The sequence below is a fragment of the Streptomyces sp. AC1-42W genome (assembly GCF_003248355.1).
Classification (GTDB): Bacteria; Actinomycetota; Actinomycetes; order Streptomycetales; family Streptomycetaceae; genus Streptomyces.
Genome location: NZ_QKWY01000002.1, coordinates 398006 through 453255 on the forward strand (window position 1 = coordinate 398006; position 55250 = coordinate 453255).

At 72.2% G+C, this 55250-nt stretch carries 55 protein-coding genes, 1 tRNA gene, 1 pseudogene and 1 riboswitch (2 of these 58 running past the window's edge); of the genes and pseudogenes, 33 read left to right on the forward strand and 24 right to left on the reverse strand.

The window, feature by feature from the left end:
• The 3 genes from DNK56_RS19625 to DNK56_RS19635 form a co-directional block, all read right to left on the reverse strand.
• On the reverse strand, nt 1-76 hold the beginning of the coding sequence (locus DNK56_RS19625; RefSeq protein ID WP_111336591.1) for a hypothetical protein. Its footprint begins 167 nt before the window's first position; the window shows 76 of its 243 coding nt (coding positions 1-76); it begins with the start codon at nt 74-76; its stop codon lies beyond the left edge, outside the window.
• Nucleotides 73-321, reverse strand: coding sequence for a hypothetical protein (locus DNK56_RS19630; RefSeq protein ID WP_111336593.1), 249 nt, complete (start codon nt 319-321; stop codon nt 73-75). Before DNK56_RS19630 ends, DNK56_RS19625 begins: the two co-directional genes overlap by 4 nt.
• 141 nt (nt 322-462) lie before the next feature.
• Entirely contained in the window at nt 463-1221 is a 759-nt protein-coding gene (locus tag DNK56_RS19635) for a phosphoglyceromutase (RefSeq protein ID WP_111336595.1), read from the reverse strand.
• A 198-nt stretch (nt 1222-1419) separates the two neighbouring features.
• Here DNK56_RS19635 and DNK56_RS19640 point away from each other — a divergent pair, with 198 nt between their 5' ends.
• Nucleotides 1420-2733, forward strand: a complete 1314-nt coding sequence (locus tag DNK56_RS19640) for an MDR family MFS transporter (protein WP_111336597.1) — start codon at nt 1420-1422, stop codon at nt 2731-2733.
• A 17-nt stretch (nt 2734-2750) separates the two neighbouring features.
• Here the strand turns inward: DNK56_RS19640 and DNK56_RS35470 are convergent, their stop codons facing one another.
• Both DNK56_RS35470 and phoU read right to left on the reverse strand, forming a co-directional pair.
• Nucleotides 2751-2900: a hypothetical protein gene (locus DNK56_RS35470; RefSeq protein ID WP_199564815.1), complete on the reverse strand. Its 150-nt coding sequence runs from the start codon at nt 2898-2900 to the stop codon at nt 2751-2753.
• Between the two features lie 224 nt (nt 2901-3124).
• Complete coding sequence (phoU, locus tag DNK56_RS19645; protein WP_111336599.1) at nt 3125-3802, reverse strand: phosphate signaling complex protein PhoU; 678 nt, start codon at nt 3800-3802, stop codon at nt 3125-3127.
• 209 nt (nt 3803-4011) lie between these two features.
• Here phoU and DNK56_RS19650 point away from each other — a divergent pair, with 209 nt between their 5' ends.
• Complete coding sequence (locus DNK56_RS19650) at nt 4012-5286, forward strand: sensor histidine kinase (RefSeq protein ID WP_111336601.1); 1275 nt, start codon at nt 4012-4014, stop codon at nt 5284-5286.
• Nucleotides 5283-5963: a response regulator transcription factor gene (locus DNK56_RS19655; RefSeq protein ID WP_018519642.1), complete on the forward strand. Its 681-nt coding sequence runs from the start codon at nt 5283-5285 to the stop codon at nt 5961-5963. Before DNK56_RS19650 ends, DNK56_RS19655 begins: the two co-directional genes overlap by 4 nt.
• A gap of 93 nt (nt 5964-6056) precedes the next feature.
• Here the strand turns inward: DNK56_RS19655 and DNK56_RS19660 are convergent, their stop codons facing one another.
• The gene (locus tag DNK56_RS19660; protein ID WP_111336603.1) at nt 6057-6677 is read right to left on the reverse strand and encodes a DUF461 domain-containing protein; all 621 of its coding nucleotides are present in this window, start codon (nt 6675-6677) and stop codon (nt 6057-6059) included.
• A 610-nt stretch (nt 6678-7287) separates the two neighbouring features.
• Here DNK56_RS19660 and DNK56_RS19670 point away from each other — a divergent pair.
• From DNK56_RS19670 to DNK56_RS19710, 9 genes are all read left to right on the forward strand, one after another.
• The gene (locus DNK56_RS19670) at nt 7288-7770 is read left to right on the forward strand and encodes a CarD family transcriptional regulator (protein WP_006380568.1); all 483 of its coding nucleotides are present in this window, start codon (nt 7288-7290) and stop codon (nt 7768-7770) included.
• 371 nt (nt 7771-8141) lie between these two features.
• Nucleotides 8142-8888 (forward strand): 2-C-methyl-D-erythritol 4-phosphate cytidylyltransferase, encoded by a 747-nt coding sequence (gene ispD / locus DNK56_RS19675; protein WP_111336605.1) that lies wholly within the window; start codon nt 8142-8144, stop codon nt 8886-8888.
• Complete coding sequence (gene ispF, locus DNK56_RS19680) at nt 8878-9432, forward strand: 2-C-methyl-D-erythritol 2,4-cyclodiphosphate synthase (RefSeq protein WP_241990003.1); 555 nt, start codon at nt 8878-8880, stop codon at nt 9430-9432. Before ispD ends, ispF begins: the two co-directional genes overlap by 11 nt.
• Before the next feature lie 129 nt (nt 9433-9561).
• On the forward strand, nt 9562-10152 hold the full coding sequence (locus DNK56_RS19685) for a GNAT family N-acetyltransferase (RefSeq protein WP_111336609.1): 591 nt from the start codon (nt 9562-9564) through the stop codon (nt 10150-10152).
• A gap of 54 nt (nt 10153-10206) precedes the next feature.
• Nucleotides 10207-11730: an ABC transporter substrate-binding protein gene (locus DNK56_RS19690; protein ID WP_111336611.1), complete on the forward strand. Its 1524-nt coding sequence runs from the start codon at nt 10207-10209 to the stop codon at nt 11728-11730.
• A gap of 5 nt (nt 11731-11735) precedes the next feature.
• Complete coding sequence (locus DNK56_RS19695; protein WP_111339403.1) at nt 11736-13457, forward strand: ABC transporter permease subunit; 1722 nt, start codon at nt 11736-11738, stop codon at nt 13455-13457.
• A gap of 86 nt (nt 13458-13543) precedes the next feature.
• Nucleotides 13544-14947 carry a cysteine--tRNA ligase gene (cysS, locus tag DNK56_RS19700; protein ID WP_111336613.1) on the forward strand — a complete coding sequence of 468 codons (1404 nt, stop codon included), beginning with the start codon at nt 13544-13546 and terminating at the stop codon, nt 14945-14947.
• A gap of 81 nt (nt 14948-15028) precedes the next feature.
• A complete protein-coding gene (gene rlmB / locus DNK56_RS19705; RefSeq protein ID WP_111336615.1) occupies nt 15029-15985 on the forward strand; it encodes a 23S rRNA (guanosine(2251)-2'-O)-methyltransferase RlmB in 957 nt (318 codons plus the stop codon).
• 134 nt (nt 15986-16119) lie between these two features.
• Nucleotides 16120-17775 carry a DoxX family membrane protein gene (locus DNK56_RS19710; protein ID WP_241990004.1) on the forward strand — a complete coding sequence of 552 codons (1656 nt, stop codon included), beginning with the start codon at nt 16120-16122 and terminating at the stop codon, nt 17773-17775.
• Between the two features lie 106 nt (nt 17776-17881).
• On the opposite strand, the gene DNK56_RS19715 is transcribed toward DNK56_RS19710, so the two are convergent.
• From DNK56_RS19715 to DNK56_RS19725, 3 genes are all read right to left on the reverse strand, one after another.
• Nucleotides 17882-18592, reverse strand: a complete 711-nt coding sequence (locus DNK56_RS19715) for a nucleotidyltransferase family protein (RefSeq protein ID WP_111336619.1) — start codon at nt 18590-18592, stop codon at nt 17882-17884.
• A 71-nt stretch (nt 18593-18663) separates the two neighbouring features.
• On the reverse strand, nt 18664-19086 hold the full coding sequence (locus tag DNK56_RS19720; protein WP_111336621.1) for a hypothetical protein: 423 nt from the start codon (nt 19084-19086) through the stop codon (nt 18664-18666).
• A gap of 242 nt (nt 19087-19328) precedes the next feature.
• On the reverse strand, nt 19329-20465 hold the full coding sequence (locus DNK56_RS19725; protein WP_111336623.1) for an ABC transporter ATP-binding protein: 1137 nt from the start codon (nt 20463-20465) through the stop codon (nt 19329-19331).
• 180 nt (nt 20466-20645) lie between these two features.
• Here DNK56_RS19725 and DNK56_RS19730 point away from each other — a divergent pair.
• From DNK56_RS19730 to DNK56_RS19745, 4 genes are all read left to right on the forward strand, one after another.
• Nucleotides 20646-20719 (forward strand) — tRNA-Thr (locus tag DNK56_RS19730).
• 64 nt (nt 20720-20783) lie between these two features.
• Nucleotides 20784-21755 carry an aminoglycoside phosphotransferase family protein gene (locus tag DNK56_RS19735; RefSeq protein WP_111336625.1) on the forward strand — a complete coding sequence of 324 codons (972 nt, stop codon included), beginning with the start codon at nt 20784-20786 and terminating at the stop codon, nt 21753-21755.
• A gap of 66 nt (nt 21756-21821) precedes the next feature.
• On the forward strand, nt 21822-22307 hold the full coding sequence (locus DNK56_RS19740) for a GNAT family N-acetyltransferase (RefSeq protein ID WP_111336627.1): 486 nt from the start codon (nt 21822-21824) through the stop codon (nt 22305-22307).
• Nucleotides 22308-22356: 49 nt separating this feature from the next.
• Nucleotides 22357-23034 (forward strand): pentapeptide repeat-containing protein, encoded by a 678-nt coding sequence (locus tag DNK56_RS19745; protein ID WP_241990005.1) that lies wholly within the window; start codon nt 22357-22359, stop codon nt 23032-23034.
• A 69-nt stretch (nt 23035-23103) separates the two neighbouring features.
• On the opposite strand, the gene DNK56_RS19750 is transcribed toward DNK56_RS19745, so the two are convergent.
• The 4 genes and pseudogenes from DNK56_RS19750 to DNK56_RS19765 form a co-directional block, all read right to left on the reverse strand.
• Nucleotides 23104-23601 (reverse strand): hypothetical protein, encoded by a 498-nt coding sequence (locus DNK56_RS19750; protein ID WP_111336629.1) that lies wholly within the window; start codon nt 23599-23601, stop codon nt 23104-23106.
• A gap of 45 nt (nt 23602-23646) precedes the next feature.
• Complete coding sequence (locus DNK56_RS19755; RefSeq protein ID WP_111336631.1) at nt 23647-24276, reverse strand: response regulator; 630 nt, start codon at nt 24274-24276, stop codon at nt 23647-23649.
• Nucleotides 24273-24923, reverse strand: a pseudogene (locus DNK56_RS19760) (sensor histidine kinase); the annotation flags it as partial. The gene DNK56_RS19755 and the pseudogene DNK56_RS19760, both read right to left, overlap by 4 nt.
• Before the next feature lie 35 nt (nt 24924-24958).
• Nucleotides 24959-26173 carry an RNA-guided endonuclease InsQ/TnpB family protein gene (locus DNK56_RS19765; RefSeq protein ID WP_111339405.1) on the reverse strand — a complete coding sequence of 405 codons (1215 nt, stop codon included), beginning with the start codon at nt 26171-26173 and terminating at the stop codon, nt 24959-24961.
• Between the two features lie 128 nt (nt 26174-26301).
• Between DNK56_RS19765 and DNK56_RS19770 the strand changes: the two genes are divergently transcribed.
• From DNK56_RS19770 to DNK56_RS19780, 3 genes are all read left to right on the forward strand, one after another.
• Nucleotides 26302-26988 (forward strand): ankyrin repeat domain-containing protein, encoded by a 687-nt coding sequence (locus tag DNK56_RS19770; RefSeq protein ID WP_241990006.1) that lies wholly within the window; start codon nt 26302-26304, stop codon nt 26986-26988.
• Nucleotides 26985-28136 carry a YncE family protein gene (locus DNK56_RS19775; RefSeq protein ID WP_111336633.1) on the forward strand — a complete coding sequence of 384 codons (1152 nt, stop codon included), beginning with the start codon at nt 26985-26987 and terminating at the stop codon, nt 28134-28136. The genes DNK56_RS19770 and DNK56_RS19775 overlap by 4 nt, the downstream gene beginning before the upstream one ends.
• A gap of 117 nt (nt 28137-28253) precedes the next feature.
• Nucleotides 28254-29669, forward strand: coding sequence for a M1 family metallopeptidase (locus DNK56_RS19780; protein ID WP_111336635.1), 1416 nt, complete (start codon nt 28254-28256; stop codon nt 29667-29669).
• Nucleotides 29670-29752: 83 nt separating this feature from the next.
• On the opposite strand, the gene DNK56_RS19785 is transcribed toward DNK56_RS19780, so the two are convergent.
• Nucleotides 29753-30328 carry a TerD family protein gene (locus tag DNK56_RS19785; RefSeq protein WP_111336637.1) on the reverse strand — a complete coding sequence of 192 codons (576 nt, stop codon included), beginning with the start codon at nt 30326-30328 and terminating at the stop codon, nt 29753-29755.
• A 169-nt stretch (nt 30329-30497) separates the two neighbouring features.
• Here DNK56_RS19785 and arfB point away from each other — a divergent pair, with 169 nt between their 5' ends.
• Nucleotides 30498-30932 carry an alternative ribosome rescue aminoacyl-tRNA hydrolase ArfB gene (gene arfB, locus DNK56_RS19790; RefSeq protein ID WP_111336639.1) on the forward strand — a complete coding sequence of 145 codons (435 nt, stop codon included), beginning with the start codon at nt 30498-30500 and terminating at the stop codon, nt 30930-30932.
• A 4-nt stretch (nt 30933-30936) separates the two neighbouring features.
• On the opposite strand, the gene DNK56_RS19795 is transcribed toward arfB, so the two are convergent.
• Complete coding sequence (locus DNK56_RS19795) at nt 30937-31443, reverse strand: flavin reductase family protein (protein WP_111336641.1); 507 nt, start codon at nt 31441-31443, stop codon at nt 30937-30939.
• A 339-nt stretch (nt 31444-31782) separates the two neighbouring features.
• On the opposite strand from DNK56_RS19795, the gene cdgB reads away from it, so the two are divergent.
• On the forward strand, nt 31783-33411 hold the full coding sequence (gene cdgB, locus DNK56_RS19800; RefSeq protein WP_111336643.1) for a diguanylate cyclase CdgB: 1629 nt from the start codon (nt 31783-31785) through the stop codon (nt 33409-33411).
• Between the two features lie 143 nt (nt 33412-33554).
• Nucleotides 33555-34529 carry a CBM35 domain-containing protein gene (locus DNK56_RS19805; protein WP_111336645.1) on the forward strand — a complete coding sequence of 325 codons (975 nt, stop codon included), beginning with the start codon at nt 33555-33557 and terminating at the stop codon, nt 34527-34529.
• A gap of 90 nt (nt 34530-34619) precedes the next feature.
• Here the strand turns inward: DNK56_RS19805 and DNK56_RS19810 are convergent, their stop codons facing one another.
• From DNK56_RS19810 to DNK56_RS19840, 7 genes are all read right to left on the reverse strand, one after another.
• Nucleotides 34620-34907: a hypothetical protein gene (locus tag DNK56_RS19810; protein ID WP_111336647.1), complete on the reverse strand. Its 288-nt coding sequence runs from the start codon at nt 34905-34907 to the stop codon at nt 34620-34622.
• Nucleotides 34908-35159: 252 nt separating this feature from the next.
• Nucleotides 35160-36011 (reverse strand): class II fructose-bisphosphate aldolase, encoded by an 852-nt coding sequence (locus DNK56_RS19815; protein WP_111336649.1) that lies wholly within the window; start codon nt 36009-36011, stop codon nt 35160-35162.
• Between the two features lie 29 nt (nt 36012-36040).
• Entirely contained in the window at nt 36041-36985 is a 945-nt protein-coding gene (locus tag DNK56_RS19820) for a 1-phosphofructokinase family hexose kinase (RefSeq protein WP_111336651.1), read from the reverse strand.
• Nucleotides 36986-37175: 190 nt separating this feature from the next.
• Nucleotides 37176-38324 carry an N-acetylglucosamine-6-phosphate deacetylase gene (gene nagA / locus DNK56_RS19825; protein WP_111336653.1) on the reverse strand — a complete coding sequence of 383 codons (1149 nt, stop codon included), beginning with the start codon at nt 38322-38324 and terminating at the stop codon, nt 37176-37178.
• On the reverse strand, nt 38324-39256 hold the full coding sequence (locus tag DNK56_RS19830; RefSeq protein ID WP_111336655.1) for an ROK family protein: 933 nt from the start codon (nt 39254-39256) through the stop codon (nt 38324-38326). Before DNK56_RS19830 ends, nagA begins: the two co-directional genes overlap by 1 nt.
• A 184-nt stretch (nt 39257-39440) precedes the next feature.
• Nucleotides 39441-40349 (reverse strand): SIS domain-containing protein, encoded by a 909-nt coding sequence (locus DNK56_RS19835; RefSeq protein ID WP_111336657.1) that lies wholly within the window; start codon nt 40347-40349, stop codon nt 39441-39443.
• Nucleotides 40350-40515: 166 nt separating this feature from the next.
• Nucleotides 40516-41682, reverse strand: coding sequence for an IS630 family transposase (locus DNK56_RS19840; protein ID WP_241989748.1), 1167 nt, complete (start codon nt 41680-41682; stop codon nt 40516-40518).
• A gap of 87 nt (nt 41683-41769) precedes the next feature.
• On the opposite strand from DNK56_RS19840, the gene DNK56_RS19845 reads away from it, so the two are divergent.
• From DNK56_RS19845 to DNK56_RS19875, 7 genes are all read left to right on the forward strand, one after another.
• Nucleotides 41770-42099, forward strand: a complete 330-nt coding sequence (locus DNK56_RS19845; protein ID WP_111330414.1) for a hypothetical protein — start codon at nt 41770-41772, stop codon at nt 42097-42099.
• 227 nt (nt 42100-42326) lie between these two features.
• Entirely contained in the window at nt 42327-43592 is a 1266-nt protein-coding gene (locus tag DNK56_RS19850) for an ABC transporter substrate-binding protein (protein WP_446750412.1), read from the forward strand.
• 22 nt (nt 43593-43614) lie between these two features.
• Nucleotides 43615-43902, forward strand: coding sequence for a DUF3263 domain-containing protein (locus DNK56_RS19855; protein ID WP_111336661.1), 288 nt, complete (start codon nt 43615-43617; stop codon nt 43900-43902).
• A gap of 29 nt (nt 43903-43931) precedes the next feature.
• Nucleotides 43932-44789, forward strand: coding sequence for a trehalose-phosphatase (gene otsB, locus DNK56_RS19860; protein WP_111336663.1), 858 nt, complete (start codon nt 43932-43934; stop codon nt 44787-44789).
• A gap of 82 nt (nt 44790-44871) precedes the next feature.
• Nucleotides 44872-45177 (forward strand): trypco2 family protein, encoded by a 306-nt coding sequence (locus DNK56_RS19865; protein WP_111336665.1) that lies wholly within the window; start codon nt 44872-44874, stop codon nt 45175-45177.
• Nucleotides 45178-45213: 36 nt separating this feature from the next.
• Nucleotides 45214-49056 (forward strand): trypsin-like peptidase domain-containing protein, encoded by a 3843-nt coding sequence (locus DNK56_RS19870; protein ID WP_158558499.1) that lies wholly within the window; start codon nt 45214-45216, stop codon nt 49054-49056.
• A 64-nt stretch (nt 49057-49120) separates the two neighbouring features.
• Nucleotides 49121-49609: a DUF4913 domain-containing protein gene (locus DNK56_RS19875; RefSeq protein WP_241990007.1), complete on the forward strand. Its 489-nt coding sequence runs from the start codon at nt 49121-49123 to the stop codon at nt 49607-49609.
• On the opposite strand, the gene DNK56_RS19880 is transcribed toward DNK56_RS19875, so the two are convergent.
• Nucleotides 49606-51000: an alpha,alpha-trehalose-phosphate synthase (UDP-forming) gene (locus DNK56_RS19880; RefSeq protein WP_111336669.1), complete on the reverse strand. Its 1395-nt coding sequence runs from the start codon at nt 50998-51000 to the stop codon at nt 49606-49608. The genes DNK56_RS19875 and DNK56_RS19880 overlap by 4 nt on opposite strands.
• A 63-nt stretch (nt 51001-51063) precedes the next feature.
• Nucleotides 51064-52011: a glucosyl-3-phosphoglycerate synthase gene (locus DNK56_RS19885; RefSeq protein ID WP_111336671.1), complete on the reverse strand. Its 948-nt coding sequence runs from the start codon at nt 52009-52011 to the stop codon at nt 51064-51066.
• 156 nt (nt 52012-52167) lie between these two features.
• Nucleotides 52168-52294, forward strand: a riboswitch (SAM riboswitch).
• A gap of 17 nt (nt 52295-52311) precedes the next feature.
• Here DNK56_RS19885 and thrC point away from each other — a divergent pair.
• The 4 genes from thrC to groL all read left to right on the forward strand — a co-directional run.
• Nucleotides 52312-53604: a threonine synthase gene (gene thrC, locus DNK56_RS19890; protein ID WP_111336673.1), complete on the forward strand. Its 1293-nt coding sequence runs from the start codon at nt 52312-52314 to the stop codon at nt 53602-53604.
• 29 nt (nt 53605-53633) lie between these two features.
• The gene (locus tag DNK56_RS19895; protein ID WP_111336675.1) at nt 53634-53912 is read left to right on the forward strand and encodes a MoaD/ThiS family protein; all 279 of its coding nucleotides are present in this window, start codon (nt 53634-53636) and stop codon (nt 53910-53912) included.
• 371 nt (nt 53913-54283) lie between these two features.
• Nucleotides 54284-54490 carry a cold-shock protein gene (locus DNK56_RS19900; protein WP_003967346.1) on the forward strand — a complete coding sequence of 69 codons (207 nt, stop codon included), beginning with the start codon at nt 54284-54286 and terminating at the stop codon, nt 54488-54490.
• A gap of 331 nt (nt 54491-54821) precedes the next feature.
• On the forward strand, nt 54822-55250 hold the beginning of the coding sequence (gene groL, locus DNK56_RS19905; RefSeq protein ID WP_111336677.1) for a chaperonin GroEL. It continues 1194 nt past the right edge of the window; 429 of the gene's 1623 nt are visible here — the first part of the coding sequence; it begins with the start codon at nt 54822-54824; its stop codon lies off the right edge, out of view.

A 55250-nucleotide genomic window follows, 5' to 3' on the forward strand; every position in this document is an offset into this window, starting at 1 on the left:
CCCGGAAGGCGTCACCGTCCCGCATCTTCGCCAGGGTGTCGTCGGCGGGCGGTGCGAAGGAGATCCGGAAGCTCAAGCGACGCTCCGCCTCTCGGCCTCGTCCCGCGCCAGCCGGTCCAGAATCCGCTCGGCCTCCGGATCGGGGACGGCCTCCAGCATCCAGTGCCGCATCACGGCCTGGATCTCGTGCACCCCGGCCTCGTTGATGGCCCGGTCGAACTCCGCCCGCCGCCCCTCGGGCAACGCGTCCCGGATGGCCGGAATGCTGTTGGGCACCTCGACCTCGGCACCCCCGACAAAGGTCTTCAAAGGCTCACCCATGTCCGCCCTCCCACTCTTCCCCGCATGCCGCACAGCGTACGGCGAGGGGTGAGCGGCGTCACACGGACCCGGGGTCCGGGCAGCGAAGAGCCCCCCGTTCGCGGATCGCTCCGCGAACGGGGGGCTTCTCCGGGCGGGTTGTTACTTCTTGCCCTGGTTCTTCACGGCTTCGATGGCGGCCTTGGCGGCGTCCGCGTCGAGGTAGGTGCCGCCCGGGTTCAGGGGGCGGAACTCGGCGTCGAGCTCGTAGGAGAGCGGGATGCCCGTGGGGATGTTCAGGCCCGCGATGTCGGCGTCGGAGATGCCGTCGAGGTGCTTGACCAGGGCGCGGAGGCTGTTGCCATGGGCGGCGACCAGGACCGTGCGGCCGGTCAGGAGGTCCGGGACGATGCCGTCGTACCAGTACGGCAGCATGCGCGTGACGACGTCCTTGAGGCACTCCGTGCGCGGGCGCAGCTCCGGCGGGATCGTCGCGTAGCGCGCGTCGCCGCTCTGCGAGAACTCGGTGCCGTCCTCCAGGGCGGGCGGCGGGGTGTCGTACGAGCGGCGCCAGAGCATGAACTGCTCCTCGCCGAACTCGGCGAGCGTCTGGGCCTTGTCCTTGCCCTGGAGGGCGCCGTAGTGGCGCTCGTTCAGACGCCAGGAGCGGTGTACGGGAATCCAGTGGCGGTCCGCGGCCTCCAGGGCGAGCTGGGCGGTGCGGATGGCGCGCTTCTGGAGCGAGGTGTGCAGCACATCGGGGAGCAGACCGGCGTCCTTCAGCAGCTCACCGCCGCGGACCGCCTCCTTCTCGCCCTTCTCGGTGAGGTTGACGTCCACCCAACCGGTGAACAGGTTCTTCGCGTTCCATTCGCTCTCGCCGTGGCGGAGGAGGATCAGCTTGTACGGTGCGTCGGCCATGAGTCCGAGCGTAATCGAACCCGTCCCGGCGGCGCGCGACCGGTCACAGGGCGGACAGGGGAGCGGGACGGCCCGCGACGTTTGACGGCGGCCGTCAATCGAGTGGCCGGGGAACCTTTCGGGTTCGTAATGTTCGGAGCGCCGATGGGCCGCTTACGCCCCGGCTCCGTCCTTCGTGCGTCCCCGGGGGGAACCCGTATGTCTGCCACCGGTCTCGGACGGGCCGCCCGGGCCACCCGGGAGACGGTCTCCGGCCTCCCCCGGGAGTTCTGGTGGCTGTGGACCAGCACCCTGGTCAACCGCCTCGGGGCGTTCGTCGCCACCTTCATGGCGCTCTATCTGACCCTGGACCGCGGCTACTCCGCCTCGTACGCCGGTCTCGTCGCCGCCCTGCACGGGCTCGGCGGGGTCGTGTCCTCGCTCGGGGCCGGGGTGATGACGGACCGGTTCGGGCGCCGGCCCACCATGCTGGTCGCCCAGCTCGCCACCGCCGCGTCCGTCGCCGTGCTCGGCTTCATGACGCATCCGGTGGCCATCGCCGGGGTAGCCTTCCTCGTCGGCATGGCGAGCAACGCGTCCCGCCCGGCGGTCCAGGCGATGATCGCCGACATCGTGCCCGCCGAGGACCGGGTGCGGGCCTTCTCGCTCAACTACTGGGCCATCAACCTCGGCTTCGCGGTCTCCTCCGCCGGCGCCGGGTTCATCGCCGAGTACAGCTACCTCGCGGGCTTCGTCGGCGAGGCCGCCATGACGCTGGTCTGCGCGATCGTCGTCTTCCTGAAGGTGCCCGAGTCCCGGCCGGAGCACTCCGGCGCTCCCGCGGCCGGCGGGACAGCGGCGGACGACGGCGTACGGCTGTCCACCGTGCTGCGCGACGGCCGGTTCATGGGCGTCGTCGGCCTGTCGTTCGTGATCGCGCTCATCTTCCAGCAGGGCTACGTGGGCCTGCCGGTGGCGATGGGCACGGACGGGCTCAGCAGCTCCGACTTCGGCACGGCGATCGCCGTCAACGGCGTCCTCATCGTCGTGCTCCAGATCCCCGTCACGCGGTTCATCCAGAGCCGCGATCCGCGTCGGCTGCTGGTCGCCTCCTCGCTGCTCGCGGGGTACGGGTTCGGGCTGACCGCCTTCGCCGGCTCGGTCGGCGTGTACGCGCTGACCATCTGCGTGTGGACCGTCGCCGAGATCATCAACGCGCCCGTGCAGAACGGCCTGATCGTCCAGTTGTCGCCCGCGCACGGCCGGGGCCGCTACCAGGGGATGTACACCCTGTCCTGGTCGGCCGCCGCGTTGATCGCGCCCCTGATGTCCGGTGTGGTCATCGACCACTTCGGCGCCGGCTGGCTGTGGGCGACCTGCGCCGTCCTGGGCACCGTCGCCGCCGCCGGGTACTGGCTGCTCATGCGCGGGCTGCCCGCGACGGGGACCAGCGGCCCGCAGGAGACCGTGCCCGAGGTGCCCGCGCCGGAGCCCGGGGTACGGGTCACGAAGGCGGAGGCATCGCCCTCGTGACCCGTACGGTCCGGGGCTCAGCCCGAGCAGCCCCCGCACTGGCACGGCGCACCGGACTGGCAGCCGCACCCGCAGCCCGATCCGCAGCCGCAGGCGCCCAGAACGGTCAGGTGCACCACCTCGACAGGGGCCTCCTGCTCGGATTCGGTCATGGGGGAATCGGCCATGGTTCCTCCTCAAGGCGTACGTCGGGCCGCAGGCCCACGCGGGACGCGCGACCGGGGCGTACGGACACGTCGTGCCGCCCCACCCCATTCCATGCCCACCCGTACGGGCGCATCAACGGCGCACTTGCGCAGGAACGTCTGTACGAGCCGTGCGCGCGGGCGTGCGCCGCGGCTCTCCGCGCCCCGCCCTTCCCGCGCCGAGGGCGCCCCACACCTCCGTACGCCTACGAGCCCTCCACCGGGGCCGGCTGCTGGATCTCGTCCGCGTGCTCGCCGGTCACCAGGTAGACGACGCGCTTGGCCACCGACACCGCGTGGTCGGCGAACCGCTCGTAGTAGCGGCCGAGCAGCGTCACGTCGACGGCCGTCTCGATGCCGTGCTTCCAGCGGTCGTCCATCAGGTGCTGGAACAGCGTGCGGTGCAGCAGGTCCATCTCGTCGTCGTCCTGCTCCAGCTGGAGCGCCAGGTCGACGTCCTTGGTGATGATCACCTCGGCCGCCTTCGCCATCAGGCGCTGCGCGAGCTGGCCCATCTCCAGGATGGTGGCGTGCAGGTCGTGCGGGACCGTGGTCTGCGGGAACCGCAGCCGGGCCAGCTTGGCGACGTGCTGGGCGAGGTCGCCCGAGCGCTCCAGGTCGGCGCTCATCCGCAGCGACGTCACCACGATCCGCAGATCGGTCGCCACCGGCTGCTGGCGCGCCAGCAGGGCGATCGCACGGGCCTCCAGCTCGTGCTGGAGGTCGTCCACCTTCTGGTCGGCGGCGATCACCGACTCCGCGAGCTTGAGATCGGCGTCGAGCATCGACGTCGTCGCCCTGCCTATCGCCGACCCGACGAGCCGGGCCATCTCGACCAGGCCCTCGCCGATCGAGTCGAGTTCCTCGTGGTATGCGTCACGCATGGGTGTCCCTCTCCAGTCCTTGACCGAGGCCGGGGGCCGCCGACGACCGGCTCCGAACCCCACGGCAATCACCGTGACGGGCGTACGCGTCGGATTCCGACCGGCCAAGTGAACCGTCTCTTGCCCCTCGGTGAACTCTGGGCGACGAGTGGCCGAGGAGGCCACAGGACGGCTGGGAGAGTGTCCGAGAAGCCGCATAACCTGGACACATGGACGTGAACGCGGCGGTCGCCGCAGCTGCCGCGATCGCCGGTGTCGGTACCGGCGTGATCGCCATGCTGGCGTTCCGCTGGAGCGAGCGCGACCAGAAGAAGCCGACGCGCACCTCCCTGCGGCCCGACAGCAACACGCCCCTGCCCCCCGGCGTCGACACGGTCCTGTCCGTGCTCAGCTCCTCGGCGGTCGTGCTGGACGAGGGCGACGGGGTGGTCAAGGCCAGCTCCGCCGCGTACGCGCTGGGGCTGGTCCGGGGCGGCCGGCTCGCCGTGGAACCGATGCTCAACATGGCGCGGGACACCCGGCGGGACGGCGAGATACGCCAGGTCGAACTGGACCTCCCGCGCCGGGGCACGGGCCGGGGCGAGGCCCTGGCGGTCTCCGCGCGGGTCGCCCCGCTGGGTTCCCGGCTGGTGCTGCTGCTGGTCGAGGACCTCACCGAGGCCCGGCGCATCGAGGCGGTCCGGCGCGATTTCGTCGCCAACGTCAGCCATGAGCTCAAGACGCCGACGGGCGCCCTGTCGCTGCTCTCGGAGGCCGTGCTCGACGCCTCCGACGACCAGGAGGCGGTGGAGCACTTCGCCCGCCGCATGCAGATCGAGGCGACCCGGCTCACCAACCTCGTCCAGGAGCTGATCGACCTCTCGCGGGTGCAGAACGACGACCCGCTGGAGGACGCCGAGCCGGTCCGGGTGGACGAGCTGGTGGCCGAGGCCATCGACCGCTGCCGCCAGCAGGCCGGCACCAAACAGATCACCATGGCCGCCGGCGGCACCGCCGACCTGCGGATATGGGGGAACCGCGGCCAGCTCGCCGCCGCCCTCGGCAATCTCGTCGAGAACGCCGTCAACTACAGCCCCGCCCGTACCCGCGTCGGCATCGCAGCCCGCCGCGTGGTCGTCCCCGGCGGGGACGAGATCGAGATCGCCGTGACCGACCAGGGCATCGGCATCTCCGAGAAGGACCGGGAACGGGTCTTCGAACGCTTCTACCGCGTCGATCCCGCCCGCTCACGCGCCACCGGTGGTACGGGTCTCGGCCTGGCCATCGTCAAACACGTGGCCGCCTCGCACGGCGGGGAGGTCACCGTATGGAGCTCCGAAGGACAGGGCTCCACCTTCACCCTGCGGCTGCCCGAAGCGGGCTCCGCACGCGGCCGGGACCGCGCATCGGGCGGCCCGCTCATCGTCAACGGCGACGAGGCGTCCCACCCGGACGCCGCCCCCGATCCCTTCGAACCGCTTTCTTCCCCGGAGGCTCTTCCGTGACCCGAGTGCTTGTCGTCGAGGATGAGGAATCCTTCAGCGACGTCCTGTCCTACATGCTCCGCAAGGAGGGCTTCGAGGTCGCCATCGCGGCCACCGGGCCCGACGGCCTGGACGAGTTCGAGCGCAACGGCGCCGACCTCGTCCTGCTCGACCTGATGCTTCCCGGGCTCCCCGGCACCGAGGTCTGCCGCCAGCTGCGCAGCCGGTCCAACGTGCCGGTGATCATGGTCACCGCGAAGGACAGTGAGATCGACAAGGTCGTCGGCCTGGAGATAGGGGCCGACGACTACGTCACCAAGCCCTTCTCCTCGCGCGAGCTGGTCGCCCGCATCCGTGCCGTGCTGCGCCGCCGGGGCGAGCCCGAGGAGGTCGCGCCCGCCGCCCTGGAGGCGGGCCCGGTCCGGATGGACGTGGACCGGCACGTCGTCACGGTCTCCGGCGGCAAGGTCGACCTGCCGCTCAAGGAGTTCGACCTGCTGGAGATGCTGCTGCGCAACGCGGGCCGGGTGCTGACCCGCATGCAGCTCATCGACCGGGTCTGGGGCGCGGACTACGTCGGCGACACCAAGACCCTCGACGTCCATGTGAAGCGGCTGCGCGCCAAGATCGAGCCCGACCCGGGCGCGCCGAGGTTCCTGGTGACGGTGCGCGGCCTGGGCTACAAGTTCGAGCCGTAAACCGCGGGCCGGTATACGGCTGAGGCGCCTCCCCCGGTGGGGAAGGCGCCTCAGCCGTTATGCGTGGTGCGGGCGGGACTTTCAGAACACGCCTCAGCTCGCCGAGGACTCGCCGGACGGGGTGGTGGAGGCGTCGGGAGCGGCGGAGCCGGTCGCGGAGGCGGACGGCGAAGCCTCCGGCGCCTGCGGGGGCTCGGGCAGCGCGCTGGGGCCGAAGTCCTTGAAGTAGCCGGACGACGGGACGACGGAGGCGCCGAGGGAAACCTCGCCCGTCTCGCTGAAGTTGAAGACCAGGGGCTGGACGTCGCCGTTCTTCGGGGCCTCGTCGCCGTTCTCGATGACGGCGGAGGCGTTGCCCCGGCCGCCGAGGATGACCCGGCCACCGGCCGGGACGACGACCGGGCCGGAGCCCTCGGCGGCGTGCAGCCGCACCGAGCCGCTGCCACCGGTCAGGGTGATGGATTCGAGGGTCTCGGCCTTGGGGCCGGCGTTGAAGACCGTGGCGGTGACGGCCGCGGGGCCCTGGGCGCCGGCCTCGGCCTGGGTGATGACGTTGACGTTCTGGACCTTGATCGCGCCGGACTGGGTGGACGCGTTGTCCGGCCGGACTCCGAGCGTCGCCGCGTTGTTGCCCGCGGCGCACGCGGAGAGCGCGGTGATCGAGAACGCGATGGCAGTGGCGGCGAGAGCGCCGTGTCGAAGGCTGCGGCTCACGGCGGCGGCAACTCCTTGAACGAGCGGACGGTTACGGACGGGTCGGGCGCGTGGTGTAAAGCCGCCCTAAGAGTCTGTCAGCCGCCAGGTTACCGAGCCCTCCTCGCCGCTTCGCACCCGACCCGCCCCTGACGCGACGGCGATCCCGGGCCCCGGTCGTGTTCGGGCATTCGCGGTCTCTTCACAAAACGCGCGTGATCAAATTCCGGCCCGGCGTTCACCGCGGGCTCCGTGGCTGTTCACGGACGGTGGCGCATTCCTTGCGCATAATCCCCGGCGCGGCCGTACGTTGATCAATTTCATTGGCCATCGGCAGTTACGCCCGAACGAGTGATCCAGTGCCGAACGGACTACGGAAAGCTCGGTAACCGGAACCCGACAAAACGGGACTTTCGCCCCCTTCGGCGTGCGTCGGAGTGCGTGTAGGGTCCGCGTTTCCCTGTCCCCGTACTACGGCTCCGACCTGCGAATACCGTCTTCCGGAGGCTCTCCGCAGCACGTCCGTGTCGCAGTTGTCAAGCCCCGAGATATGCCCTGACCTGCGAAAACGCCATTCAGGAGTTGCGATTCTCGTGTTACGCTTGATAGCCACGGAAGGGGTACCTGTCACATGACGTTCAAGGTTGGCGACACCGTGGTCTATCCCCATCACGGGGCCGCGCTGATCGAGGCTATCGAAACTCGCCAGATCAAAGGCGTGGACAAGACCTACTTGGTGCTCAAGGTCGCTCAGGGCGACTTGACGGTGCGTGTGCCGGCGGACAATGCGGAGTTCGTGGGCGTGCGCGACGTAGTCGGGCAGGAAGGGCTGGACCGCGTCTTCGAGGTGCTGCGCGCACCGTATGCCGAGGAGCCGACGAACTGGTCCCGGCGCTACAAGGCAAATCTCGAGAAGCTCGCGTCCGGCGATGTCATCAAGGTCGCCGAAGTGGTGCGCGACCTGTGGCGCCGCGAGCGTGAGCGCGGACTCTCCGCAGGTGAGAAGCGCATGCTCGCCAAGGCCCGCCAGATCCTGGTGAGCGAACTCGCCCTCGCGGAGAACACCAACGAGGACAAGGCCGAGGCCCTCCTCGACGAGGTTCTCGCATCCTGAACCGGACGGCACCGGTCGTCGTGACGACCACCGGATCGCACCGGCCGTAGAGAATATGCCGCGGTGCCCGCTGACCACCCCTGTACAGGGAGTGTGTCGTCGGGCGCTGCGGCATGTCCGGACCGCAATCCAACGGCGAATTCCAGCCATCCGCCCGTGCCCGGCGTCCCGGTGCACGACCTTGGTACGTTGCTCGCGATCTTGCTGGACCCGGCGTGCGGAACCGGCTCCGAGCGGCCACGGCGTGCCCCGGCCCGCCCGGGGTCACGGAAAGGGTCCCGGTCGAGTCATGGCGCAGCGCCCCGGCTCGCTTCTGGCCATACCCACGTCGGCCGTGGACACAAACATGCCGAAGCCTCGGAGTGCAACCGATGTCTGAACAACCGCGACCTTCCCGCACGGCCGCCGTGATTCCCGCGGCCGGCCGCGGCGTACGGCTCGGACCGGGCGCCCCCAAAGCGCTCCGGGCGCTCGGCGGTACGCCCATGCTCATCCATGCCGTTCGGGCCATGGCCGCCTCGCGGCACGTGTCCCTCGTCGTCGTCGTCGCCCCGCCGGCGGGCGCGGCCGAGGTCCGCCACCTCCTCGACGAGCACGCGCTGCCCGAGCGCACCGACTTCCTCGTCGTGCCCGGCGGCGACACCCGCCAGGAATCCGTGAAGCGGGGCCTCGACGCCCTCCCCGACACCGTTTCCACCGTCCTCGTCCACGACGCGGCCCGCCCGCTCGTCCCCGTGGACACCGTGGACGCGGTCATCGAGGCCGTCCGCGACGGCGCCCCGGCCGTCGTTCCCGCCCTGCCGCTCGCCGACACCGTCAAGGAGGTCGAGCCCGGCGCCCCCGGCGCGCCCGAGCCGGTCCTCGCCACCCCGGTCCGCGCCCGGCTCCGGGCCGTGCAGACCCCGCAGGGCTTCGACCGCGCGACCCTGCTGCGTGCCCATGAGCAGGTCGCCGTGGACGGCGAGGGCGCGACCGACGACGCCGGCATGGTCGAACAGCTCGGCGAGCCGGTCGTCGTCGTGCCCGGACACGAAGAGGCGTTCAAGGTGACCCGGCCGCTGGACCTCGTCCTGGCCGAGGCGGTTCTCGCACGCAGGAGGGCGAACGATGGCTTCTGAGACCCCCGCACCCGACAAGGCCCCCGCGCCCGACCGGAGCCCCGCACCCGCTGCGGCCCCCGCGCCCGTGATTCCGCTCGTCGGCATCGGCACCGACATCCACGCCTTCGAGGAGGGCCGCGAGCTCTGGTGCGCCGGGCTGCGCTGGGACGGCGAGGGCCCCGGGCTCGCCGGCCACTCGGACGCGGACGTCGTCGCGCACGCCGCGTGCAACGCCCTCTTCTCCGCCGCCGGCCTCGGTGATCTCGGGCAGCACTTCGGCACCGGGCGCCCGGAGTGGTCCGGCGCCGCGGGCGTCACCCTGCTCACCGAGGCCGCCCGCATCGTCCGGGCGGCGGGCTTCGAGATCGGCAACGTGGCCGTCCAGGTCGTCGGCGTACGCCCGAAGATCGGCAAGCGGCGCGACGAGGCGCAGCGGGTGCTCTCGGACGCGGTCGGGGCCCCCGTCTCGCTGTCCGCCGCCACGTCGGACGGGCTCGGTTTCACCGGGCGGGGCGAGGGCATCGCGGGGATCGCGACCGCCCTGGTGTACCGCACCGGCTGACGCGGCCGGGACGGGCCGGTCGGCTGACCCGCCCGTCCCGGTGTCGCGGGCCCCGTCCTTGTTGCACATCCTTCGCACGTACGCTGGTACGGCAATGATGTGGCGGGCGAGGATCGGTGGGACTGCGGGATGACGACTGCCATGGGAACCGCGGCGGTGCGGGCCGGTGCCGGGGAGTACGTCCTGCGCACCGCGGGGCCGGCGGACATCGGCGGGGCGCGGGCCGTGATGCTCGACACCGTCTACCGCGATCTGCGCTCCGGTTACGTGCCGCGCTGGCACGCCGACATCATCGATCCGGAGGCCGCCTATCTGCGGCCGGCCCGCTGCACGCTGCTGGTGGCCGAGTACGCGGGCGAGATCGTCGCCACCGGCGCCGTGCGCGACCGGGGGCCGCAGGCGCCGCCCAATCCGCAGTGGGTCGCCGACCGCTTCCCGTCCGGCACCACGGCGCAGCTGTGCCGGATCTATGTGCGGCCGGAGCACCGCAGGCACGGCCTGGCCCGCCGCATGGTGCGCGAGCTGTGCGCCTTCGTGGCGCGGGCCGGTGGCTACGAGGCGGTCTATCTGCACACCGACCCGGCCGTGCCGGGCGCCGAGCCGTTCTGGCGGTCCCTCGCGCGGGAGGTGTGCGACGAGCGCGCGCTGCCGGGCGGCGGCCAGGGCATCGTCCACTTCGAGCTGCCGCTGCCACGGGCCGGGGACCCCTCGGAGTCGTGAACGGGTCGCACCCCGCCGAGTAAATGACAATGATTTTCATATAAGGTCGTCGCCATGCCCACCCCCCGCCGTCGTCGCTCCGCGCTGCCGCTGATCCTGTCCGCGACCGCCCTCCTCGTCCCGCTCGCCACCGCCTGTTCGAGCGGCTCCGACGCAGGCGGCGCGTCCGGCGACGGGCAACGCCTCCGGGTCGTCATGGCCTTCCCGCCCGCCCAGGCCATGTCCCCCTACGGGGACGACGCCGTCACCCTGAGCCGCCTCGCCGTCATCGAGGGCCTCACCGCCCTGAACCGCGAGGGCGCGGCTACACCCGCGCTGGCCACATCCTGGAAGCGCGACAACCCCACGACCTGGACCTTCACCCTGCGCAAGGCGACCTTCCAGGACGGAACCGCCGTGGACGCCGCCGCGGTCGCCCGCTCGCTGAACGCCGCCGACAAGGCGTCGCCCGGCCCCCGCGTCCTGTCCGACACCGGCGTCACCGCCACGGCACGGGGCGCCGACACCGTACGGATCGTCACCGACGAGGCCGACCCGCTGCTGCCCCAGCGCCTCGCCAACCCCTCCCTCGCCATCCTGTCCGGGGCCGCCTACGCGGACGGCAAGGTGAACCCCGCCGGACACGCCACCGGACCCTTCACCCTCACCGCCGTCAAGGGCGCCGTCAGCGCCACCCTGGAACGCAACGACGCCTACTGGGGCGGCAAGGCCGAGGCCCCCGGCGCCGACGTCACCTTCGTCGCCGACGGCACCGCCCGCGCCAACGCCCTGCGCACCGGGACCGTCGACGTCGCCGAGTACATACCGGTCTCCCAGGTCTCCCTGCTCGGCGACGGGCTCGCCCACTCCTTCTCCTCCGCCCGCACCAACGGCCTCTCCCTCAACACCCGGCGCGGCGTCTTCGCCGACCCGGCGATGCGCGCCGCCGCCCGCGAGGCCATCGACTCCCCGGCCCTCGTCAAGGCCGTCTACGAGGGCCGCGCCGACGCCGGACAGGGGCTCCTCGGCCCCGGCGTCCCCTGGGCCGACACCGTGCGCAAGGCCCCCACCGGACGGGCGGACGCCGCCGACAGGGCGCGGGTCGCCGCGGCCGGGGAGATCGTCCTCGCCACCTACACCAACCGGCCCGAACTCCCCGAGGCCGCCACCGTCGTCCAGGAACAGCTCCGGAAGCGCGGCTTCACCGTCAAGCAGGTCGTCCGCGACTACGCCCAGATGGAGGCCGACGCGCTCGCCGGCGAGTACGACGCGTTCATCCAGGCCCGCAACACCCTCCTGGACACCGCCGACCCCGTCTCCTACCTGGCGTCCGACTTCACCTGCGACGGCAGCTTCAACATCTCCCAGCTGTGCGACGAGCACGTCGACGCCGCCGTCGCCGAGGCCGCCGCCACCGCGTCGGCCGACGCCCGCCGTCGCGCCGTCGCGACCGCCGAGGCCCGCGTCCTCGGCACCGACGCCCTCGTCCCGCTCGTCCACGAACGCTTCGTCCAGGGGTACGACGACTCCCGCGTGCGCGGCGTCGCCCTCGACCCTCTGGAACGCACCCTCATCACCGCCGACACCCGCGTCGGGTGACCGGGGTGAAGCACCTCGCCGGACGGGGCGCCGCACTCCTCGCGGTCCTCGCCGTCATCGGACTGCTGCCCCGCCTCACCCACACCGACCCCGCCCGCACCGTCCTGCACGCCCGTTACGCGGACCGGGCCCCCACCGCCGAAACCCTCGACGCCATCCGGGCCGAAACCGGACTCGACGGCAACCCGTTCCGCCTCCTCGGCGACTGGCTCACCGGACTCCTGCACGGCGACCTCGGCACCTCCTGGGTCTCCGGACAGCCCCTCACCGCCGACACCCTGTCCGCCCTCGGCGTCTCCCTCGCCCTGATGGGCGTCTCGCTCACCGCAGCCCTCCTCACCGCGGCCGCCCTCGCCGCCCGCACCCTGCGCCGGGGAGCGCGCCGCCGCACCGCCCCCGCCCGCGCCGGCACCGCGGCCGCCGTGCTCGCCGCGCTCCCCGAGTTCCTCATCGCCGCCGTGCTCGCCGCGGTCGTCGCCGTCCAGCTCGGCCGGCTCCCCGCGCTCGGCTGGGGCACGCCCCGGCACGCCGTGCTGCCCGCGCTCGCCATGGGCATCCCGGCGGGCGCCCTCATCGGCCGGCTCCTGGACGACGCGCTGCCCGCCGCCTTCGCCGAACCCTGGGCCCGCGCCGCCACCGCACACGGCCTGCCCGCCCATCGCACCGCGCGCCACGCGCTGCGCCGCACCCTGCCCGGCCTGCTGCCGCAGATCGGGCTGACCGTCGTCGGGCTCACCGGCGGGGCCGTCGCCGTGGAGACCCTCTACGCCATCCCCGGCCTCGGCTCCACCGCCCTGGCCGCCGCAGCCGCCCAGGACCTGCCCGCCCTCCGGGCCTGCGTCCTCGTCCTGCTGCTCCTCGGCGCCGCCGCCGGGCTCGCCGCCCGCCTGGCCACCCGCGCCCTCCTCGGCCCCGCGCTGGACGACCGCGCCCTCCCCGCCCTGGTCCCGCCCGCCGCCCGCGCCGGCCGGTCCCTCCGCGTCTGCGCCGTCCTGCTCGCCGCCCTCTTCGCCGCCACCGTCCTCGCCGGACTCCTGCGCGACCCGCTCCACATCGACGCCGCCGCCCGCCTCGCCGCCCCCACCTCCGGGCACCCCCTCGGCACCGACTCCCTCGGGCGCGACGTCCTCGCCCGCCTCGGCCACGGAGCCGCCCGCACGGTGGTGACCGCCCTGGCCGTCGCCGCCGCCACCCTCGTCATCGGCCTCGTCCTCGGAGCCGTACGCGCCACCGCGCTCACCGAGACCGCCAACGCCCTGCCCGCGATCCTCACCGGCCTCGTCGTCGCGGGGATCGCCGGACCCGGCCCGTGGAGCGCGGCGATCGCCGTCACCGCCGTCGCCTGGGCCCCGCTCGCCGCCCACACCAGCGCCCTCTGCGCCCAGGAGCGCGCCGCGCCCCACCTCGCCGCCGCCCGCGCGCTCGGCGCGGGCCGGCTCCATCTGCTGCGCCGCCACCTCCTGCCCGGCGTCCTGCCGCCCGTGGCCCGGCACGCCGCCCTGCGCGTGCCCGCGCTCGCGCTGGCCCTCGCGTCGCTCGGCTTCCTCGGCCTCGGCGCCGCGCCGCCCTCGCCGGAGTGGGGCCGCATGCTCTCGGAGAACCTGCCCTACGCCGAACGCGCGCCCTGGGCCGTACTCGCCCCCGCCGCGGCCCTCGCCGTGCTCGGCGTCCTGACCGTTCTCACGGCCGCGGCCGTGCGGGGCCGGACCGGCCGGCGCGTGCCGTGAGCGGGCCCGGCCGCGCCGAGTAACAACTGTGATCGCAATATCCACAGGGGCGCCGGGCACTGGTGCGGGCCCACTACCCTTGAGGGGTGACTATTCGCCTGTACGACACCAGCGCCCGGCAGATCCGTGATTTCGTCCCGCTCACCACGGGTTGCGTCTCGATCTACCTCTGCGGCGCGACCGTCCAGGCCGCCCCGCACATCGGGCACATCAGGTCCGGACTGAACTTCGACATCATGCGCCGCTGGTTCGCGTACCGCGGCTACGACGTGACGTTCGTCCGGAACGTCACCGACATCGACGACAAGATCATCACGAAGTCCGCCGAGCAGGGCCGCCCCTGGTGGTCCATCGGCTACGAGAACGAGCGGGCGTTCAACGACGGCTACGACGCCCTCGGCTGCCTGCCGCCCACCTACGAGCCCCGCGCCACCGGGCACGTGCCCGAGATGATCGAGATGATGCGGGGCCTCATCGAGCGTGGCCACGCCTACGCGGCGGACGGCAACGTCTACTTCGACGTCCGCTCGTTCCCCGGCTATCTGGAGCTGTCCAACCAGGAGCTGGACGATCTGCGCCAGCCCTCCGGCGAGGGCGAGACCGGCAAGCGCGACCAGCGCGACTTCGCCATGTGGAAGGCGTCCAGGCCCGGCGAGCCCAGCTGGGAGACGCCCTGGGGCCGCGGCCGCCCCGGCTGGCACCTGGAGTGCTCCGCCATGGCCCACAAGTACCTCGGCACCGCCTTCGACATCCACGGCGGCGGCCTCGACCTGATCTTCCCGCACCACGAGAACGAGATCGCCCAGGCCAAGGCGTTCGGCGACGCGTTCGCGACGTACTGGGTGCACAACGCCTGGGTCACGATGTCCGGCGAGAAGATGTCGAAGTCCCTCGGCAACTCCGTCCTCGTCAGCGAGATGGTCAAGCACTGGCGCCCCATCGTCCTGCGCTACTACCTCGGCACCCCGCACTACCGGTCGATGATCGAGTACAGCGAAGAGGCCCTGCGTGAGGCCGAGTCCGCGTTCGCCCGCATCGAGGGCTTCATCCAGCGGGTCACCGAGAAGGCCGGCGAGACCGTCGCCGCCGCCCCCGAGGTGCCGCCGGCCTTCGCCGAGGCGATGGACGACGACCTCGGCGTCCCGCAGGCCCTGGCGATCATCCACACCACGGTCCGCCAGGGCAACTCCGCCCTCGCCGCCGACGACAAGGAAGCCGCCGTCGAGCGCCTCGCCGAGGTCCGCGCCATGCTCGGCGTCCTCGGCCTCGACCCGCTCGATGACCACTGGGCCGTGGACAACGACCGCGGCGACGACCTCCACGGCGTCGTGGACACCCTCGTCCGACTCGTCCTCGACCAGCGCCAGTCGGCCCGCGCCCGCAAGGACTGGCCCGCCGCCGACGCCATCCGCGACCAGCTCAACCAGTCCGGACTCGTCATCGAGGACAGCCCGTCCGGCCCCCGGTGGACACTCGGCCCGCGCCAGTAGCTCCTCCGCATGCCGCCCGGTCCGCCGGGCGGCACACTGCACTTATACGTACGCACGACGAAGCAACGAAACAGGTAGGTCATGGCCGGGAACAGCCAGCGCAGGAACCGCCGCACGTCCAACAAGAAGGGCGCGCAGGTCGGCAGCGGTGGCCAGCGACGCCGGGGCCTGGAGGGCAAGGGCCCCACCCCGCCCGCCGCCGCCCGCAAGGGGCACAAGAAGAACCGCGTCGCCAACGCCCAGGCCAAGCACGCCGCCAACCGCCGCCCCGTCCCCCGGCGCGGCGGCGTCAAGGGCACCTCCGAGATGGTCGTCGGCCGCAACCCCGTCTACGAGGCCCTGCGCGACGGCGTCCCCGCCACCACGCTCTACGTCCAGCAGTACATCGACAACGACGAGCGCGTCCGCGAGGCCCTCCAGCTCGCCGGCGAGCGCGGCAACATCAACCTGATGGAAGCCCCCCGCCCCGAACTCGACCGCATGACGGGCGGGCTCAACCACCAGGGCCTCGTCCTCCAGGTCCCGCCCTACGAGTACGCGGACCCGCAGGACCTCCTCGAAGCCGCCCACGACAACGGCGAGGACCCGCTCATCGTCGCCCTCGACGGCGTCACCGATCCGCGCAACCTCGGCGCCATCGTCCGCTCCGTCTCCGCCTTCGGCGGCCACGGCGTCGTCGTGCCCGAGCGCCGCGCCGCCGGGATGACCGCCGGAGCCTGGAAGTCCTCGGCCGGCACCGCCGCCCGTACCCCGGTCTCCAAGGTCACCAACCTGACGCGCGCCCTCGAAGCCTTCAAGAAGGAGGGCATCGCCGTCGTCGGCCTCGCCGCCGACGGCGAGCACACCGTCGAGGACCTCGAAGCCCTCGGCGGTCCCGTGGTCGTCGTCATCGGCAGCGAGGGCAAGGGCCTGGGCCGCCTCGTCGGCGAGACCTGCGACTACCGCGTCCGCATCAACATGCCGGGCGGAGCCGAGTCCCTCAACGCCGGTGTCGCCGCCGGCATCGTCATGTACGAGGTCGCCCGCCGCCGCGCCTGACCGGCCCGGCGCGGTCCGCGGGGGCGTGCGCGCACACCTGCGCGCCCCCGCGCACCACGCCCACCACCTGTTGACGGGTCGCGGACACTTCGGCGCCGTCAAGGCAGTGTCCTAATCACACATCACTCGGTTAGATGAGTGTGGACACCAGAACGCCTCGGTTCGACGAACTACCCGCCCTGAGCATGACCAAGGTGGACTGCGACCCTGCGCAGGTCATCGTCAACCACGCCAGCTTCCGGGTGCAGCTCGCCCCCGGCCAGCGCGCACGGCTGCGCGGTGTGACCCCCGCAGGCGCGCCCAGGATTCCCGCCATGAGCGCCCCCGGAGCCGGACGCGGCCGGCGCGCCCCCGTCGTCTGGAGCGGCAAGTCCGCCCCCGGCGACCCCGGTGCGACCGGGCTGCTCCAGGCCGTACGCAACTCCACCAACGGCCGCCCGGACAGCGCGTACGACCCCTACGAGCCGTACGCGCCCTACGAGTTCGGCGGCGAGCGCGGCGGTGCCGGCACGCAGGTCATCCCGCGCCTCGACGAGTCCTCCCTGGAGGAGACCCAGCCGAACCCCGTCATCGGCGCACCCCGCTCCGGCGGGCCGCTGCTGCCCCCGATGCGCCGGGCGGTCGGCGCCTACGACGCCGTGGACTCCGGCCCGTACGACCCCGACCGTCACGAACCGTACGACGACGACCTCGGCGACGGGGACGACGACGCGCGCGGCAGGCGCCAGGGCGGCACCGACGACGTGCGGCACGCGTACTACCCCGGCCGCCGGATGAACCTCGGCGTCGTCCTCCTGCCCATGCGGGTCTTCCTCGGTTTCATCTCCATCTACGCGGGCATGGGCAAGCTCTGCGACCCCGTCTACTTCGACGGCGGCGAACGCGGCTCCATGGTGAAGTGGCTCAACTCGCTCCACCCGTGGGCCCTCGCCGAACCCCTGCGCGACTTCGCCCTCTCCCACCCGGTGGGCGCGGGGCTCTCCATCGCCTTCCTCCAGGTCGTCGTCGGTGTCCTCACCGTCCTGGGGCTCTGGCAGCGCGTCGCCGCCATCGTCGGCGCTCTGCTGTCCGCCGCCCTCCTGGTCACCGTCAGCTGGCGCAGCGTCGCCGCGTACGACGCGCCGGACATCATCTACCTGGCCGCCTGGAGCCCGCTGATCATCGCGGGCGCCCCCGTCTACTCGCTGGACGGGCGGCTCGCGGGGGAGGCCTGGCGCAAGCTCGGCCCGCGCTCGGAGATCTGGGACCTGCGCCGCCGTGTGCTGCGCCGGGGCGCCGTCGTCGCGAGCATCGTCGTCGGCCTCACGCTGCTGATCGGTTCCGTCCTCGGCGGCGCCGTCCGCTCCTCCGGTGTCGTCACGGTCCCCGGCCCGCACGGCGTTCCCACCAACCGGCTCCCCGGCTCCCCGCTCCCGGAGAAGTCCCGCGACGACAAGCCGTCCAAGAGCCCGAGCGACGACCGGCCGACCCCCGTCCACAGCACCGCGCCCTCCACCCCGGCCGCCGAAGCCTCCGCCCCGGCGTCGGAGACGGTCCGGGAGACGGGCGGCCAGACCGCGGGCGCGAGCACCGGACAGCCCAGCCAGACCCAGGGCACCGGCCAGCAGCCCCCGCAGCAGACCACCCCCCAGCAGCCCCCCGCCACCAGCACCGGCCCCAGCTCCTCCGGGACCACCGGCACCGGCGGCGGCTCCACCACCGGCGGCTCCGAGCCCGACCCGGGCTCCACCTCCGGCGGTACGGACGGCACTTCGAGCGGCCGCAACCCGATCGGCGGCCTCCTGGGCTGAGCGCGAGCGCCCGCGAGGGAAGAGGGGCGGGCCCGGAGGACTTCCTCCGGGCCCGCCCCTCTTCCCCGTACTGCGGGTCGTCCCACGGCTGTCCTGTGCGCCGCCGCTACCGGCCCTCCAGCTCCTTGGCGGCCTCCGTCAGGTCCTTCGCGGTGTCGATGGCCCGCCAGTACGCGCCGTGCGGCAGCGGGTAGCCGGCCAGCCGGCGTTCGCGGGCCAGCCGGGGGAACGTCGTCCGCTCGTGGTCGCCCCGGTCCGGCAGCAGCGAGGTGAACGCGGGGGAGAACACGTACACGCCCGCGTTGATCAGGTACGGCGACGGCGGTGCCTCGATGAAGTCCGTGATGTGGCCGAAGGCGTCGGTCTCGACCGCGCCCCATGGAATCCGCGGCCGCGCCAGCGCCAGGGTCGCGGTGGCGTCGCGCTCCGCGTGGAAGGCCGCCATCTCGCGCAGCGAGAACCGGGTCCAGATGTCGCCGTTCGTCGCGTACCAGGGCTCGTCCGGCTGCGGCAGGTGCGCGGCGGCGTACTTCAGGCCGCCGCCGCGTCCCAGCGGCTCCGGCTCCACCACCGTCGTCACGCGCAGCGGCAGCACCGCGTCGGCCAGCCACTCCTGGAGCACCTCGGCGAGATGCCCGCACGACACCACGGCGTCGGTGACGCCCTCGGCGGCGAGCCAGGACAGCTGATGGCCGATGATCGGAGTCCCCGTACCGGGGATCTCGACCATCGGCTTGGGGCGGTCGTCGGTGTACGGGCGCAGCCGTGACCCCTGGCCACCCGCCAGGATCACGGCCTGCGTCGGAAACGTATGCATGCCAGGCACGATATGTCGTGCCCGGCAGCGTGATGAGTCGCTTCGGTGAGCGGAACTTCGGGTCGCTCCGGTCAGCTGAACTGGGCGACGCCCGAGGCGAACGAGGTGTCGCAGACGGGGCGCGAGAAGCGGTGCGCCCGGGTCGGGCCGTACTTGTCGACGGCGGCCTTGCCGAGGGTCTTCGCGATGGACATGCAGTGCTTGGCGAGCGAGGGGCGGCCCTCGACGGCGCGCTGGAGGTGCGTCAGGGCGACGCCGGGGTCCTTGGCCCGCAGCTCCTGGACGAGCCGGTCGCGCAGGACGTCCTGCGGGGCGCGCGGCTTGGCGGCGGCGTCGGCGTCGGAGACGGAGCGGGCCGACGCGGCGAGGAGCTGCGAGTCGGAGTTGCTGGCTGCCCACGGCACGGCGGTGACCGCGAGGGTCCCGGACAGGACCATGACGACGGGCAGTACGAAAGCGAGAGTTCGGCCGATACGGCGCACGGAGTGGGTCACGCAGCGAGCGTAGCGGTCGGTGATGGCGAGGCGACAATACGTCACCCTGGCGGGGGACGGTTCGAGTGTGCTTTTCGAATCGCGTGTTGACGATCGCGGGTGAAATGACCGTTGTGGAGGGGAATCGGTGGGGCATCGGTGGGGTATCGGCTCTCGCCGGTTCAAACCTTCCGGCCCTCCCGGACGCGCGGTGGCCCCGCACGAAGCTCGTGCGGGGCCACCGTACAGCGTGTGCCGGATCGTCAGGCGGTGAGGCGCTCACCGGTCGACGTGGCGAAGACGTGCAGCTCGTCCGGGCGGGGCACGACGTGCAGCTTGGTGCCCTTCTCCGGGACGGCGCGGCCGCCGACGCGGACGACCAGGTCCTTGTGCTCGCCACCGACCTCGGCGGCACCGTAGACGAAGCCGTCGGCGCCCAGCTCCTCGACCACGTTGACCGAGACGGCCAGGCCGGCCGGGGCCTCCGAGGAGTCCTTGCTGAGGCCCTTGGCGGCGGCGCCGCCGTGCTCGACGATGTCGAAGTGCTCGGGGCGGATGCCGACCGTGACCGTGGTGTCGCCGCGGTTGGCGGCGGCGGTCAGCGCCTCGCGGGAGACCGGGACGACGCTGTTGCCGAACTTCACGCCGCCGTCGGTGATCGGGACCTCGACGAGGTTCATCGCCGGGGAGCCGATGAAGCCGGCCACGAAGAGGTTCGCCGGCTTGTCGTACATGTTGCGCGGCGAGTCGACCTGCTGGAGCAGACCGTCCTTGAGGACCGCGACGCGGTCACCCATGGTGAGGGCCTCGACCTGGTCGTGCGTGACGTACACGGTCGTGATGCCCAGACGGCGCTGGAGCGAGGCGATCTGCGTACGGGTGGAGACACGGAGCTTGGCGTCGAGGTTCGACAGCGGCTCGTCCATGAGGAACACCTGCGGCTCACGCACGATGGCGCGGCCCATCGCCACACGCTGGCGCTGACCACCGGAGAGCGCCTTCGGCTTGCGGTCCAGGTAGTCGGTGAGGTCCAGCATCTTGGCGGCCTCTTCGACCTTCGCCCGGATCTCGGTCTTGTTGACACCGGCGATCTTGAGCGCGAAGCCCATGTTGTCCGCGACGGTCATGTGCGGGTAGAGCGCGTAGTTCTGGAACACCATGGCGATGTCCCGGTCCTTCGGCGGCAGGTGCGTGACGTCGCGGTCGCCGATGCGGATGGCACCGCCGTTGACGTCCTCAAGACCCGCGAGCATGCGGAGCGAGGTGGACTTGCCACAACCGGAGGGACCGACGAGGACGAGGAACTCGCCGTCCGCGATGTCGATCTCGAGCTGGTCGACCGCGGGCTTCGTGGAGCCGGGGTAGACGCGGGACGCCTTGTCGAACGTGACACTGGCCATGCTGATGCTTCTCCTCCACCGGCAGGTACGTGCCGGACGATCCGTGGTAAGGGAGTGGTCTGGTCCATCCGAGTGGACCTGCAAGGACGCTACCTGGCGGTTTGGAATCTGTCAGCACTTCCCAGGGTGTGAGATTTCCGCACCGCGCGGGTGACCGGTTTGGTTAGACTGCTCCGACACGCCTCCTTAGCTCAGATGGCCAGAGCAACGCACTTGTAATGCGTAGGTCGTCGGTTCGAATCCGACAGGGGGCTCCCTCACCGGGCCGGCTCTTCGCCGGCCCGGTTTTTTCGTGGTTCGTTTTCTAGGGTTCGGGGTGTGATCGAGATCCCTGATGCCCTTGTCGCCAGTCAGTCCGCCTTCAACGGGGCCGCCGGGCGCGGTTTCGTGGCCGCGCTGCCGGGAAGGGCGGCGGAGTTCCTGGAGCGCTGGGAGCTGCGGCTGGACGGCGATGCGATGTACGGGGTGTGCGCGCTGGTCCTGCCGGTGGTGCGGGTGGGGGACGGGCGTCCGGCGGTGCTGAAGTTGCAGCTGGTGGACGAGGAGACCGCCGGGGAGCCGGTCGCGCTGCGGCTGTGGGGTGCGGCCGGGGCCGGGGCCGGGGCCGTGCGGCTGCTGGCCCATGATGCGGCGACCGGGACGATGCTCCTGGAGCGGCTGGACGGGCGCCGTTCGCTGGAGGGCATGGCGGACGCGGACCGGGCGGTGCGGGTGATCGCCGGGCTGCTGGCGGGGCTGACGGCGGTGCGGCCGGGCGCGGAGTGCGGGCTGCGCGGGCTCGGGGAAGCCGCGGCCCGGATGACCGCCGCCGCGCCCGGGGTCGCGGCGGCGCTGGCGGACGAGGGCGAGCGGGGGCTCGTACGCGACTGTGCGGCGGCGGTGCGCGAGGTGGCGGGGGAGCCGGGAGACCGGCTGCTGCACTGGGACCTGCACTTCGGGAACGTGCTGGCGGGCGAGGACGGCGGGGGCGGCGAGGACGGCGGAGGTGGCGGGGGTGGCGAGGACGGCGGGGGCGGTGGTCGGCGTTGGGTGGCCATCGATCCGAAGCCGCTGGTGGGGGATGCCGGGTTCGAGCTGCTGCCCGCGCTGGCGAACCGGTTCGACGCGGACGCGGTGGGGCGGCGGTTCGACGCGATGACCGGGGTGCTGGGACTGGACCGGGCGCGTGCGGTGGCGTGGACGCTGGGCCGGGTGCTCCAGAACGCGTGCTGGACGGTCGGGGACGGGGCGCGGCGGCTGGCGCCGGAGCAGGCGGAGATCGCGCGCGTACTGCTGGGCCGGCGCGGGTAGAGCGTCCGGCGGCCGGCGGGGCGGGGGCCCTGCCGGGAGCGGGGAGGGGCTGTTTACGCTGCCCCCATGATTCGTACCGCGACTGCCGCCGATGTCCCCCTGATCTACGCCATGGTCCGTGAGCTGGCCGATTACGAGAAGGCGTTGCACGAGGTCCGTGCGACGGAGGAGCAGTTGCGGGAGGCGCTCTTCGGCGAGCGTCCGGCGGCCTTCGCGCACATCGCGGAGTCGGACGAGGACGGCGAGGTCGTCGGCTTCGCGCTGTGGTTCCTGAACTTCTCGACGTGGCGCGGGGTGCACGGCATCTACCTGGAGGACCTGTACGTGCGGCCGGAGCGGCGCGGCGGCGGGCACGGCAAGGCGCTGCTGACGGAGCTGGCGCGGATCTGCGTGGAGCGGGGCTACGAGCGCCTGGAGTGGTCGGTGCTGAACTGGAACGCCCCGTCGATCGCCTTCTACGAGTCGCTGGGCGCGCGCCCGCAGGACGAGTGGACGGTGTACCGGCTGACGGACGGCGCGCTGGCCGCGCTGGGCGGGGCCGAAGGGGCCTGACCGCGCGGCCCCCGCGGGCGTTGTCAGTGGCGTGCGTCACGATGGGGGCATGGTGCGTGGTGGTGGTTCCGGTGGCGGTATCGCGGCGGCTCGGCGGCCGGAGGTGCGGTTGCCGCCGCTGGTGGAGTTCGACGGGGACGGCCTGGAGCCGGACGGGGATTACGACGGGGTGCGGTTCGGGTCCGTGGACCTGGCGGACGCGTCGGGGCGAGGCGCGCGGTTCATGGACTGCGCGCTGGAGGCCTGCGCCCTGGACCGGGCGGCGCTGGGCCGGGCGCGCTTCATCGACTCGGTGCTGACGGGCGTACGGGGGGTGGGCACGGATCTCGCGTCGGCGTCCCTGCGGGACGTGGAGGTCGTGGACGCCCGCCTGGGCGGGGTGCAGCTGCACGGCGCCGTGCTGGAACGGGTGCTGGTGCGGGGCGGGAAGATCGACTACCTGAATCTGCGCGAGGCCCGGCTGACCGATGTGGTGTTCGAGGGCTGTGTGCTGGCGGAGCCGGACTTCGGGGGCGCCCGGCTGAAGCGGGTGGAGTTCCGGGACTGTGTGCTGAGACGGGCGGACTTCAGCGCGGCGCGGATGGAGGCGGTGGACCTGCGGGCGGCGGCCGAGCTGGACATCGCGCGGGGGGTGGAGCGGCTGGCGGGCGCGGTGATCAGCCCGCTGCAACTGATGGAGCTGGCACCGGCGTTCGCGGCCCAGATCGGGGTGCGGGTGGAGGCGTAGGGCGCGCCCGCGCGGGTGTTACGGGGGCGCGCGCCGGTGTGTACGGGGGGCGGCTCCGGCCCGTACGGGTCAGAGGCGGGGGAAGCGGGACTGGAGGGTCCAGATCGTCGGGTTGTCGGCCAGGCCCTCGTGCATGTCGGCCAGGTCGGCGATCAGGTCGTGCAGGAAGTCGCGGGCCTCGCGGCGCAGCAGCGAGTGGCTGAAGGTGAGCGGGGGCTCCTCGGCGTCCATCCAGTCGGCCTCGATGTTCACCCAGCCGAAGCGGCGCTCGAACAGCATGCGGTCCGACGATTCGGTGAAGTCGAGTTCGGCCTGCTGGCGGCGGTGCGAGCGGTTGCCGCGCGGGTCCTGGTCGATCCGCTCGACGATGTCGCACAGCGCCCAGGCGAAGTCGAGCACCGGCACCCATCCCCAGGCTGTGGACAGTTCCCGGTCCTCCTTGGTGTCCGCGAGATAGACGTCCCCGGAGAACAGGTCGTGGCGCAGGGTGTGGACGTCCGCGCGGCGGTAGTCGGTCTGCGGGGGGTCCGGGAAGCGGCGGGAGAGGGAGTAGCCGATGTCGAGCACGGGTCGATGGTGTCATGCCCGGTGCGCCGGTCCGGCACCCGCGGTTCAGGACAGCAGGCGCTGCTCCTTGGCGACGGCCACGGCTCCGGCGCGGGTGTCCACGCCGAGCTTGTCGTAGATCCGGCCGAGGTGGGTCTTGACCGTGGCCTCGCTGATGAACAGGGCGCGGGCGATGTCGCGGTTGCCGAGGCCCCGGGAGAGCTGGCCGAGGATGTCGCGTTCGCGGTCGGTGAGGGTGGGGCGCGGGGCCCGCATCCGGGCCATGACGCGGCTGGCGACGGGCGGCGAGAGCGTGGTGCGGCCCTGGGCGGCGGAGCGGATGGCGGCGAAGAGTTCCTCGGGGCGTTCGGCCTTGAGGAGGTAGCCGGTGGCGCCGGCCTCGATGGCGCGGGTGATGTCGGCGTCGGTGTCGTACGTGGTGAGCACGAGGACGTGGGTGCCGGTGCCGGCCGCGATGCGGCGGGTGGCCTCGACGCCGTCGATGCCGGAGCCGAGCTGGAGGTCCATCAGGACGACGTCGGGGGTGAGCCGGGCGGTGAGGGCGACGGCCTCCTCGCCGCTGCCGGCCTCGCCGATGACCTCGATGTCGGGTTCGCTGCCGAGGAGGGCGAGGAGCCCGGCGCGTACGACGGCGTGGTCGTCGCAGAGGAGGATGCGGATGCGGTCGGCGGTCATGCGGGGTCCTGGGGTGTGGGGGCCGCGGTGGCGGCCGGCGGGGTCGGCACGGTGGCGGTGACGACGGTGCCTTCGCCGGGGGCCGATTCGATGGTGAGGGTGCCGCCGAGCTGGCGCAGCCGGGCGCGCATGGCGGGCAGGCCGTGGCCGCGCACCCCGGCGGGGGCGGTGGGCCCGGCGGCGGGTGTGAAGCCGCGGCCGTTGTCGGCGATGTCGAGGACGGTGCGGTCGTCCAGGTGGGTCAGGGTGAGGGCGGCCTCGGTGGCTCCGGCGTGCTCGGTGACGTTGGCGAGGGCGCCCTGGGCGATCCGGAGCAGCGCGGACTGGGTGCGGCCGGGCAGGACGGTGTGCGGGGCGCCCTCGATGTGGCAGCGGACGGTGAGCCTGCCCTGTGCCTGGGCGGTCTCGCGGGCGGCGATGGCGTGCAGGGCGGCTTCGAGGCCGCCGCCCTCGGCGAGGTCGGCGGGGGCCAGGTCGTGGACGAAGCGGCGGGCCTCGGCGAGGTTGCGTTCGGCGATGCCCGCGGCGGTGCTGACGTGGCGGCGGGCGGCGTCCGGGTCGGTGTCCCAGGTCCGGTCGGCGGCCTGGAGGAGCATCTGCTGGCTGGACAGGCCCTGGGCCAGAGCGGTCAGGGTGTCGTGGATCTCCGTGACTCCTCCCCGCACTGGGGCGGGGCTTCTCGCTATGCCGTGTTGGCGTCGCGACGGGCCAGCCCGGCCCGTAGAACGTTGAGTGCCCCGACTTCGTCCGCGTGGGCCTGGTGGCCGCAGTCGACGCAGCGGAACTTCTCTTGCGTGGGCCGGTTCTCCCTCGCGGTGTGCCCGCATTCGGGGCACCGCTGCGAAGTGTTGCGGGGGTCCACGGCGACCACTTCCCGCCCGGCACTTTCAGCCTTTGCGTTCAGGATCGTCACGAATACCCCCCACCCGGCATCGGTGATTGAACGGTTCAGCCCCGCCTTGGACGAAGCCCCGTTGGGCAGGAACAGACCCGGTGCATCGGCAGAGGGCTTCGGCGAGGGGGCCTTGAGCATGTTGCGGATCTTGAGGTCCTCGTACGCGATAAAGTCGTGCCCCCGCACCAGAGTGAGCGCGGTCTTGTGAGCATGGTCGATCCTGCGACGCCGTGTCCTGCGGTGCAGGGCCGCGACTTTCTCCACTGCCCGCTGGTGACTACGGGTACGGTCCTTGGCCCTGCACCGGGGGAAACGGGACAGTGACCGCTGCGCGGCCTCCAACTTGCGGGCGGCCTTGCGGGCGTGGTGCGGGTTGGAGACGTGGGTGCCGTTGGAGTCGGTGAGGAACGACGCGATCCCGAGATCGATTCCGATGGCGGAACCGGTTGCGGGCAGTGGTTCGGGCAGGGGCTGTTCGGCAGTGAGCACGACGAACCATTTGCGGCCCTCGCGTTTCACACTGATGGTCTTGACCGTGCCGGTCACCGCGCGATGATGGTTGACTCTGACATGCCCGATGCCCTGGAAACGCACACGAGTGACCGGGGTATGGGGAGTGGAGTCCCAACGACACCCATCCCCGTTCCGGGGAAAATCCACCGTGTCGAACCAGTTCACCCCGCGAAAGCGCGGATATCCTGGCTTGTCCCCTGCCTCGACTCTGCGGAAGAACGCGGAAAACGCCTTGTCCAGACGTCGAAGTGTGGCTTGCTGGGAGCTGAACGACCAGCGACCCTGGTGTTCGGGATCGAAGGCACGGATGTCCTTGAGTTGTCCGGACTGCATGCCGTACCGGACGCTTGTCCTCGACGGATGCCGGTAGGCATCACGACGTTCTTGCAGCGCCCCGTTGTAGAGCGAGCAGTGATCGCGCAGCATCTCGCCGAGAGCGATCGCCTGCCCCGCGGTGGGCCGCATGAGAAACTTGTACGCACGAATCAACCAGCCCACCGCCTTCGCTCTCTGCGAACGACAGTACCGTTGTCAGACGCCAACACAGCGGGAACGTAGGCTATTCCACCCGCACGGGTGAAACGTCTGCATTGGGGGTATCCCCTGGGGAGACGGACATGAACGCCCTCGATCACCGGTTGCTCGACGCCGCACGCGCCGGCGACACCGATGCCGTGCGCGCCGCGATCGAGGGCGGTGCCCGTGTGGACGCCCGCGACGAGGAGTTGCGCACCCCGCTGCTCCTGGCCGTCCACGGGAACCACGTCGGGGCCGCCCGGCTGCTCGTCGCGGCCGGCGCGGACCCCGACGCGCAGGACCGGCGCGAGGAGAGCCCCTGGCTCGCCACCGGTGTGACCGGCAGCATCGAGATGCTGCGCGTCCTGCTGCCGGCCGGCCCGGACCTGTCCCTGCGCAACCGGTTCGGCGGGATCGCGCTGATCCCGGCGAGCGAGCGCGGCCATGTCGCGTACGTACGGGAGCTGCTGCGGGCCACCGACATCGACGTGGACCACGTCAACCGGCTGGGCTGGACCGCCCTGCTGGAGGCCGTGATCCTCGGCGACGGCGGCCGGGCGCACCAGGAGATCGTGGAGCTGCTGCTCACGGCGGGCGCGACGCCGGGGCTCGCGGACGGAGACGGGGTGACCGCGCGGGAACACGCGGAGCGGCGCGGTTTCACCGCCCTCGCGGAGCTGCTGCGCGCGGCGACGGCCTCGGAGCGGGACGTGGATGAGGGCGCGGGGACGAACGAGGGCGCGGACCCGGCCTCGGACCCGGGCGCGGACCCGGGAGGCCCTCGATGACCCGCCGCCGTACTCTGCGCGCCGTTCCTCCCCTGCTGGCCGCCGTCGCGGCGGCGGCCCTGCTCGCCGGCTGTGCCGCGGACGAGCCCGCGCCCGCCGCCTCCACCTCCGCCGCCGCCGAGGCGCCCGCCTCGCAGGCGCCCGCGCCCTCCGTCACGCCGGAGTCCGGCGCCACCCCCGAGGGCACCCTGCTCGTCGCGGACTTCGGGGGCGACACCGTCACCTTCGTCGATCCGGAGCGCGGCGCGTTCGACCGCGTCGAGGTGGGCACCGCCCCGTACGGGCTCGTGGTCGGGAAGGACGGCCGGGCGTGGGTGGCCACCGCCGAGGGCGTCGCGGTCGTGGACACGGAGAAGCGGACCCGGCTGGACCGCATCCCGTACAAGACGCGCACCGGACCCGCGACCACCGGCGAGTACCGGGGCGGCGGGATGGGTATCGCGCTGGCCCCCGACGGCCGGCGGGTGTACGTCGGCGTCAACGTGCCCGGCGACAACGGGGTCCTGGAGGTCATCGACACCGGCACCCGGAAGGTGACCGACACGGTTCCGGTCGGGCGCCGGCCCTTCGACGTGGACGTTTCGCGCGACGGCGCGGAGGTGTACGCCACCGGGCACGACTCGTTCGACGTGACGTCCGTCCGTACGGACACGCTGCGCACCGAGCGGATGGAGGTCGCCCCGTACGGCACCGAGGGCGGGCTCGGCTCCTGGCTGAAGCCGCACTACGCGGTGGTCCGGCCCTCGGACGGGAAGCTGCTGCTGCCGTTCGAGGGGGAGCGGCTCGCCGTCCTCGACCCGCGCACCGGGAAGGTGACCGTGGAGCGGATGACGGCCGACACGCACCAGCACGGGGCGACGATGGCGCCGGACGGCACGCTGCTCGTCGTCGGCACGGGCCCGATCGCGTCCGACGACCAGGATGTGTCCCTGACGATCCGTGACCCGGACGGCTCCGAGCGCGTCGTGGACCTGGACGGCCCGCACGAGGACGTCGCCGTGTCACGGGACGGCCGTACCGCGTACGTCACCGGCGGGTTCACCCGCGACGGGTACTGGAACGGGATCACGATCGTCGACCTGGACGGCACGGCGTCCCCGGTACGCCTCGCGGCCGGCGAACGCCCGCTGGGCATCGCGGTGCTCTGAGCGGCGGCGCTCCCGGTCCGGACGCCGCTCCGGGTCCGGACGCCGCTCCGGGCCCCGGCGGCGCGGGCCCTCCTTCGACGCCCCGGATTACGACATTCCGCACATAGGATCATCCGTGTGGATCATCGAACTCCGGTACGTCGAAGGACGGCCCGCGCCGCCTTCCCGCTGCTCGCCCTCGCACTCCTCGCGCCCGCCTGTTCAGGCGGGGTGGAGGGCAGGCCGGGCGCGGCCGGGGTGCGCGATCCGTACTTCCCGAAGCTGGGCAACGGCGGCTACGACGTCTCGCACTACGCCATCACGCTCGATGTGGACCCGGCCGGGCAGACGCTGCGCGGCACCGTGGAGATCACCGCGCGGGCCACGCAGGACCTCAGCTCGTTCAATCTGGACCTGGCCGGGCTGACCGTGGACTCGGCGACCGTGGAGGGGCGTCCGGCCGCCGTGAACCGGGCGGGCAACGAGCTGACGCTCCGTACGGAAGCGGAGGTCGAGGACCGGCTGCACCGGGGCGAGACCTTCCGCGCCGTCGTGCGCTACTCCGGCTCCCCGAAGACCGTCACGGACCCGGACGAGTCCGAGGAGGGCTGGCTGCCGACCGACGACGGGGCGGTGGCCCTCGGCGAACCGACCGGCTCGATGGCCTGGTTCCCGGGCAACCACCACCCGAGCGACAAGGCGGCGTACGACCTGACGGTCACCGTCCCCGAGGGGCTTACGGCGGTCTCCAACGGTGTGCTCGCCGGACCGCCGGCGACGAAGAAGGGCCGCACCACCTTCCGCTGGCACACCGCCGAGCCGATGGCGAGCTATCTGGCGACGCTGGCGATCGGCCGGTTCGAGACGAAGACGTCCACGATGCCGGGCGGCGTCACCGTGTTCACGGCGGTGGACCCGGAGGTGGCGAAGGAGAGCGCGCGGACCGTGGCCCGGGTGCCGGAGATCGTCGCCTGGGAGACGGAGCACTTCGGCCCGTATCCGTTCTCGGCGACGGGCGCGATCGTGGAGCGCGAGGACGACGCCGGGTACGCGCTGGAGACGCAGACCCGGCCGTTCTTCCCCGGCCCGCCGAGCGCCGGGCTGCTCGTCCACGAGATGGCGCACCAGTGGTTCGGCGACTCGGTCACACCGGAGAGCTGGCGCGACATGTGGCTGAACGAGGGTCTGGCGACGTACGCGGAGTGGCTGTGGGAGGAGGAGAAGGAGGACACCCCGGCCGCGGAGTCCTTCCGGGACGCCTACGAGGACGAGGACAACTGGGCGTTCGCCCCGGCCGCTCCGCCGTCCGCCGCGCGGATCTCGGACGATCCGGTGTACGGGCGCGGGGCGATGGTGATCCACAAGATCCGCGAGGCCGTCGACGACGACGAGGAGTTCTTCGCGCTGCTCAAGGGCTGGACGCGGAAGTACCGGCACGGCAACGCGTCCACGGCGGACTTCACCGCGTACGTGGAGCAGGCGACCGGGCAGGATCTGTCGGGGCTGTGGAAGACCTGGCTGTACGGCGGGAGCCGGCCGGCCGCGAACGGCTGACCGGCTCCCGGACCGCTCGTGGGTCAAGGACCGATGTACTCGGCCGGAGACCGACGCGCTGGGTCAGAGGCTGACGCGCTGGGTCAGAGGCTGACGCCGAAGTCCGAGGCGATGCCGCGCAGGCCGGAGGCGTAACCCTGGCCCACGGCACGGAACTTCCACTCGGCGCCGTTGCGGTACAGCTCGCCGAAGACCATGGCGGTCTCGGTGGCGGCGTCCTCGCTCAGGTCGTAGCGGGCGATCTCGGCGCCGCCGGCCTGGTTGAGGATGCGGATGTACGCGTTGCGCACCTGGCCGAAGTTCTGGCTGCGGGTCTCGGCGTCGTAGATCGAGACCGGGAAGACGATCTTGTCCACGTCGGCCGGCAGGCCCGCCAGGTTGACGTTGATCTGCTCGTCGTCGCCCTCGCCGGCACCCGTGAGGTTGTCACCGGTGTGCACGATGGTCTGGTCCGGCGTCGCCTTGTTGTTGAAGAAGACGAAGTGGGCGTCGGAGTAGACCTTGCCGCCCGCGTTGACCGCGATCGCCGAGGCGTCGAGGTCGAAGTCGGTGCCGGTGGTGGTACGGACGTCCCAGCCGAGGCCGACCGTGACGGCGGTGAGGCCGGGGGCCTCCTTGGTGAGGGAGACGTTGCCGCCCTTGGACAGGCTTACTGCCATGGGAAGTCCCTTTCATCTGTCGGGTGCGGGCTTCGCGGTCACGAAGCTACCGTCATCGTTCATAACGCCGACAGGGGACCACGAGGTTCCGCGTGCCTTTACTTTCTTTGCCGAAGGGGAGACCCGGCGCCGCAAAAAGAGGTGACGAACCCCCGGCGGGGCGGGGAACATGGGTGACATGTCCGGGCCCTATGTCATCCGCGGTTCGGTCTCCCTGCCGGAGGCCGAACTGATGTGGCGTTTCTCCAGGTCCTCGGGGCCGGGCGGGCAGCACGTCAACACCAGCGACTCGCAGGTGGAGCTGCGGTTCGACCTCGCGGCCACCGAAGCGCTGCCGGAGGTGTGGAAGGAACGGGCGCTGGAGCGGCTGGCCGGCCGGCTGACGGGCGGCGTGATCGCGGTCCGGGCCTCCGAGCACCGCTCCCAGTGGCGCAACCGCGAGACGGCCGCCGTGCGGCTGGCGTCCCTGCTGGCCGAGGCGACCGCGCCGCCGCCCCGGCCGCGCGTGAAGCGGAAGGTGCCCCGGGGCATCAACGAACGCCGGCTGCGGGAGAAGAAGCAGCGCGGCGAGACGAAGCGGGGCCGCACGGGCCGCGACTGGTGAGCGCTCAGCCCAGTTGGCGGTAGCGCCCCCGGAAGTACGTCAGCGGGCCGCCCTCCCCGCTCGGCACCCGCGCGCTCAGCACCCGGCCGATCACCAGCGTGTGGTCGCCTGCGAGCACCCGCTGCTCCGTCCGGCACTCCAGCGTCGCCAGCGCGCCGCCCGCCAGCGGGGCGCCGGTGACCTCGCCGCGCACGTACGGGATGTCCTCGAAGAGCAGCCGGTCGCTGATCCGGCCCTTCATCGCGAACCGGCCCGCGATGTGCCGCTGGCTCTCCGCCAGCACGGAGACCGCCCACAGTGGCTGCTCCGCCAGCAGGTCGTCCATCCGGGAATCGTTGCGCAGGCTCACCAGGACCAGCGGCGGATCCAGCGAGACCGACATGAAGGCGGTCGCGGTCATGCCGACGTCCTCGCCGCGGCCGTCCTCGTCGAGCGGCGGCTCCTGGGCGGTGACCAGCACCACGCCGGCCGCCAGCCGCGACAGGGCGGCCCGGAACTCTTCGTTGCTCACCCCCTCAGCATGGGGGACGGACTCGGTACGCGGGGTGGGGGGCTTCGTCTGCTGCAACACACCGGGAACGCTAGTGCCGCGCTCCGCGCCCCCGCATCGGGCCAGGGGACCAGCCGGGTCCTAGGACCGGCTCCGGACCTGCTCCGCCTCCCGAGCCGCTGACCTGCGACGATCACTCCCTGCTCGTTTGTGACTTGAGTCACAGAGTGCGATATTTGTTGACCCTGTGTACCGGGTGCACAGCTCGCTGTGATTCAGTTGCCGTGACACTGCAGTAAGTACGTCATGTACGTCGATATGAATTCTGGAGTGCTGTCGAGGTCTCGGGGAGTGCGAGCAATGGAGGCCGAGTCGGAGCCCTACGTCCGCCTCGCGACGATGCGGCAGCTGCACCAGGCCGTCGCCGATCTCAACACGGCACGGAGTCTGGCCGACACCCTGCAGACCGTGGCCGACGGGATCGTCGCCCACCTCGGCTACGAGCTTGCCTGCGTCAACCTCGTCCGCCACGACGGCGACCTCGTCGTCGCCTCCCTCGCCGGCAACCACGCCGCCGAGGCCCTGATCACCGGCCGGGTCGGCTCCCGCGCCTCCTGGGAGCGCCGGCTCGTCATGGGCGAGGCGTGGGACGGGCTGCGGTTCATACCCCACACCGAGGGCTGGGTCCTCCTCGACGACGACGTACCGCAGTGGCACACCGAGGGCCCCGAGCCCCGCTTCGAGGACGAGTGGCACCCGCAGGACCGCCTCTACGCCCCGATGTACACCTCCGGCGCCGGCTCGGACCTGCTCGGCGTCATATCCGTCGACCGGCCCCGCAACGGGCGCCGGCCGGGTGCCTGGGGGCGCGAGGCGCTCCAGATGTACGCCTCGCAGTCCGCCATAGCCATCAGCAACGCCCGCCTCCGCGCGAATATGCAGCGGGCCCTGGTCCGGCTGGAGCGCGAGCAGCAGGCGCTCCGGGCCAGCGAGGAGTCCTTCCGCCAGGCCTTCGAGTACGCCCCCAGCGGCATGGCGATCGCCGAGCTGGGCGGGGACCAGCAGGGGCGGCTGCTGCGGACGAACGACGCGCTGTGCCGGCTGCTGGGCCGCCCCGCCTCGGTGCTGCGCCGCTACTCCTTCGCCGACCTGGTCCACCCCGAGGACATCGGCACCCTGCTCCGTACCTCCGCCGAGGGCGGCCGCGCCGAGCTGCGCCTGGGCCGCCGGGACGGCACCTATCTGTGGGTCTCGCTGCGCAACTCCGTCGTCGCGGACACCACGGACGGGCCCCGGTTCCTGCTGACGCATGTCGAGGACATAGAGGAGCGCAAGCGCCACGAGCTGAACCTCGCGCACCGCGCCTCGCACGACGCGCTCACCGGCCTGCCCAACAGCGCGGAGCTGCGCGCCCGGCTCGGCGCCCGGCTGTGCGCCCGCCCGGACGCGGCGGCCACCACCGACGTGGAGGCGCTGGACGCGGCGTACGGGGACGACGGACGCGGGCCCTACCCGGCGACCGGCCCCGGCGCGCACCCCTTCGACCACCATGTGCACGCGGTGGCGCCGGACACGGCCCGCGACGACGGCGCGAAGGGGCTCGCGGTCCTCTTCTGCGACCTGGACGGCTTCAAGTCCATCAACGACCGCTTCGGGCACCACACGGGTGACGCGGTGCTCATCGAGGTGGCCCGCCGGCTCAGCACCTGCGTCCGGGACGGGGACACCGTCGCCCGGCTCGGGGGTGACGAATTCGTCGTCCTCGCGGACGGGCTCGGCGCGGCGGACGCCGCTGACCTGGCCGTTCGCCTGCGGAACGCCATCATTCCGCCGATCCGGGTGGACGGGCGCGCGGTGCGCGTCGGGGCGAGCTTCGGGATCGGCTGGGCGGAGTGCGGGATGACCGCCGAAGAGGTGCTGCGCTCCGCCGACCAGCGGATGTACATCGAGAAGCGGTCGAGGGCGAAGGTTCACCGCAGGGCCGGCTGATGTTTCCCCGCGCTGCCGCGCGGGGATTCCGGCGGCGATCCGTGTCAATTCTTGACATCGGCCATTCGGGGTAGGCTCGCCCGGTCGGCGACGGCTGGCGATATTCGGCGACGGCTGGCGACATGGTGAGGAGTGACCCAGGGATGGCCGGGAACAACGGCGCGAGCACACCCGAGGACGACGATCCGTTCGGCTACCTCTACGCGGACGGGCAGGCGGCCGGTGCGCAGCCGCCGGGACAGGGCGGCTACGGCTACCCCGGCCCCGCCGCCCAGCCGGGTGTGCCGAGGACCTCGTACAACCAGGTGCGCAACGTGGGCGAGCGCCAGTACGGGCAGCCGCAGCAGCCTTCGCAGCAGGGGTACGGCTATCCGCCGCCGCAGGGCGCGTACAACCGGCCGAATCCGCAGTACGCCGCGCCGGAGACGTACCCCGGTGGCGCGACCACCGCGCAGGTGCCGCAGCCGGGCGGGCGCGGCGGCGCGGGCGGGTCCGGCAAGGGCGGGCCGAACACCAAGGGTCTGCTGATTGCCGCTGTCGCGGTGGTCGCCGTGGTGCTGATCGGCATCGGCGCGGCGCTGCTCACGGGCGACGGCGACAAGGACAAGAAGAAGGACGAGGCCACGTCCACGCAGGGGCCGGGCTCGAAGGTCGAGGAGTCCCCGACGCCGACCCCGTCGCAGAGCGCCTCCGCCCCGGCCGACCTGCCGAAGCAGGACGCCGCCATGCTGAAGCTGGGCGGCACGGCGAAGCTCGACAACTCGGTCAAGGGCGCGGAGGGTCCTGGAGGGTCCTATGTGAAGGACTTCAACGCCGTGGGGTCTTCTGTCACCTGGGAGGCAAGCCTCAAGCGGGGCGGCGAATACAAGCTGTACGTGCGCTATTCCATTCCGGCCGAGGACGCGGACGCCACCCTGACGGTGAACGGCAAGGAGAATGGTTCTCCGATTGGCCTCAAGAACTTCATCAACAGCGATGACCCTGACTTGGAAAAGAACTGGCAAACCACGTGGGCGCCGGTGACCCTTCAGGAGGGCGAGAACACGATCAAGCTTTCCTGTGAAACCGGAAACAATTGCAACGCTATTCTGGACTGGCTGAAAATCGCCGATTCGTAAAATTTGTTGCAAGGGGCGTGGTGGAGGCGGTCTGTGGCATTGCGAGTCACGGACCGCCTCCACGCATGTGTTGCCGTCAACAGGGTGGCGTCAGGGGGACCTGAGGTCCAAGCAACTGTTCAGAACGGTGGATTTTTCCGCTCTGGCCGCTTGAATTCCCAGCTTGATGATCCCGCTGCTGGTGTCTTGTGCGGTGGTCTCGACGACCACTGTGCCCGGCCCGCCGTAGTTGTAGTGCCAGGCCCAGTACTTGCGCTTGCCATTGGCGGTGACGGACACGAAGCGGGCTCGGGCGTGGTGTCCATCGCTGGCCGTATCGGTGATTTCCATGTGCAGCGTCCATTTGTTGGACGGGCCGTCGTTCTGGGTGGTGCTCATTCTTATGTATGCGGCAGCGCCAGTGGTCGTGCAGCCGGCCGACAGGGTGTGAACCTCAGCGTGGGCTGAGCTTGTCAACCCTGTAGCGAGAAGCGGGGCGGCTGTCCCTGTTCCTGCTGCCCGAAGCGCGATTCCCATCTTGTTTGTCATGTGCCAACAGTATTTGTGTGGGTGCGCATTTCCCAGGGGAATTCCGGTCAACCAATCGAACAGGAGGTTCGGCGGTGTCGGAGTTCGGTCACTGTGGAGTGCTCAGCCCATCAGGGCGAGGAAGCCGGTGACCGTGGTGGCCATGGCCTCGCGGGCGGGTGCCAGGTACTTGCGGGGGTCGACGCCGGTGGGGTGCTCGGCGAGGTGGGCGCGGACGGCTCCGGTGAACGCGGTGTTCAGGGCGGTGCCGACGTTGACCTTGACCATGCCGGACGCGGCGACGGCCCGGCGGATCTCGTCGTCCGGGACGCCGCTGGAGCCGTGCAGGACGAGCGGTACGGGCACGGCGTCGCGGAGCCGGCCGATCAGCTCGTGGTCGAGGGCGGCGGTGCGCTCGGTCATGGCGTGCGAGGAGCCGACCGCGACGGCCAGGGCGTCCACACCGGTCGCGGCGACGTACGCGGCGGCCTCGTCCGGGTCGGTGCGGACGCCGGGGGCGTGGGCGTCGAGGGGGGCCTCGCCCTCCTTGCCGCCGACCTTGCCGAGTTCGGCCTCGATCCAGACGCCGCGTTCGTGGCCCCAGGCGACGGCCGCCGCGGTGGCCCGTACGTTCTCCTCGTAGTCCAGCTTGGAGGCGTCGAACATCACCGAGCCGAAGCCCGCCTCGTGGGCTCGGTGGAGCAGGTCCACGGACTCGACGTGGTCGAGGTGGAGGGCGAGCGGGGCGCTGGAGGCGCGGGCGACGGCGGCGGCAGCGGCGGCGATGGCGGTGAGCCGGCCGCCGTGGAACTTCACGGCGTTCTCGGAGATCTGGAGGACGGCGGGGGCTCCGGCGCGTTCGGCGCCGGTGGCGATGGCCTCCGCGTGTTCCAGCGTGATGACGTTGAAGGCGGCGATTCCGCGTCCCCGCGCCTGGGCGGCGGAGACGAGTTCACCGGTGCTGACGAGCGGCATGGCTGACCTCTGTGTTCGTGGTGCGGTGTTCAGACCGCTCCCGGTCCGGGTTCCTCGATGACGACGCGCGGCAGCAGCTCCTCGTACGCCGCGTGGTCGAAGTCGCCCGCGGTGGGGGCGAGCACGGTCGCCGTCGACAGTGCCACCGCCCGGCGCAGCCGCTCCGGCCAGCTCAGCGACTCCACCAGGCCGGAGAGCAGTCCGGCGACCGCGGAGTCGCCCGCGCCGGTCGGGTTGCCCCTGACGGCGGCGGGCGGCGAGGCCCGCCAGACGCCGTCCGGGGTGACCGCGAGCAGGCCGTCGGGGCCGAGGGAGGCGACGACGCCGTGGGCGCCCCGGCGGCGGGCGTCGCGGGTGGCGCGCAGGGGTTCGCGGGAGCCGGTGAGCTGGGCCAGCTCGTCCGCGTTGGGCTTGATCAGGTCGGGCCGGGCGGCGATGCCCCGGCGCAGCGGTTCACCGCTGGTGTCCAGGAGTACGGGGACGCCGGCGGCGCGGGCGAGCCGGACGAGTTCGCCGTAGGCGCCGACGTGGATGCCGGGCGGGAGGCTGCCGCACAGGGCGACGGCGTCCGCGGTGTCCAGCAGCCCGGTGTACGTGTCCAGGAGGGCGGCCCACTCGTCGGCGGTGACCTGGGGGCCCGGCTCGTTGAACTGGGTGGTGTCGCCGGTGGCCGCGTCCACGACCGCGAGGGTGCGGCGGGTGTCGCCGGAGACGGGGACGAGCGCGTCGGTGAGGGTGGCGGCGGGGCGGGGGAGCGCGGCGAGCAGGTCGCGCAGGACGGCTCCGGTGGTGCCGCCGGCGAAGCCGGTGACGACGGTGTCGTGGCCGAGGGCGGTGAGGACGCGGGCGACGTTGACGCCCTTGCCGCCGGGGCGCTCGGAGGTTTCGGTGACCCGGTGACTGGAGTGCGGTACGAGGGCGGGGACGGCGTAGGTCAGGTCGAGTGCCGTGTTCAGCGTGACCGTGAGGATCACCGCGGCCGCCCTTCGATCCGTGCTGTGCGCCGGTTCCTCGCCGGAACGCGCTTTCCGTGCTGGTTTCCCAAAGGATCATGCCAAAGAGGCGGCGGCCGGCCCAGACCTCGGGGCCAACCGCCGTCTCTTCGTTACGTGTGCGACCGGTCGCGGAACGCGTGCCGCCGGGCGCTCTCCGGGGCTGCGGTGCTCAGGGGCGGACGATCCATTCGCCCTTGCGCATGACGCCCTTGAGCCGGAACTCCTCGTCCAGGACGACCAGGTCGGCGTCCTTGCCGGGCTCCAGCGAGCCGACCTTGTCGTAGACGCCGAGGAGGCGGGCCGGGTTGGCGGAGATGGAGCGGACCACGTCCTCGACCGGGATGCGGTCGATGGTGACGGCGCGGTGGAAAGCGGTGTCAAGGGTGAGCGTGGAGCCGGCGATCGAGTTGCCCTCGACGAGCCGGGCGACGCCGTTCTCGACGTTCACGGCGAGCGGGCCCAGCTGGTAGCGGCCGTCGCCGAACCCGGCCGCGTCCATGGCGTCGGTGATCAGGGCGACGCGGTCGGCGCCCGCGTGGTGGTAGGCCAGTTCGAGCGCGGCCGGGTGCAGGTGCGTGCCGTCGTTGATCAGCTCGACGGTGACCCGCTCGTCCTCCAGGAGGGCGGCGATCGGGCCGGGGGAGCGGTGGCCGAGGGTCGGCATCGCGTTGTAGAGGTGCGTGGCGACGGTGGCGCCGGCGTCGATCGCCTCGGCGGTCTGCTCGTACGTGGCGTCGGTGTGGCCGATGGCCGCGATGACGCCGTGCTCGGCGAGCAGCCGTACGGAGTCGATGCCGCCGGGCAGCTCGGTGGCCAGGGTGAACATCTTGGCGGTGCCGCGCGCGGCGTCCATCAGCTTGCGGACCTCGGCCGGGTCCGGGTGGCGCAGCAGGTTCTCGCTGTGGGCGCCCTTGCGACAGGGCGAGATGAAGGGGCCCTCGAAGTGGATGCCGGCGAGGTCGCCCTGCTCGACCAGCTCGGAGAGGATGCCGGCGCGCTCGGCGAGGAAGTCCATCTCGCCGGTGACCGTGGAGGCGACGAGGGTGGTGGTGCCGTGCTCCCGGTGGGTGCGGACACCGGTGAGGACCTCGTCGACGGTGCCCGAGGTGAAGGAGGCGCCGCCGCCGCCGTGGTTGTGCATGTCCACGAAGCCGGGGACGATCCAGTGGCCGGAGAGATCCAGGACCGGGGTGTCCGCCGCGGCCCGGGAGCCGGAGATGCGGGTGCCTTCGACGGTCACCCGGCCGTTCTCGACGGTGCCGGTGGGCAGCACCACCCGAGCCCCTGCGAGAACGGTGCTGTCAGCGCGTCCGGCCATCAGGCGGATACCTCCGTCGAGAGAAGATCCCAGGCGAGCAGCCCTGCGCCCAGGCATCCGGCGGTGTCCCCGAGGGCCGCCGGGACGATGTGGGGCAGCTTCTGGAACGTGACGCGTTCCTCGACGGCCGCACGGAGTGGTGTGAACAAGGTTTCCCCGGCCTCGGCGAGCCCGCCACCGATGATGAGCGTGCGCGGGTCCAGCAGGGTGAGCGCCGTGACGAGGCCGGCGGCAAGTGCCTCGACGGCCTCGCGCCAGACCTCCACGGCCCTCGGGTCGCCGGACTCGACGGCCTTGGCGCAGTCGGCCGCGTCGGCGTTCGGGTCGCCGGAGGCGGCGGCCCAGGCGCGGCTGACGGCGGAGGCGGACGCCAGGGTCTCCAGGCAGCCGCGCTGGCCGCAGCCGCAGTCCGGCCCGTCCGGCCGGATCACGATGTGCCCGATCTCGCCCGCGTAGCCGTGGGCGCCCTCCTCGATGGCTCCGGCGATGCCGATGGCCCCGGCGATGCCGGTGCCGAGCGGGATGAAGAGGAAGCGGTCGGCGCCCCGGCCGGCCCCGATGCGGCCTTCGGCGAGCCCGCCGGTGCGGACGTCGTGGCCGAGTGCCACGGGCACCCCGCCGAGCCGTTCGCCCAGCAGTCGGCGCATGGGGACGTCGCGCCAGCCCAGGTTGGCCGAGTAGACGGCGATTCCCTGCGCGGCGTCCACGATGCCGGGCACGGCGACGCCGGCCGCGAGGGCGCTCTCCCCGAAGTGCTCCTCGCCGTACGCCCGCAGGTCGGCGGCGAAGCCGAGGATCGACTCCACGACGGCGTCGGGACCGCGCTCTCTGCTGGTCGCGCGACGTGCCTCGTAGAGCAGGGCACCATCGGCCCCGACCAGTGCGGCCTTCATTCCGGTGCCGCCCACATCGAGGGCGATGACGTGTTTCACGTGGAACAGTTTCGCCCGAGCGACCCCAAAAGGTCTAGTCCACTATCGCTGTTTGTTGCGCACCCATACAAAATGCCCGGTACCGGTTACGGGGAGCGGGTCCGGTTTGTCGAGAAGGCCCCCCGGACGGGCCGGGCGTACCGGGCCCGTCCGGAATCATGCCCCGTTCGGAGCGTGATCACGCTCACCCCGGCAGGATCACGCTCCGCGAGAGGTTGCGGGGGTGGTCCGGGTCGTATCCCTTCGACTCGGCGAGCGCCACCGCCAGCCGCTGCGCCCGGATCAGATCGGCCATCGGGTCCGCCGACCGGTGCGCGACGAGCGTGCCGCCGACCGCCGCCACCTCACCGGCCAGCCCCTCGGGCAGCGCGCCGAAGACCCAGGCGACCCGGTTCGGCCCGGTGATCGAGATCGGGCCGTGGCGGTACTCCATCGCCGGGTACGACTCGGTCCAGGCGCCGGCCGCCTCGCGCATCTTCAGCCCGGCCTCCTGGGCCAGCCCGTACGTCCAGCCGCGCCCCAGGAACGTCCACTGCTCCGCCGCGACCACCGCCTCGTCCAGCGGTTCGGTCACCGCCGGCTCCGCGTCCACCGCCGCCTCGGTGACCGTCTTCACGCCCGCCGGGAGCGGACCGGCCGCCTCCAGGCCGGCCCGCAGGAAGGCGAGCGCGGTGGTGGCGAACCGGGTCTGCACCACGGACTCCTCGTCCGCCCAGTCCAGCACGGCCACCGCGTCGGCCGCCTCCATGACCGGCGTCTTCGGGTCGCCGGTCAGCGCGACGGTGGCCGTACGCCCGCGCAGCTCGCCCAGGAGCGCCAGCACCTCGCTCGTCGTGCCCGAGCGGGTGATCGCGACGACCCGGTCGTAGCGGCGGCCCACCGGGAACTCCGACGAGGGGTACGCGTCCGTCTCGCCCTGGCCGGCGGCCTCCCGCAGGGCCGCGTAGGCGATGGCCATGAACCACGAGGTGCCGCAGCCGGTGACCGCGACGCGCTCGCCCGGCCTCGGCAGTCCGCCGAACTCCGCGCCCGCCGCGGCGGCGCGCCGCCAGCAGCTGGGCTGGGTGGCGATTTCAGATGCGGTACGCGACATGCGGAACGACTCCTTGCGGCCGGGCGGGCGGGACGGACGGGCGAGAGGTGCGGGCGCGACGGGCAGACGGGAGAGTTGACGGACCGTCGGTTAAAGGTCTGGATCAACAAGACCCTTATATCGAGACCTACTTAGTGGTCGGCTCCGTAAGTCCTTCGGGGGTTGATCATGGTGCCGGGGCGGCGGAGGATTCTTCGTGTCGGCCGGCGGGGTGCTGGTCGAGTCTGGCCAGCAGATCGTCCAGGTCGGAGGTGGTGAACTTCCACTGGAACGGCTGTGCCGTGGCGTTGTAGCGGTCTTCGAATTCTCGGAGCCGGTCTGTGACCTGGGTGAGGTCGGTGAAGTCGTTGGGCGAGACGACCTTGCGCTGGACGACGGAGAAGTAGATTTCCACTTGGTTCAGCCAGGAGGCGTGCACCGGGGTGTGGACCAGGACCGCGTTCGGGAACGCGTCCGACAGTCGGTCGGCGGCCTTCTTGCCGCGGTGGGAGGAGCCGTTGTCGACGATCCAGAACACGCGTTTCGCGCTGGCGTAGGGCTCGCGGGTCATGACCTGGGTGACCAGGTTCATGAACGGGGTGATGCCGGTGGTCGGCTCGCAGCGGCCGGACACTTTCGCGGAGTGGACGTCGTAGGCGGCCAGGTAGGCCAGGGCGCCGCCGCGCCGGTAGGTGTGGTTCACGCGCATCGCGCGGGCCCGGCCGGGCGGCAGGGTCGGATGACAGCGGCAGCGGGCCTGGATGGAGGTCTTCTCGTCCGCGCTGATGACGTACTCGTCGTCGCCGAGCGGGACGCCCCGCCAGGTACGGGCATACAGGTCCAGTACACGCTCGGCCTTCGGGCGGAAGTCCGGGTCGGTGACGAAGATCCAGGATTGGTACTGCCACGGTTTGATCGCGTCGTCGCCCAGCCAGCGACGGACAGTGGAGGCGGAGATCGAGCTGGCGATGGACCGGGCGACGACTTCGCGGGCAAGCTCCGGGCACGACCAACGCGCCAGCGGCACCCCTGTCTCGGCGGGCAGCCGGCAGGCCAGAGCCTTGACCTGGGCGGCCTGGAGCGCGGTGAACGAGGGGGGCCTGCCCGACCGGTCGAGGTCGCCCAGCCCGGCGAGCCCGTGCTCGGCGAACCGGCCGCGCCAGCGGCGGACCGTGTCCAGATGCAGACCCGTCTCCCGGGCGATGCGCGCGTTGGCGCGTCCGCGCGCCGCGTGCAGCACCACCTGCGCGCGCATCCGCAGCCGGTACTCGGTCTTGTGGCCGTAGGCCATCAGCTTCAGTCGCTCGCGCTCGGCGGCGCGCAGGGTGATCGTGCGGGCGACGGCAACAGGCAATGCAGGCGGGCCAATCCGGAGAAGTGGATCACAACAGGCCGAAGCTTGCCGTATCCGGTCCGTGGCCCCTCGGGCAGGATGGGCGCCATGCCCACGCCCTCGGAACACACCCGCCTCTCGCTGGAAGCCCGCCTCGGCGAGCAGGCCCGCGCCGTCTGGCCCCAGATTGCGCAGTTGCATGTCCGACACCGCGGAGCGTTCGCCTACGTGGAGGCCGAACTGGCCGACGGCGAACGGGTCAAGCTGATGCGACTGCGCTACACCGGCACCGTCAGCAAGAGGTGGGGCTTCGCCCCCTACTACGCCAGTGGCGACCGCTACGAAGACTCCCTGCTGCCCACCGGCAGCCCCACCGGCACCCCCGCGGAGGCGCTCGACTGCGCCTGCGAGCTCCACATCGCTGCAGTCGACATCTGACCCACTACCAGGCACAACGCCGGATCCGAAGTCAACCCCCGAAGGACTTACGGAGCCGACCACTTAGCGGTCGCCGCACGGCCCGTGCAATGCTGCGACGTTGTGGAAGCGATACCTCCGTGGTGTAGATCCCTGCGCCAATGGCGGGAAAAATCGCAGCTCACCCGAAGTGTCCCGAGTGGACCTGGGAGCGGTGGACGAAGCAGGACGAAAGAACGGACTGAGCTGTGCAGCGGCGTTACTTGGGACTGACGGCGGCGGTCGCCGCACTGGGAATGACGGTGACTCTGTCCGGCTGCGGAGGCAGCGGCGGCTCCGGAGACGTCACGCTGAAACTGGTCGCCGCCGACTACGGCACGAGTGACGCCAACAAGTCCGACAAATACTGGGAGGGCGTCGCACGCGGTTTCGAGGAGTCCCATCCCGGCATCAAGATCGACATCACCGTCCTGCCCTGGACCGACATCGACCGCGAGGTCGCCAAGATGGTCAAGGACGGCAAGGCGCCCGACATCGCACAGATCGGCGCCTACGCGGACTACGCCAAGGCCGGGAAGCTCTACTCCGCCAACCAGATGCTCAGCATCCCCACCCAGGCCAACTTCCTGCCGAAGCTCGCCGACGCCGGGCGGGTCAACCGCATCCAGTACGGGCTGCCGTTCGTCGCCAGCACCCGGCTGCTCTTCTACAACAAGAAGCTCTTCCGCCAGTCCGGTCTCGACGCGCCCCGCACCTGGAGCGACATGGCCGACGACGCCGCCAAGCTCGAACAGGCCGGTGTGAAGTACCCCTTCGCCCTGCCCCTCGGGCCCGAGGAGTCCCAGGCCGAGACCCTGATGTGGATGCTCAGCGGGGACGGCGGCTACACCGATGACGCCGGCTCGTACGACATCGACTCCCAGGAGAACATCAAGACGTTCAACTGGCTGAAGTCCAATCTCGTCGACAAGCGTCTCGTCGGACCGGTCGCCCCCGGCAAGCTCAACCGCGCGAAGGCCTTCGCGGCGTTCACGAAGGGTCAGGTCGGCATGCTCAACGGCCACCCCACGCTGATGGAGGAGGCCGAGCAGCGGGGCGTCGAGGTCGGCATGGTCCCGCTGCCCGGTGCCGAGGGCCCCACCGACCGGCCGATGGGCGTCGCCGACTGGATCATGGGCTTCAAGCAGAACGGCCACCGGGCGGAGATCGGGAAGTTCTTCGACTTCCTCTTCACCGACAAGAACATCATCCAGTTCGCCGACATGTACGACATGCTGCCGGTCACCGACAGCGCGTCCGCCGCGATGGAGGACGACCCCCGGTTCAAGCAGCTGCACCAGTTCCTCGCCGCGCTCTCGCAGGCCGAGTTCTACCCCTTCGGCAAGACGTCCTGGGCGAAGGCGAGCGAGTCGATCAAGGAGAACATCGGCACGGCGGTGGAGCCGGGGGCCAGCCCGGAGACGGTGCTCGGGCGGATAGCCCGCGAGGCGATCGCGGCGGAGGCGGCGGAGTAGGCCGCGCCATATATTGGCTGATATGACCGCCCAGCCCCCGAACGGCCCCACCGGCCCTCCCGGCCCCACCGGCCCCGACGAGCCCGCCCCGCTGTCCGACCGCGACCGCGCGGTCCTGGCGGTGGAGCGGCAGTCGTGGGCGGGGCCGGGCGCCAAGGAGCGGGCGATCCGGGAGCGGCTGGGGCTGTCGCCCACCCGGTATTACCAGCTGCTGAACGCGTTGCTGGACGATCGGCGGGCGCTGGAGGAGGACCCGGTGACGGTGAACCGCCTCCGGCGCGTCCGCGAGGCCCGCCGCAACCGCCGCTGAACGCGGGGCGCCCCGATACGCTCGGGCCCATGGACAGCCATCCGTACCGCCCCGCCACCGCCGCCGGACTCCGCGGCCTGGACGCCGTCCTCGCCCGGCCCGACGAGGCGCTCGTCGCGCTCGACTTCGACGGGACGCTGGCGGACATCGTGCCGGACCCGGAGCAGGCGCGGGCGCACGCGGGAGCCGTCGAGGCGCTGGCCGCCCTCGCGCCCCGCGTCCGCGCGGTGGCCGTGATCACCGGCCGCCCGGCCGACGTCGCCGTGCGGTACGGCGGCTTCGCCGGGGTCGCCGGCCTCGACCACCTCGTCGTCCTCGGGCACTACGGTGCCGAACGGTGGGACGCGGCGACCGGCGAGCTCCACGCCCCCGACCCGCACCCCGGCATCGCCGCCGTGCGCGCCGCGCTCCCCGCCGTACTCGACGGGTCCGGGCTCCGGCAGGAGACCTGGACCGAGGACAAGGGCCACGCCCTCGCCGTCCACACGCGCCGCGCGGCCGACCCGCAGGCCGCGTTCGACGCGCTGCGCGGGCCCCTCGGCGAACTGGCCGCCGCGCACGGGCTGATCGTCGAACCGGGCCGCCTCGTCCTGGAGCTGCGCCCGCCGGGCATGGACAAGGGCGTCGCGCTCACCGCGTACGTGCACGAGATCGGCGCCACGTCCGTCGTCTACGCGGGCGACGACCTGGGCGACCTCGCCGCGTACGCGGCCGTCGAGAAGCTGCGCGCGGACGAGGCGCGCCCCGTCCCCGGCCTCCTCCTCTGCAGCGGCAGCGCCGAGGTCCCGGAACTGGCCTCCCGCGCCGACCTCGCACTGCCGGGCCCCGCCGCGGTCGTGGACTTCCTGCACGACCTGGCGCGCCAACTCGGCGCCGAACAGGGCTGATTGGGCGCAGTGGCGCCTTCGTTTCCCGGTGCGGCTGTGGCATTCTGTTGCGACTCCGATTCACGCGGCGGCGGGGGGCGTCATGGGCGAAGGTGCGGACGACGGGCTCGATCTGACGGACGCCGTACGGCTGTTACGCAGACAACTGGCCGCCGCCCAGCGGGACGCCGAGCACTCCGACGTACGGTTCCGGGTGGGTGAGGTCACCGTGGAACTCGCCGTCGAGCTGACCCGTTCCGGAGGCGGCGGCGGTTCCCTCCGCTTCGGCGTCGTCGGCGTGGACGCCAAGCGGGAGCGCGCCCACAGCACCACCCACCGCATCGAACTCACCCTGCACCCCGTATCCGGCACCGGCGGCGATCTGGAGATCGGCGACAGCGACGACTGACCGAGCGGGGCCGAGCGGAACGCGGTGGGGGCGGCGGTGAAGTTCGAACGCGTGGTGCAGGTACGGGGGAAGAGCGGCACGGCCCCCGGCTCGTTCGGCACCGGCTACCTCGTCGGACCCGGCCTCGTCCTCACCGCCGCGCACCTCCTGCGCAGCCGGGACGGCGCCCCCCTCACCCCCACCGTCACCTTCCCCGCCGACGGCGAACCCGGCCCCTGGCCGGCCCGGACGCTCTGGCTCCGCTACGACGGCGCGGGCGGCAGCGTGGACGCCGCGCTCCTCGCGGTGACCGGCCCGGCGGCCCTGCGCACGGCGGACGCCGAACCCCAGCGCTGGGGCGACCTCGTCACCCGGGCCGCCCGCCACCCCGTCGTCTCGTACGGCTACCCCCGCAGCCAGCGCGTGGAGCGCGACGGCGGCGCCCCCGTGCGCGCGGAGGAGCAGTTCACCGGACACATCAACCCCGGCACCGGCGCCGCCGCCCGCCGCTGGGAGCTGCTGAGCCGTGACCCGATGCCCGCCGGGGGCCCCGCGGCCCGGGGCTGGGGCGGCATGTCGGGCGCCCCCGTGTTCAGCGGCGAGCTGCTGCTCGGCGTGGTGACCGTGGACCGCGACGCGGCGGCCGGCAGCAGACTCGTCGCGACCCGCAGCAGCGAACTGCTCGCCGACGCGGGCTTCCGCACCGCCCTGCGCACCGCGCTGCGTACCGCCGCACCGCCTGGCCGGTACGGCGATCCGGTCGCCGAGCCGGCCGAACTCACCTCGCTGCTGAGCCCGGCGGACCCCGAACGCGACCTGCGCTCACCGGCGATGCTGCTGCGCGCCGATGTGGAGGCCACCCCGTTCCGCGGCCGCCGCACCGAGTGGGAGAGCCTGCGGGAATGGTGCCTCGGCGCCCCCGGCGCCCCAGCAGCACCCGGCGCCCCAGCATCCCCCGGCCCACCGGCCGCCCCCGCCGCCCGGCTGGCGGTCCGGGTGCTCACCGGCCCCGGCGGACAGGGCAAGAGCCGCATCGTGCGCCGGCTCGTCGCGTCCGTGGGCAAGGAGCCCGGCTGGGTCGCCGGACTGCTCCGCAGCGAGCTCACCGACGACAACCTGCCGCCCCACCGCACCGACCCGCACTCCGACGGCCCGCCGGGAGCCACGGCGCTGGACGCCATCGGCGGCTGCCTGCGCGACCTGCTGCTCGTCGTCGACTACGCGGAGACCCGGCCCCGCTGGATTCGGCGGCTCATCGACGGGGCCCGTGCGGCGGCCGGCGCCGGGCGCACCGTCCGGGTGCTGCTCGTCGCCCGCTCCTCCGGCGGCTGGCAGCGCGACCCGTACGACGCGGCCGCCGCCACGCACGACATCCTCGCCGAGGCCCCGGCCACCGAACTCGGCCCGCTGGACGTCACGTCCGACTCGCGCCGGGCGGCCTTCCGGGCCGCGCTGCACGGACTCGCCGGACACCTGGGGCGCACCGAGGGGTACGAGGAGTGCGACTGGAGCGCCCTCGCCGCGCGCACGCCCGTACCGGCGGACATGTCGGGACGCCGGTACGCCACCGCCCTCAACGTGCAGATGGAGGCCCTGGCCGCGCTGCTCCAGCGGGGGCCCGCCCCGCTCGCCGTGGTCCCCGGCGAGGTCGTCGAGATGACGCTGCTGCGGCACGAGGAGCGGTACTGGACGCGCACCCTGGCCGCCGCCGGCGGACGGCCGCTGGCGATGCCGCTCACGCACCGGGTCGTCGCCGCCGCGACCCTGTGCGGGGCCGCCGACGAGGACGAGGCGATGGCGGTCGTCGCCAGGATTCCGGCGATCGACCGGGACCGCGAGTGGGAGCTGGCCGACGCGGTCGGCCGGCTGTATCCGGGCAGCGGCGACGCCTACTGGGGGACGCTGCAACCCGACCGCGTCGCGGAGCACCAGGCGTCGCTGATGGTGGCGGACGTCCCCGCGCTGCTCCCGGCGCTGATGGCGGGCGCGGCCCCCGCCCAGCAGGTGCAGGCGCTGACCGTGCTGACCAGGGCCGTCGTGGCGCACGCCAACGCCGGCCGCACCCGGCAGCGCGACCTCGTCCTCGGCCGGCTCGACGCGCTGCTGGACCGGCAGCCCTTCACCGCCGAGGTGCTGCGCGCCGTGGCGGCGGCCCTGCCGGAGGCGTCCGACGCGCTCACCCGGTTCGCGGCCCGGCTCACCGGGCGGCTGGTCGAGCAGTACGGCGACCCCGACGAAGGGGGCGCCGACCAGGACAAGCTCGCCTGGGCCCTGGCCGAGTGGGCCAAGCGCCGGGCGAGGCTGGGCGACTGGCGGTCGGCCGTGACGGCCATGGAGAAGTCGGTGGCGGTCCGGCGTGAATCGGCGGCCGGCCGGACCCCCGCCCAGGAACGGCTGCTCGCCGACGCGCTGATCCAGCTGTCGGCCTATCAGTGGAACGCGGGCGACCGGCACGCCTCGCTCGCGCTCGACGAGGAGGCCGTGCGGCTGTGCCGGGGGCTGGAGCGCGGCGGCTCCGACGCGGACCCCGCCCTGCTGGCCAAGGCCCTGAACTCGCTGGCCGTCGTCCACGATGAGCTGGGGCGCGTGCCCGAAGCGGTGGCCGCCGCCGAGGAGTCGACCGCCCTGCGCGAGGAGTTGGCCCGGCACGACCCGTCCGCCGCCGGCGCCTACGCCGCATCGCTGCGCACCCTCGCCGGCTGCCGTACGGCTGCCGGGCAGGCCGACGAGGGCCGGGCCATCGTGCAGCGGGCGCTGGCCATCGAGCGCCGGCTCGCCGCCGAGAACCCGGACGCCCACGCGGACACCCTGGCCCGCACGCTGAACAACCTCTCCTGGCACTACTGGCGCGCGGGCGCCGGCTCCGAAGACATACGGACCGCTCTGGAGGAGGCGGTGGCTCTGCGCAGACGGCAGGCCGCCGACAACCCGGACACGTACAACGACGACCTGGCGCTCTGCCTGGTCAATCTGGCCACCGAGCAGCCGCACGAAGAGGCCCTGCGGACGCAGGACGAGGCGGTCGCGCTCTACGAATCGCTCACCGACAGCCCGCCGCTGGTGCGGGCCCGGCGACTGCGGCTGCCGTTCAGCAACCGGGCGTGGACGCTGCACGAGTTGGGCCGGGTGGACGAGGCGGTGGAGGCGATCGAGGAGGCGCTCGGCCATGTGCGGCTGCTGTACGGGGACAACCCGGTGGGCAACGGGGACGACCTGGCCAACGACCTGTCGAAGGCCGCCAGGTTCTACGGGTCCGCCGGGCGCGGGGACGAGGAACTGGCCGCCCACGAGGAGCGGATCGAGGTGCTGCGCGCCCACGAGCGGCGGCTCGAAGCGCTGCGCGGCCCCGACGGCGCGCGCTCCGTCGCGAACGAGGTGGCGCTCGCCGAAGCGCTGCACAACCACGCCCTGGACCTGATGGAGCGCGGCCGGCCCGAGGACGCCGTGGCGGCGGGCGACGAGGCGCTGGAACGGTACGAGCGGCGCTGGCGGGCGGCACCCGAACTGGAGCGGTTGGACTACGTGGCGGGGCTGATGCTCGTGGCGTGGCTGCGCGAGCGCACCGGGCTGGGCGGCGATTCGGTGCCGCTGCGGGAGCGTGCCGTCGCCGTGCTGCGCCCGGCGGTCCGGCGCGGCGAGGCGGACCGGGACCTCCTGGCCACGTATCTGCTGGAGCTGGCCGAGCGCCTGGCGGCGGCCGGTGGCCTGCCGGACCTGCTGCGGGCGCTGCCGTTCTTCGCCGAGGCCACCGAACACCGGGTCCGGACGGCGGCGGGCGATCCGGAGGGACGCGAACGGCTGACCTGGGCGGCGACCCGCTGGGCCCAGACGCTGGAGTCCTGCGGACGGACCGCCGAGGCGCGCGGCGTACGCCATCGGCACGGACTGCCGGCGGCTTGACCACCGGCCGGAACGACACACAACGCTTTGCCGGACTTCGTGAGCATGCGGGAAGGAGTGGCAGATGTCGCCACAGCAGGGTGAAGAGGGCGCGGCCGACGACCGGAGCGAGCCGGCCCCGGGGGAGCCCGAGCAGGGGTCGGCGCAGGCCGATGAGGACGTCGACATGGTCTTCACGTCGGTGGACGCGTTCTACGACGAGTACCTGTCCCAGGTGGTGCGGCGCCGGGTGGACGGGGTGTATCTGGCCTGGTGCGCGGACTGGTGGAGGCATGCCGAGGCCATCGCGCGGATCGCCGCCCTCTGGCGCGCCTTCGAGTACCTGCGGCACGACGCGGCCCTCGGCATGACCCACTGGTGGCTGCACCACGCCGATCCGCATCTCGCCGTGCTGATGGACCCGCGCACCGGGCCGTTCGCCCTCTGTACGGGGCCCGAGGGGCACAGCGAGGGGATCGGCCCGCTGCCGGGCAACCCCTCCCCGCCCGAGATGTGGGACCACCCGGCCTTCTCGCTGTACGCGACCGACCCGCAGGAGCCGGGCGGGTCCTAGTCGCGCCGCAGCGCCTCCAGCTGGTCCAGGAACCACTGCTGCGGCGGGAGCGCCGTCGCCGCCTCCGCCAGGCGCTCGGAGCGGGCCGCCCGTACGTCGTCCGGCAGCGTCAGCGCCTCGTGGAGCGCGGTCGCCGTGGCCGAGACGTCGTACGGGTTGACCGTGAAGGCGTGCTCGCCCAGCTCCTCGTACGCGCCGGCCTCGCGGGAGAGGACCAGGGCGCAGCCCTCGTCGGAGACGACCGGGACCTCCTTGGCGACCAGGTTCATGCCGTCCCGGATGGGGTTGACCAGGGCCACGTCGGCCAGCCGGTACGCGGCGAGCGAGCGGGCGAAGTCGTCCTTCACGTGCAGGACGACCGGGGTCCAGTCCGCCGTGCCGTACGTCTTGTTGATCGCGTCGGCGACCTGCCGGACCTCCGCGGTGTACTCCCGGTAGACCGCGAGGTCCTGGCGCGAGGGGTAGGCGAACGCGACGTGCACGACGCGTTCGCGCCACTCGGGGTGCTCGTCGAGCAGGGCGCGGTACGCGTGCAGGCCGCGGACGATGTTCTTGGACAGCTCCGTGCGGTCGACCCGGACGATGGTGCGCCGGTCCGGTCCGATCTGGGCGCGCAGCGACTCCATCCGCTCGTCCACGTCGGCCTCGTGCGCGCGGCGGCGCAGGAATCCGGCGTCGGCGCCCAGGCCGTGCACGCCGATGCGGGTGCGTCCGGTGCCGCCCAGGATCTCCGTGCAGCAGCCGATGAAGGCGTCCGACCAGCGGCGGGTCAGGAAGGCGGCGCGGTCGGCGCCGAGGATGCCGCGCAGCAGCTGTTCGGCGATGTCGTCGGGGAGCAGCCGGAAGTAGTCGACGGGCGCCCACGGGGTGTGCGAGAAGTGGCCGATGCGCAGGTCGGGGCGGAGTTCGCGGAGCATGCCGGGGACCAGCGAGAGGTGGTAGTCCTGCACGAGGACGGCCGCGCCCTCGGCCGCCTCCTCGGCGAGCGCTTCGGCGAAGGCGCGGTTGTACGCCTCGTAGGACGCCCACTGCCTGCGGAACTCCGCATCGAACACGGGTTCGACGGGGGTCTGGTACAGCATGTGGTGGACGAACCACAGCACGGAGTTGGCGACGCCGTTGTACGCGTCGGCGTGCGTCCCGGCGTCGATGTCGAGCATGCGGACGCCCGGTTCGCCGACGCCCCGGCGCACCGCCTCGCGGTCGCCGTCGCCGAGGGCCGCGCAGACCCACATCTTGTCGTCCACGGCGCTGAGGCCGGAAACGAGCCCGCCCCCGCCCCGTTTCGCTTCGAGTGAGCCGTCCTCGCGCAGCGCGTACGACACGGGGCCGCGGTTGGACGCGACGAGGACCTGGGCAGCGGGCTGGTGGGGGGCGTGCTCGGAGACCATGGCCGGAATCTAGCCCGATCCGTAACCGTCCAAACGTACGAAGTCGGACGGGCGGGGGCGTGATCAGGCCGCGCGGCGTGCGATGTACTCCTCGATCTCCCGCATCGGCGGCCTCTCCTGCGTGTCCACGGGGTACGTGTGCGGCACGAATCCGTGCGGCCCGCGCTCGAACTGGGTGAGCGAGGGGCGGATCAGATGCCCCCGCGAGAGCCGTACCTGCGCGGTCCGGTAGATGGCGGCGGCCATCCGGCCCAGCGCCTGCCCGTCCTGGTGCCGGTGGACGCGCCGGCCGACGTCCACCTGGGCCAGCGCGTCCAGGCCCACGGTGTGCAGCGCGTCCACGAGCAGGCCGAGCTCGACCCCGTAACCGACCGGGAAGGGCAGCCGCTCCAGGAGCGAGCGGCGCACCGCGTACTCGCCGCCCAGCGGCTGGACGAAGCCCGCGAGCAGCGGCCAGTGGAGGTTCAGCAGGGGCCGGGCGACCAGCTCCGTGACGCGGCCGCCCTGACCCGCGAGCTCGCCGAGCGGACGGTCGTACATCGCCTTGACGAACTGCACCTCGGGGTGGACGAGCAGCGGGGCGACGATCCCCGAGACGAAGTCCGCCGAGAAGTCCCGCAGGTCCGCGTCGACGAAGCACACGATGTCGCCGCCGGTGACCAGGAGCGAGCGCCACAGCACCTCGCCCTTGCCGGGGACGGCCGGGATACGGGGCAGGATCGCGTCCCGGTGGACCACCCGGGCGCCCGCCCGGCGCGCGACCTCGGCGGTCGCGTCCGTGGAACCGGAGTCGATCACCACCAGTTCGTCCACCAGCCGGACCTTCTCCATCAGCTCGCGCCGGATGGTCGCGACGATGTCCCCGACGGTCGCCGCCTCGTTCAACGCGGGCAGGACGACGCTCACGCCCGTACCGTGCGCACCGCACTCGGCGGCCTGTTCGGCCGCCGGCGGGTGGTCGGCGGCGGACCAGGAACGCCTGGTCAGCCAGCGTTCGACCTCTTCGAGCACGGGCGATACTCCCTGTATGTGATCCATCTCGCGGTACGGACGACTATCTCAACAGTCCGCTCCTTCGGTTACAGTCTTGAACAACGCGGACGACCATCGCATGCCGGGGTCGATCCGCCGACAAACGCTCGGATCATTCGTGATCCGGTGCCACAGCGCTCATCCAGAGGGACAGAGGGAACGGCCCGTTGAAGTCCCGGCAACCCTCCTGCCGACCGCGAGGTTCGGTGGGGAAGGTGCCAATTCCGTCTCGCGGCGAAACGCGTCGTGAGGAAGATGAGGAGAAAGGGCCTCGCCATCATGGCTGTTGAGACTGTCGCAGCATCCGCCGAATCCACCGTCGACCTCGGTCCCGCCGCAGCGCTTTCCTGCCGCGAGTGCGGTGAAAGGTTTGCTCTCGGCCCGATCTTCGCCTGTGCGTCCTGTTTCGGGCCGCTCGAAGTGGCGTACGACCTGCCGAGCGGCTCGCCCGAGGAGCTGAAGAAGCGCATCGCGGCCGGCCCGAACAACATCTGGCGCTACGCGCCGCTGCTGCCGGTCCCCGCGAACGTCGCCGACAAGCCCAATCTCAACCCCGGTTTCACCAAGCTGGTCAAGGCCGACAACCTCGCCCGCGAGCTGGGCGTCACCGGCGGCCTGTACGTCAAGGACGACTCCGGCAACCCGACGCACTCCTTCAAGGACCGCGTCGTCGCCATCGCCGTCGAGGCCGCCCGCGCCTTCGGCTTCACCACGCTCTCCTGCTCCTCCACCGGCAACCTCGCCGGAGCGGTCGGCGCCGCCGCCTCCCGCGCCGGGCTGCGCTCCTGCGTGTTCATCCCGCACGACCTGGAGCAGGGCAAGGTCGTCATGGCCGCGGTGTACGGCGGCGAGCTGGTCGGCATCGAGGGCAACTACGACGACGTCAACCGCTTCTGCTCCGAGCTCATCGGCGACCCGCTGGGCGAGGGCTGGGGCTTCGTCAACGTGAACCTGCGCCCGTACTACGGCGAGGGCTCCAAGACCCTGGCGTACGAGATCTGCGAGCAGCTCGGCTGGCGGCTGCCCGACCAGATCGTCATCCCGATCGCCTCCGGCTCGCAGCTCACGAAGATCGACAAGGGCCTCCAGGAGCTGATCAAGCTCGGCCTCGTCGAGGACAAGCCGTACAAGATCTTCGGCGCCCAGGCCGAGGGCTGCTCCCCGGTCTCCACGGCCTTCAAGGCCGGGCACGACGTGGTGCGCCCGCAGAAGCCGAACACGATCGCCAAGTCCCTGGCGATCGGCAACCCGGCCGACGGCCCGTACGTCCTGGACATCGCCCGCCGCACCGGCGGCGCCGTGGAGGACGTGAACGACGAGCAGGTCGTGGACGCGATCAAGCTCCTGGCCCGCACCGAGGGCATCTTCGCCGAGACGGCGGGCGGGGTGACGGTCGGCGTGACGAAGAAGCTGATCGACGCCGGCCTGCTCGACCCGGCGCTCACCACCGTCGTCCTGAACACGGGTGACGGCCTCAAGACGCTGGACGCCGTGGCCGACACCTCGCAGGCGACCGCCACCATCCGCCCGAGCCTCGACGCCTTCCGCGCCGCCGGCCTCGCCACCAGCTGACCACCCGAGACTTCAGGAAGGCACCCGCCATGAGCGTCAAGGTCCGTATCCCCACCATCCTCCGCACCTACACGGGCGGCCAGGCCGAGGTGCCCGCCGAGGGCGCGAACGTCTCCGAGGTCATCGCCTCGCTGGAGCAGAACCACCCCGGCATCGGCGCCCGCGTCCTGGACGACCAGGGCAACCTGCGCCGATTCGTCAACGTGTACGTGAACGACGACGACGTCCGCTTCGAGGGCGGCCTGGAAGCGGCCACCCCGGACGGCGCCAACATCTCGATCATCCCGGCCGTGGCCGGCGGCTGCTGACCCCACCCCCGCACCGGCCCCCGGCTGCGCAGAGTCACAAGAATTGCCCCCTCCGCAAGAGAAGCGGAGGGGGCAATTCTGCATGGTTGAGCGGGGTAGAGTGTGGGAAGTCCCCTTCGCTGCGTGTGCCGCCCGCATATGAGAATGCGCCGCCGCACGATCAGATGCAGCCAAAGTGCCTGAGCCTCTTGCGGCTTAAGTCACCTTTGCCTGGCCCGACTTGCCCCGCAATTTCGGCAATTCCTCATATTCGGGCGTTCGGTGCTGCGCAGAATTGTCGTCCGATTGACCTGTTGCAGAGGGCAGTTGGGCAGATACATTCAGCCGCGGTCGGCGCGTTCCGGCGCACACACGTAATAGGGGAGTTAGGCATGGCTCAGGGCACCGTCAAGTGGTTCAACGCGGAGAAGGGGTACGGCTTCATCGCGGTCGACGGTGGTGCGGATGTATTCGTCCACTACAGCGCGATCCAGATGGACGGCTACCGCACCCTCGAAGAAGGTCAGCGAGTCGAGTTCGAGATCTCGCAGGGCCAGAAGGGGCCGCAGGCGGACATGGTCAAGCTCGCCGTCGGCTGAGCCCGGCACGACACGTCGGCCACGACGCACGCACCTGTGAAGGGTCCGTACCGCGACGGTACGGACCCTTCGCGCGTGCCTGCGCGTGCCCGCGCGCGTGAGGGGTGGAGTGGGCGAGCTGTCCACACTCCGGCCGGAGGCGCTTGCACTCTCGGGGGTCGAGTGCTAATCATTGGGCTTAGCACTCTCCAGGTGAGAGTGACAGAATTTTGGACCGGGCCGGTGAGGCCCGCACGCCGGGCGGGGAAGGAACCGACCGGCACGCAGGCCGTCCGTCGCGGGCGCCACTCGGTCCGGAGCAATCCACCCCTGTCCGGGAGGACCACTTCACATGGCCAAGATCATCGCGTTCGACGAGGAGGCCCGGCGCGGTCTCGAGCGCGGCATGAACCAGCTCGCCGACGCCGTCAAGGTCACCCTTGGCCCCAAGGGTCGCAACGTCGTCCTCGAGAAGAAGTGGGGCGCCCCCACGATCACCAACGATGGTGTGTCCATCGCCAAGGAGATCGAGCTGGAGGACCCGTACGAGAAGATCGGTGCGGAGCTGGTCAAGGAGGTCGCCAAGAAGACGGACGACGTCGCCGGCGACGGTACGACCACCGCCACCGTTCTCGCCCAGGCGCTCGTCCGCGAGGGTCTGCGCAACGTGGCCGCGGGTGCGAACCCGATGGCTCTCAAGCGGGGCATCGAGAAGGCCGTCGAGGCCGTCTCCGCCGCCCTCCTGGAGCAGGCCAAGGACGTGGAGACCAAGGAGCAGATC

Excerpts from the sequence above, each read along its gene's own strand:
- cdgB (WP_111336643.1), top strand. The coding sequence starts at position 31,783 with ATGGAGGCCGAGTCGGAGCCCTACGTCCGCCTCGCGACGATGCGGCAG.
- DNK56_RS19880 (WP_111336669.1), bottom strand. The coding sequence starts at position 51,000 with ATGGTCTCCGAGCACGCCCCCCACCAGCCCGCTGCCCAGGTCCTCGTC.
- arfB (WP_111336639.1), top strand. The coding sequence starts at position 30,498 with ATGGGTGACATGTCCGGGCCCTATGTCATCCGCGGTTCGGTCTCCCTG.
- rlmB (WP_111336615.1), top strand. The coding sequence starts at position 15,029 with ATGGCCGGGAACAGCCAGCGCAGGAACCGCCGCACGTCCAACAAGAAG.
- otsB (WP_111336663.1), top strand. The coding sequence starts at position 43,932 with ATGGACAGCCATCCGTACCGCCCCGCCACCGCCGCCGGACTCCGCGGC.
- DNK56_RS19640 (WP_111336597.1), top strand. The coding sequence starts at position 1,420 with ATGTCTGCCACCGGTCTCGGACGGGCCGCCCGGGCCACCCGGGAGACG.
- nagA (WP_111336653.1), bottom strand. The coding sequence starts at position 38,324 with ATGGCCGGACGCGCTGACAGCACCGTTCTCGCAGGGGCTCGGGTGGTG.
- DNK56_RS19635 (WP_111336595.1), bottom strand. The coding sequence starts at position 1,221 with ATGGCCGACGCACCGTACAAGCTGATCCTCCTCCGCCACGGCGAGAGC.
- DNK56_RS19715 (WP_111336619.1), bottom strand. The coding sequence starts at position 18,592 with ATGCATACGTTTCCGACGCAGGCCGTGATCCTGGCGGGTGGCCAGGGG.
- DNK56_RS19835 (WP_111336657.1), bottom strand. The coding sequence starts at position 40,349 with ATGTCGCGTACCGCATCTGAAATCGCCACCCAGCCCAGCTGCTGGCGG.
- DNK56_RS19725 (WP_111336623.1), bottom strand. The coding sequence starts at position 20,465 with ATGGCCAGTGTCACGTTCGACAAGGCGTCCCGCGTCTACCCCGGCTCC.
- thrC (WP_111336673.1), top strand. The coding sequence starts at position 52,312 with ATGGCTGTTGAGACTGTCGCAGCATCCGCCGAATCCACCGTCGACCTC.
- DNK56_RS19855 (WP_111336661.1), top strand. The coding sequence starts at position 43,615 with ATGACCGCCCAGCCCCCGAACGGCCCCACCGGCCCTCCCGGCCCCACC.
- DNK56_RS19785 (WP_111336637.1), bottom strand. The coding sequence starts at position 30,328 with ATGGCAGTAAGCCTGTCCAAGGGCGGCAACGTCTCCCTCACCAAGGAG.
- DNK56_RS19630 (WP_111336593.1), bottom strand. The coding sequence starts at position 321 with ATGGGTGAGCCTTTGAAGACCTTTGTCGGGGGTGCCGAGGTCGAGGTG.
- DNK56_RS19745 (WP_241990005.1), top strand. The coding sequence starts at position 22,357 with ATGGTGCGTGGTGGTGGTTCCGGTGGCGGTATCGCGGCGGCTCGGCGG.
- DNK56_RS19900 (WP_003967346.1), top strand. The coding sequence starts at position 54,284 with ATGGCTCAGGGCACCGTCAAGTGGTTCAACGCGGAGAAGGGGTACGGC.
- DNK56_RS19805 (WP_111336645.1), top strand. The coding sequence starts at position 33,555 with ATGGCCGGGAACAACGGCGCGAGCACACCCGAGGACGACGATCCGTTC.
- DNK56_RS19770 (WP_241990006.1), top strand. The coding sequence starts at position 26,302 with ATGAACGCCCTCGATCACCGGTTGCTCGACGCCGCACGCGCCGGCGAC.
- DNK56_RS19875 (WP_241990007.1), top strand. The coding sequence starts at position 49,121 with ATGTCGCCACAGCAGGGTGAAGAGGGCGCGGCCGACGACCGGAGCGAG.
- DNK56_RS19845 (WP_111330414.1), top strand. The coding sequence starts at position 41,770 with ATGCCCACGCCCTCGGAACACACCCGCCTCTCGCTGGAAGCCCGCCTC.
- DNK56_RS19690 (WP_111336611.1), top strand. The coding sequence starts at position 10,207 with ATGCCCACCCCCCGCCGTCGTCGCTCCGCGCTGCCGCTGATCCTGTCC.
- DNK56_RS19650 (WP_111336601.1), top strand. The coding sequence starts at position 4,012 with ATGGACGTGAACGCGGCGGTCGCCGCAGCTGCCGCGATCGCCGGTGTC.
- DNK56_RS19710 (WP_241990004.1), top strand. The coding sequence starts at position 16,120 with ATGAGTGTGGACACCAGAACGCCTCGGTTCGACGAACTACCCGCCCTG.
- DNK56_RS19755 (WP_111336631.1), bottom strand. The coding sequence starts at position 24,276 with ATGACCGCCGACCGCATCCGCATCCTCCTCTGCGACGACCACGCCGTC.
- DNK56_RS19740 (WP_111336627.1), top strand. The coding sequence starts at position 21,822 with ATGATTCGTACCGCGACTGCCGCCGATGTCCCCCTGATCTACGCCATG.
- DNK56_RS19670 (WP_006380568.1), top strand. The coding sequence starts at position 7,288 with ATGACGTTCAAGGTTGGCGACACCGTGGTCTATCCCCATCACGGGGCC.
- ispD (WP_111336605.1), top strand. The coding sequence starts at position 8,142 with ATGTCTGAACAACCGCGACCTTCCCGCACGGCCGCCGTGATTCCCGCG.
- DNK56_RS19895 (WP_111336675.1), top strand. The coding sequence starts at position 53,634 with ATGAGCGTCAAGGTCCGTATCCCCACCATCCTCCGCACCTACACGGGC.
- phoU (WP_111336599.1), bottom strand. The coding sequence starts at position 3,802 with ATGCGTGACGCATACCACGAGGAACTCGACTCGATCGGCGAGGGCCTG.
- ispF (WP_241990003.1), top strand. The coding sequence starts at position 8,878 with ATGGCTTCTGAGACCCCCGCACCCGACAAGGCCCCCGCGCCCGACCGG.
- DNK56_RS35470 (WP_199564815.1), bottom strand. The coding sequence starts at position 2,900 with ATGGCCGATTCCCCCATGACCGAATCCGAGCAGGAGGCCCCTGTCGAG.
- DNK56_RS19865 (WP_111336665.1), top strand. The coding sequence starts at position 44,872 with ATGGGCGAAGGTGCGGACGACGGGCTCGATCTGACGGACGCCGTACGG.
- DNK56_RS19810 (WP_111336647.1), bottom strand. The coding sequence starts at position 34,907 with ATGAGCACCACCCAGAACGACGGCCCGTCCAACAAATGGACGCTGCAC.
- DNK56_RS19685 (WP_111336609.1), top strand. The coding sequence starts at position 9,562 with ATGACGACTGCCATGGGAACCGCGGCGGTGCGGGCCGGTGCCGGGGAG.
- DNK56_RS19815 (WP_111336649.1), bottom strand. The coding sequence starts at position 36,011 with ATGCCGCTCGTCAGCACCGGTGAACTCGTCTCCGCCGCCCAGGCGCGG.
- DNK56_RS19775 (WP_111336633.1), top strand. The coding sequence starts at position 26,985 with ATGACCCGCCGCCGTACTCTGCGCGCCGTTCCTCCCCTGCTGGCCGCC.